Source organism: Clostridia bacterium (assembly GCA_012840125.1).
Classification (GTDB): Bacteria; Bacillota; DULZ01; order DULZ01; family DULZ01; genus DULZ01.
In genome coordinates this window covers 1-57,671 of sequence record DULZ01000101.1, presented here as the reverse complement: position 1 = coordinate 57,671, position 57,671 = coordinate 1, and the positions used below count along the sequence as shown (strand labels likewise).

59 protein-coding genes and 1 tRNA gene (1 of these 60 running past the window's edge) are annotated in these 57,671 nt (G+C 55.2%); 21 read left to right on the top strand and 39 right to left on the bottom strand.

Annotation, left to right across the window (positions count from 1 at the left end; translation table 11 throughout):
• The 4 genes from GXX34_12085 to GXX34_12070 all read right to left on the bottom strand — a co-directional run.
• On the bottom strand, positions 1–410 hold part of the coding region annotated (locus GXX34_12085) for a 4Fe-4S cluster-binding domain-containing protein (GenBank protein ID HHW08246.1) (this coding region is incomplete at its 3' end). 177 nt of the annotated region lie to the left of the window's left edge; 410 of 587 annotated nt are visible.
• 58 nt (positions 411–468) lie between these two features.
• The gene (gene scfA, locus GXX34_12080) at positions 469–609 is read right to left on the bottom strand and encodes a six-cysteine peptide SCIFF (GenBank protein HHW08245.1); all 141 of its coding nucleotides are present in this window, start codon (positions 607–609) and stop codon (positions 469–471) included.
• A gap of 135 nt (positions 610–744) precedes the next feature.
• Positions 745–1,326: a dimethylsulfoxide reductase subunit B gene (dmsB, locus tag GXX34_12075; protein HHW08244.1), complete on the bottom strand. Its 582-nt coding sequence runs from the start codon at positions 1,324–1,326 to the stop codon at positions 745–747.
• A gap of 4 nt (positions 1,327–1,330) precedes the next feature.
• A complete protein-coding gene (locus tag GXX34_12070) occupies positions 1,331–3,607 on the bottom strand; it encodes a molybdopterin-dependent oxidoreductase (GenBank protein ID HHW08243.1) in 2,277 nt (758 codons plus the stop codon).
• A gap of 410 nt (positions 3,608–4,017) precedes the next feature.
• Here GXX34_12070 and GXX34_12065 point away from each other — a divergent pair, with 410 nt between their 5' ends.
• The 3 genes from GXX34_12065 to GXX34_12055 all read left to right on the top strand — a co-directional run bounded on the left by GXX34_12065 (position 4,018) and on the right by GXX34_12055 (position 7,252).
• Positions 4,018–5,454, top strand: a complete 1,437-nt coding sequence (locus GXX34_12065) for an FAD-binding protein (GenBank protein HHW08242.1) — start codon at positions 4,018–4,020, stop codon at positions 5,452–5,454.
• On the top strand, positions 5,444–6,709 hold the full coding sequence (locus GXX34_12060; GenBank protein ID HHW08241.1) for a (Fe-S)-binding protein: 1,266 nt from the start codon (positions 5,444–5,446) through the stop codon (positions 6,707–6,709). Before GXX34_12065 ends, GXX34_12060 begins: the two co-directional genes overlap by 11 nt.
• Positions 6,710–6,772: 63 nt before the next feature.
• Entirely contained in the window at positions 6,773–7,252 is a 480-nt protein-coding gene (locus tag GXX34_12055; GenBank protein HHW08240.1) for a hypothetical protein, read from the top strand.
• 125 nt (positions 7,253–7,377) lie between these two features.
• Here GXX34_12055 and GXX34_12050 read toward each other — a convergent pair whose 3' ends face one another.
• Both GXX34_12050 and GXX34_12045 read right to left on the bottom strand, forming a co-directional pair.
• Positions 7,378–7,929 (bottom strand): DUF3794 domain-containing protein, encoded by a 552-nt coding sequence (locus GXX34_12050; GenBank protein ID HHW08239.1) that lies wholly within the window; start codon positions 7,927–7,929, stop codon positions 7,378–7,380.
• A 125-nt stretch (positions 7,930–8,054) separates the two neighbouring features.
• Complete coding sequence (locus GXX34_12045) at positions 8,055–8,459, bottom strand: hypothetical protein (GenBank protein HHW08238.1); 405 nt, start codon at positions 8,457–8,459, stop codon at positions 8,055–8,057.
• Between the two features lie 156 nt (positions 8,460–8,615).
• Between GXX34_12045 and GXX34_12040 the strand changes: the two genes are divergently transcribed.
• Complete coding sequence (locus GXX34_12040) at positions 8,616–8,780, top strand: hypothetical protein (protein HHW08237.1); 165 nt, start codon at positions 8,616–8,618, stop codon at positions 8,778–8,780.
• Between the two features lie 42 nt (positions 8,781–8,822).
• On the opposite strand, the gene GXX34_12035 is transcribed toward GXX34_12040, so the two are convergent.
• From GXX34_12035 to thpR, 15 genes are all read right to left on the bottom strand, one after another.
• On the bottom strand, positions 8,823–9,974 hold the full coding sequence (locus GXX34_12035; protein HHW08236.1) for a 2-hydroxyacyl-CoA dehydratase: 1,152 nt from the start codon (positions 9,972–9,974) through the stop codon (positions 8,823–8,825).
• 32 nt (positions 9,975–10,006) lie between these two features.
• A complete protein-coding gene (locus GXX34_12030) occupies positions 10,007–10,729 on the bottom strand; it encodes a 2-hydroxyglutaryl-CoA dehydratase (GenBank protein ID HHW08235.1) in 723 nt (240 codons plus the stop codon).
• A 179-nt stretch (positions 10,730–10,908) separates the two neighbouring features.
• On the bottom strand, positions 10,909–11,112 hold the full coding sequence (locus GXX34_12025; GenBank protein HHW08234.1) for a DUF3006 domain-containing protein: 204 nt from the start codon (positions 11,110–11,112) through the stop codon (positions 10,909–10,911).
• Positions 11,113–11,147: 35 nt separating this feature from the next.
• A complete protein-coding gene (locus GXX34_12020) occupies positions 11,148–12,188 on the bottom strand; it encodes an MBL fold metallo-hydrolase (GenBank protein ID HHW08233.1) in 1,041 nt (346 codons plus the stop codon).
• A gap of 76 nt (positions 12,189–12,264) precedes the next feature.
• The gene (locus tag GXX34_12015) at positions 12,265–13,107 is read right to left on the bottom strand and encodes a DUF3825 domain-containing protein (GenBank protein ID HHW08232.1); all 843 of its coding nucleotides are present in this window, start codon (positions 13,105–13,107) and stop codon (positions 12,265–12,267) included.
• A gap of 151 nt (positions 13,108–13,258) precedes the next feature.
• Positions 13,259–13,504, bottom strand: a complete 246-nt coding sequence (locus GXX34_12010) for a hypothetical protein (protein ID HHW08231.1) — start codon at positions 13,502–13,504, stop codon at positions 13,259–13,261.
• Positions 13,505–13,782: 278 nt separating this feature from the next.
• Positions 13,783–14,145 carry a hypothetical protein gene (locus GXX34_12005; protein HHW08230.1) on the bottom strand — a complete coding sequence of 121 codons (363 nt, stop codon included), beginning with the start codon at positions 14,143–14,145 and terminating at the stop codon, positions 13,783–13,785.
• Entirely contained in the window at positions 14,145–14,591 is a 447-nt protein-coding gene (locus GXX34_12000; GenBank protein HHW08229.1) for a hypothetical protein, read from the bottom strand. Before GXX34_12000 ends, GXX34_12005 begins: the two co-directional genes overlap by 1 nt.
• A gap of 92 nt (positions 14,592–14,683) precedes the next feature.
• The gene (locus tag GXX34_11995) at positions 14,684–15,322 is read right to left on the bottom strand and encodes a hypothetical protein (GenBank protein HHW08228.1); all 639 of its coding nucleotides are present in this window, start codon (positions 15,320–15,322) and stop codon (positions 14,684–14,686) included.
• Positions 15,323–15,415: 93 nt separating this feature from the next.
• The gene (locus GXX34_11990; protein HHW08227.1) at positions 15,416–15,628 is read right to left on the bottom strand and encodes a hypothetical protein; all 213 of its coding nucleotides are present in this window, start codon (positions 15,626–15,628) and stop codon (positions 15,416–15,418) included.
• A 3-nt stretch (positions 15,629–15,631) separates the two neighbouring features.
• A tRNA-Gly gene (locus GXX34_11985) sits at positions 15,632–15,706 on the bottom strand.
• A 76-nt stretch (positions 15,707–15,782) separates the two neighbouring features.
• A complete protein-coding gene (locus GXX34_11980; protein HHW08226.1) occupies positions 15,783–16,442 on the bottom strand; it encodes a flavin reductase in 660 nt (219 codons plus the stop codon).
• A 31-nt stretch (positions 16,443–16,473) separates the two neighbouring features.
• A complete protein-coding gene (locus GXX34_11975) occupies positions 16,474–16,809 on the bottom strand; it encodes a rubredoxin (GenBank protein ID HHW08225.1) in 336 nt (111 codons plus the stop codon).
• Between the two features lie 91 nt (positions 16,810–16,900).
• Positions 16,901–17,443, bottom strand: a complete 543-nt coding sequence (locus tag GXX34_11970) for a biotin transporter BioY (protein HHW08224.1) — start codon at positions 17,441–17,443, stop codon at positions 16,901–16,903.
• A gap of 141 nt (positions 17,444–17,584) precedes the next feature.
• Positions 17,585–18,127 carry an RNA 2',3'-cyclic phosphodiesterase gene (gene thpR / locus GXX34_11965; GenBank protein ID HHW08223.1) on the bottom strand — a complete coding sequence of 181 codons (543 nt, stop codon included), beginning with the start codon at positions 18,125–18,127 and terminating at the stop codon, positions 17,585–17,587.
• Between the two features lie 128 nt (positions 18,128–18,255).
• On the opposite strand from thpR, the gene GXX34_11960 reads away from it, so the two are divergent.
• From GXX34_11960 to GXX34_11950, 3 genes are all read left to right on the top strand, one after another.
• The gene (locus tag GXX34_11960) at positions 18,256–19,275 is read left to right on the top strand and encodes an ABC transporter substrate-binding protein (protein ID HHW08222.1); all 1,020 of its coding nucleotides are present in this window, start codon (positions 18,256–18,258) and stop codon (positions 19,273–19,275) included.
• 97 nt (positions 19,276–19,372) lie between these two features.
• Positions 19,373–20,149 (top strand): ABC transporter ATP-binding protein, encoded by a 777-nt coding sequence (locus GXX34_11955; GenBank protein HHW08221.1) that lies wholly within the window; start codon positions 19,373–19,375, stop codon positions 20,147–20,149.
• A complete protein-coding gene (locus GXX34_11950; GenBank protein ID HHW08220.1) occupies positions 20,139–20,963 on the top strand; it encodes an ABC transporter permease in 825 nt (274 codons plus the stop codon). Before GXX34_11955 ends, GXX34_11950 begins: the two co-directional genes overlap by 11 nt.
• A gap of 120 nt (positions 20,964–21,083) precedes the next feature.
• On the opposite strand, the gene GXX34_11945 is transcribed toward GXX34_11950, so the two are convergent.
• The 3 genes from GXX34_11945 to larA all read right to left on the bottom strand — a co-directional run bounded on the left by GXX34_11945 (position 21,084) and on the right by larA (position 24,650).
• Positions 21,084–22,511 (bottom strand): amidase, encoded by a 1,428-nt coding sequence (locus GXX34_11945; protein HHW08219.1) that lies wholly within the window; start codon positions 22,509–22,511, stop codon positions 21,084–21,086.
• 216 nt (positions 22,512–22,727) lie between these two features.
• Positions 22,728–23,246: a tryptophan transporter gene (locus GXX34_11940; GenBank protein HHW08218.1), complete on the bottom strand. Its 519-nt coding sequence runs from the start codon at positions 23,244–23,246 to the stop codon at positions 22,728–22,730.
• A 138-nt stretch (positions 23,247–23,384) separates the two neighbouring features.
• Positions 23,385–24,650 (bottom strand): nickel-dependent lactate racemase, encoded by a 1,266-nt coding sequence (gene larA, locus GXX34_11935; GenBank protein HHW08217.1) that lies wholly within the window; start codon positions 24,648–24,650, stop codon positions 23,385–23,387.
• A gap of 284 nt (positions 24,651–24,934) precedes the next feature.
• Between larA and GXX34_11930 the strand changes: the two genes are divergently transcribed.
• Positions 24,935–25,657 carry an NAD-dependent deacylase gene (locus GXX34_11930; GenBank protein HHW08216.1) on the top strand — a complete coding sequence of 241 codons (723 nt, stop codon included), beginning with the start codon at positions 24,935–24,937 and terminating at the stop codon, positions 25,655–25,657.
• Here the strand turns inward: GXX34_11930 and GXX34_11925 are convergent.
• From GXX34_11925 to GXX34_11905, 5 genes are all read right to left on the bottom strand, one after another.
• Positions 25,646–25,867, bottom strand: a complete 222-nt coding sequence (locus tag GXX34_11925; GenBank protein ID HHW08215.1) for a hypothetical protein — start codon at positions 25,865–25,867, stop codon at positions 25,646–25,648. The genes GXX34_11930 and GXX34_11925 overlap by 12 nt on opposite strands.
• A 332-nt stretch (positions 25,868–26,199) precedes the next feature.
• The gene (locus GXX34_11920; protein ID HHW08214.1) at positions 26,200–30,627 is read right to left on the bottom strand and encodes a hypothetical protein; all 4,428 of its coding nucleotides are present in this window, start codon (positions 30,625–30,627) and stop codon (positions 26,200–26,202) included.
• Positions 30,596–31,321 carry a hypothetical protein gene (locus GXX34_11915; protein HHW08213.1) on the bottom strand — a complete coding sequence of 242 codons (726 nt, stop codon included), beginning with the start codon at positions 31,319–31,321 and terminating at the stop codon, positions 30,596–30,598. Before GXX34_11915 ends, GXX34_11920 begins: the two co-directional genes overlap by 32 nt.
• On the bottom strand, positions 31,318–32,925 hold the full coding sequence (locus tag GXX34_11910) for a hypothetical protein (protein HHW08212.1): 1,608 nt from the start codon (positions 32,923–32,925) through the stop codon (positions 31,318–31,320). The genes GXX34_11915 and GXX34_11910 overlap by 4 nt, the downstream gene beginning before the upstream one ends.
• Positions 32,926–32,947: 22 nt before the next feature.
• Entirely contained in the window at positions 32,948–33,985 is a 1,038-nt protein-coding gene (locus tag GXX34_11905; GenBank protein HHW08211.1) for a hypothetical protein, read from the bottom strand.
• Between the two features lie 273 nt (positions 33,986–34,258).
• Here GXX34_11905 and GXX34_11900 point away from each other — a divergent pair, with 273 nt between their 5' ends.
• Together GXX34_11900 and GXX34_11895 are read left to right on the top strand one after the other, a co-directional pair.
• Positions 34,259–34,705, top strand: a complete 447-nt coding sequence (locus GXX34_11900; protein HHW08210.1) for a MarR family transcriptional regulator — start codon at positions 34,259–34,261, stop codon at positions 34,703–34,705.
• A gap of 14 nt (positions 34,706–34,719) precedes the next feature.
• Positions 34,720–36,138 carry an MATE family efflux transporter gene (locus GXX34_11895; GenBank protein ID HHW08209.1) on the top strand — a complete coding sequence of 473 codons (1,419 nt, stop codon included), beginning with the start codon at positions 34,720–34,722 and terminating at the stop codon, positions 36,136–36,138.
• Between the two features lie 29 nt (positions 36,139–36,167).
• Here the strand turns inward: GXX34_11895 and GXX34_11890 are convergent, their stop codons facing one another.
• From GXX34_11890 to GXX34_11875, 4 genes are read right to left on the bottom strand one after another with little or no spacing between them, the layout of a single operon-like run.
• Positions 36,168–37,145: a P1 family peptidase gene (locus GXX34_11890; GenBank protein ID HHW08208.1), complete on the bottom strand. Its 978-nt coding sequence runs from the start codon at positions 37,143–37,145 to the stop codon at positions 36,168–36,170.
• A gap of 17 nt (positions 37,146–37,162) precedes the next feature.
• Positions 37,163–37,873 carry a hypothetical protein gene (locus tag GXX34_11885; GenBank protein HHW08207.1) on the bottom strand — a complete coding sequence of 237 codons (711 nt, stop codon included), beginning with the start codon at positions 37,871–37,873 and terminating at the stop codon, positions 37,163–37,165.
• A complete protein-coding gene (locus GXX34_11880) occupies positions 37,866–38,750 on the bottom strand; it encodes an ABC transporter ATP-binding protein (GenBank protein HHW08206.1) in 885 nt (294 codons plus the stop codon). Before GXX34_11880 ends, GXX34_11885 begins: the two co-directional genes overlap by 8 nt.
• A complete protein-coding gene (locus tag GXX34_11875) occupies positions 38,750–39,124 on the bottom strand; it encodes a GntR family transcriptional regulator (GenBank protein HHW08205.1) in 375 nt (124 codons plus the stop codon). Before GXX34_11875 ends, GXX34_11880 begins: the two co-directional genes overlap by 1 nt.
• Positions 39,125–39,343: 219 nt before the next feature.
• On the opposite strand from GXX34_11875, the gene GXX34_11870 reads away from it, so the two are divergent.
• The gene (locus tag GXX34_11870; GenBank protein HHW08204.1) at positions 39,344–40,474 is read left to right on the top strand and encodes a radical SAM protein; all 1,131 of its coding nucleotides are present in this window, start codon (positions 39,344–39,346) and stop codon (positions 40,472–40,474) included.
• A gap of 102 nt (positions 40,475–40,576) precedes the next feature.
• Here the strand turns inward: GXX34_11870 and GXX34_11865 are convergent, their stop codons facing one another.
• The 3 genes from GXX34_11865 to GXX34_11855 all read right to left on the bottom strand — a co-directional run bounded on the left by GXX34_11865 (position 40,577) and on the right by GXX34_11855 (position 43,209).
• On the bottom strand, positions 40,577–41,761 hold the full coding sequence (locus GXX34_11865; protein ID HHW08203.1) for an MFS transporter: 1,185 nt from the start codon (positions 41,759–41,761) through the stop codon (positions 40,577–40,579).
• Positions 41,762–41,790: 29 nt separating this feature from the next.
• On the bottom strand, positions 41,791–42,261 hold the full coding sequence (locus GXX34_11860; protein HHW08202.1) for an HAD family hydrolase: 471 nt from the start codon (positions 42,259–42,261) through the stop codon (positions 41,791–41,793).
• A gap of 63 nt (positions 42,262–42,324) precedes the next feature.
• Positions 42,325–43,209 carry a LysR family transcriptional regulator gene (locus GXX34_11855; protein ID HHW08201.1) on the bottom strand — a complete coding sequence of 295 codons (885 nt, stop codon included), beginning with the start codon at positions 43,207–43,209 and terminating at the stop codon, positions 42,325–42,327.
• Between the two features lie 122 nt (positions 43,210–43,331).
• Here GXX34_11855 and GXX34_11850 point away from each other — a divergent pair, with 122 nt between their 5' ends.
• The 8 genes from GXX34_11850 to purD all read left to right on the top strand — a co-directional run bounded on the left by GXX34_11850 (position 43,332) and on the right by purD (position 54,163).
• A complete protein-coding gene (locus tag GXX34_11850; GenBank protein HHW08200.1) occupies positions 43,332–47,105 on the top strand; it encodes a phosphoribosylformylglycinamidine synthase in 3,774 nt (1,257 codons plus the stop codon).
• A 110-nt stretch (positions 47,106–47,215) separates the two neighbouring features.
• Complete coding sequence (purE, locus tag GXX34_11845) at positions 47,216–47,710, top strand: 5-(carboxyamino)imidazole ribonucleotide mutase (GenBank protein HHW08199.1); 495 nt, start codon at positions 47,216–47,218, stop codon at positions 47,708–47,710.
• Positions 47,711–47,731: 21 nt separating this feature from the next.
• Entirely contained in the window at positions 47,732–49,027 is a 1,296-nt protein-coding gene (locus GXX34_11840) for an adenylosuccinate lyase (GenBank protein ID HHW08198.1), read from the top strand.
• Between the two features lie 22 nt (positions 49,028–49,049).
• Positions 49,050–49,763 carry a phosphoribosylaminoimidazolesuccinocarboxamide synthase gene (locus tag GXX34_11835; protein ID HHW08197.1) on the top strand — a complete coding sequence of 238 codons (714 nt, stop codon included), beginning with the start codon at positions 49,050–49,052 and terminating at the stop codon, positions 49,761–49,763.
• Positions 49,764–51,143, top strand: a complete 1,380-nt coding sequence (locus GXX34_11830; GenBank protein HHW08196.1) for an amidophosphoribosyltransferase — start codon at positions 49,764–49,766, stop codon at positions 51,141–51,143.
• Between the two features lie 22 nt (positions 51,144–51,165).
• A complete protein-coding gene (locus GXX34_11825; GenBank protein HHW08195.1) occupies positions 51,166–52,215 on the top strand; it encodes a phosphoribosylformylglycinamidine cyclo-ligase in 1,050 nt (349 codons plus the stop codon).
• A 62-nt stretch (positions 52,216–52,277) separates the two neighbouring features.
• Entirely contained in the window at positions 52,278–52,904 is a 627-nt protein-coding gene (locus GXX34_11820; protein HHW08194.1) for a phosphoribosylglycinamide formyltransferase, read from the top strand.
• Entirely contained in the window at positions 52,901–54,163 is a 1,263-nt protein-coding gene (purD, locus tag GXX34_11815; GenBank protein ID HHW08193.1) for a phosphoribosylamine--glycine ligase, read from the top strand. The genes GXX34_11820 and purD overlap by 4 nt, the downstream gene beginning before the upstream one ends.
• A 140-nt stretch (positions 54,164–54,303) precedes the next feature.
• On the opposite strand, the gene GXX34_11810 is transcribed toward purD, so the two are convergent.
• Both GXX34_11810 and menA read right to left on the bottom strand, forming a co-directional pair.
• On the bottom strand, positions 54,304–54,930 hold the full coding sequence (locus GXX34_11810) for a CPBP family intramembrane metalloprotease (protein ID HHW08192.1): 627 nt from the start codon (positions 54,928–54,930) through the stop codon (positions 54,304–54,306).
• A 10-nt stretch (positions 54,931–54,940) separates the two neighbouring features.
• Positions 54,941–55,828 (bottom strand): 1,4-dihydroxy-2-naphthoate octaprenyltransferase, encoded by an 888-nt coding sequence (gene menA / locus GXX34_11805; protein ID HHW08191.1) that lies wholly within the window; start codon positions 55,826–55,828, stop codon positions 54,941–54,943.
• A 149-nt stretch (positions 55,829–55,977) separates the two neighbouring features.
• Here menA and splB point away from each other — a divergent pair, with 149 nt between their 5' ends.
• Both splB and GXX34_11795 read left to right on the top strand, forming a co-directional pair.
• On the top strand, positions 55,978–56,997 hold the full coding sequence (gene splB / locus GXX34_11800) for a spore photoproduct lyase (protein HHW08190.1): 1,020 nt from the start codon (positions 55,978–55,980) through the stop codon (positions 56,995–56,997).
• Between the two features lie 187 nt (positions 56,998–57,184).
• Entirely contained in the window at positions 57,185–57,415 is a 231-nt protein-coding gene (locus GXX34_11795; GenBank protein ID HHW08189.1) for a hypothetical protein, read from the top strand.
• A 45-nt stretch (positions 57,416–57,460) separates the two neighbouring features.
• On the opposite strand, the gene GXX34_11790 is transcribed toward GXX34_11795, so the two are convergent.
• Positions 57,461–57,622: a hypothetical protein gene (locus GXX34_11790; protein HHW08188.1), complete on the bottom strand. Its 162-nt coding sequence runs from the start codon at positions 57,620–57,622 to the stop codon at positions 57,461–57,463.
• Positions 57,623–57,671: the final 49 nt, after the last annotated feature.

Here is a 57,671-nt window from a genome sequence, read left to right as displayed (position 1 = left end):
AGGGGCATGAGCCCCCGGGGACCGCTGTACTCCCCGGTGCCGGCAAAACAGTAACGGCAGCGCAAATTGCAGTCGTGGGCCACATGCAGGCAGAGGGATTTGATTATTTTCTCATGGGCCGTCCAGGGCACCGTGGGAGAATCTTCGGTAAATAAAAGCCCATCTCGTGCCAGCCCCTGCAACTCATGCAGGATCTCCTCCATCTCCCCGGCAGGATAACGGTCCCGGCCAGCCTCCAGCACCCGCTCCCCGTCACCCCGGAATTCTTTTAAGAGTTCCAGCACTGCTTTCGTCAGGTCATCAATGACATGCACGGCACCGCTGTTAACGTCCAGCAGGATATTCAGGTCTTTATAGGTAAACAGGTGCAGATCCTTATCCCAATTCTTGGTGTTAAACCGGTACTCCATCATGGTTCCTCCTCAAACAAGCATAAAGAAAGGCCCGACGAGCCGGGGCCTTTTTCCTTTATCTGGCACATACCTGGTTGCCTACGGTGCAGGAAGTTTTGCAAGCTGATTGACAGGAGACTTTGCACCGCCCGCATCCTCCGGTCTTAGCCGTTTCCTGCAGCTTCGGCGCAGCCACAGTCACAATATGTTTTTTCACACTTTCTCCTCCTCATTCCAAAAAGATGCCTGCATTATTATACCACAAAGAAGCACCTCAACACCAGCCTATAAAATGATCTTCCGGCCGGTGGGCCCTAGGGCTCCCGGCCCGCCGCCTGCCGGCGGCCGCCCTTTAGAGGGCGGCATCCCGGTGGGGTTTAAGCAGCAGGGACGGTAAAGTAACGGCGGGGTCCGGCATCCCTTTGATCCCGTTAACACCCCCGTATTGTGCTGCCAGTTCCTCCACCGGGCCCCAATCCAAAGCCCCGTTAGGGCACGCTGCCACGCAGGCAGGCGGTTTTCCCCGGGCCAGCAAATCCCGGCAGAAATCACACTTGCCGGTCTTGCCCTCACCCGGGTCATACACCGGGGCACCGTAGGGACAGCCGGCAGCACAACGGCGGCAGCCAATACACCGGTCCCGGTCTACGAAGACAATGCCGTCTGCTTCCCTTTTTTGCATGGCGCCGGCGGGGCAGTGATCGACACACAGAGGCGCCCGGCAATGGTTGCAGCTCAAGGAGACCCAGTAAGCATAAACCCCGGCCTTCACCGTCTCACCCTTTGCTCGAAAGCTCCCGCCGACTGTTTCCCAAACACGGCGGAAAAACTGTCCCGGCGGCAAATCATGCTTATCCTTGCATGCCACCTGGCAGGTGGCGCACCCGGTACAGTGCTGCTGGTCCAGGTAAAAACCAAGCTGCCTTTTGCCCATTCCTTCACCTCCCTGCCTCTTGGCCCCCGGCCTTTGCCACCTCTACCAAATTGGTATGCTGGGGGTTGCCCCGGGCCAAAGGCGTAGGACGGTATTTAGTCAGCACATTAATACAACCTCCCCGGTCTACCCCATGAGCATCGGGGGTCCACCAGGCGCCTTGGGGCATGCTCACCACTTGCGGCATGATCCGGGGGGTCACCTTCACCGGCAAGATCACTTCCCCCCGGTCATTAAAGACCCGCACCAGGTCTCCATCCCGGATACCCCTTTTAGCTGCATCCGCCGGGTTCATCCACAGCTCCTGCCGGGCCGTCTCTTGCAGCCAGGGCACCTGGTCAAAAGTGGAATGGACCTGCCGCTTATCATGGTGCCCGATCAGCTGCAGGGAATATTTCCCTCGCAAGGAGTCCTCCGGCCCTTCCCAGGCAGGAATGTATTTGGGAATAGCCGGGATTTCCCGCGGGTTGTTCATGGCCCACAAGCGGGGGGAGAAAATCTCGATTTTGCCGGAGGGTGTAGGAAAAGGATGGCGCTCCGGGTCTCTAACCTGCGCTGCAAAGGCAATGCGTGGCTTTTCCGGCACGAGCCGGTAAATCCCCTGCCGCCGGAACTCTTCAAAGGTGGGGAAATCAGGGTGGGTCCGTCTCGCCACGGCCACACATTCCCGCAGCCAATCCTGCTCCGTCTTGCCTTCCGTATACTGCCGGCCGAAACCCAGGCGTTCCGCCAAAGCACTGCACACCTGGTAGACGCTGCGGCACTCGTACAGGGGCTCGATAGCCTTCTGGTGATAGATGGCGTAAGCGGTCCCGCCGGAGAAAGTGACAATATCCTCCCTTTCAAAATGAGTCACATCCGGCAGCAGGATATCGGCAAAACGGGCGCTGGGGGTGAGAAAAACATCGTGCACCAGGATGAATTCACATTTGCTGTCATCGGCCAGGATCGCCGCCGTCCCGTTGATATCCGCATGCTGGTTGATTAACGTATTGCTCCCGTAGTTCCAAATCATTTTGATATTGGTGGATAGTTTGGCCACACCTCTGACGCCGTCCGCCGCCGTCATTTCCTGTCCCCTTAGGATGGCATCAGGCCACATGAAACAGGGAATGGCCGCTTTTACCGGGTTTTCCCCCGCCGGCATCCATCCCATGGTCACCGTATGGCCCCCGGTCCTTAATCCCGGTCCCCCGCCGGGAATACCGATGTTGCCGGTCATGGCGGCCAGTACCGGCAAGGCCCTGGCAGGCTGCTCCCCATAAGCGTGGCGCTGCCAGCCCAGTCCTTGCAGCAAGCAGCAGGGTTTCATGGTGCCGATTTGCCGCGCCAGGCGCGTAATGGTCTCCACCGGCACCCCGGTAATCCGGGCAGCCCACTCCGGGGTTTTGGGGGTTTGATCCTCACCCAGACCTAAAATGTAGCTCTGATAGGAATTCCCCGGCGGGACACCCGGCGGCATGTGCTCCTCGTCAAAACCGAGGCAGTACTTGTCCAAAAACTCCCGGTCATGGAGCCCTTCCTGCAGGATCACATAAGCCAAAGCATCCAGCAAAGCATTGTCGGTGGTGGGCCGGATGGGAATCCACTCGTCAGCCACGGCGGCCGCCGTGTCGCTGTACCTGGGATCCACCACAATGATCCTGGCCCCGGCTTCCCTGGCCTTCCTCAGGTAATAATACCTGTTGGCGCCGCCCATGGCGGTTTCGGCCGGGTTATCCGCAAAGAGGACAATAAGCCTGGCGTTGACCAGGTCATCGGGGCTGTTCCCGGCTGTCTCCCCAAAGGTATAATAGGCGGCCGTGGTGTAGCAGGCGGAACTGTAAGTATTGTAATAACTCAGGAAGCCGCCGAACATATTCAGGAAACGAGGCAAGGCGCCGCCAAACTCAGGCGTGAGCCAGGCCTGGCTGATCTGGCCGTAAACACCGGTACCGTACATGACATAGATGGATTCATTGCCGTAGTGCTCTTTGATGCGCTGCAGTTCAGCCGCAATAATGTCCAACGCTTTATCCCAGGATATCCTGGCGAATTTCCCTTCCCCCCGCTTGCCCACCCGCTGCATGGGATACTTGAGCCGGTCGGGATGATAAACCCTGTTTCGCTGGGCCCGTCCTTTGAGACAGGCCTTAAGCGGCGGCACCGCCGGGTCCCGTGCCGCCCTTTCATCGGAAGTAATGCGGGTTATCACCCCGTCCTCCACATGAGCGTATAGGAGACACAGGCCCCCGCAGTTATGCACACAAGTAGTTGGCACAATCCGCACCGGATCTTTCATGCTACCTCCCCCCGCCAAGCCCGCCCGGCGGCTTCAAAACCCGCCGCGGCCCTTGCCTCAAACAGGTTTCCCCGGAAAGCGGCCAAGGCCCAAGCCGGTAGGCCGGCCGCCGTCCATCTTCCTTTTTATAATCCTATGAATTTCTTTCCCTGGCAAGCATCAAAAACTAACAACCGGGCACCTGAATCGCCGGTTAAGGGGAAAGATACACCAGGGCCTCTTCCCTTGGTTGACAGACTGTCCCCTGGCGTTTGGTGTTAATCGCCGGCCGCCAGGAACCCCTTGTTGATGTATGCAGTATACAATACGCCGTTGCCTGTCCCTGGCGCTCTTAAATTAGGTATAATAAAAAAAGTTATTATCCTGCATAACTATGAAACGGGTTTACCCAGGCCGAATAAAAAGGGGGTATGCTTGTGGACCGTAAGCGATTAGGACAAGACATGATGAACATGTTGGGACCGGAAAAAGTATTAACTGAAGATTTGGATCTTTTGTACTATTCTTACGACAGCTCCTTTCACGCCCGCAATCACCGGTTTATGCCGGACGTGGTAGTAACCCCTCGCTCCACGGAAGAGGTATCCCGGGTCATGGCTTACGCCTACACCCACGGAATACCGGTTACCCCGCGGGGAGCCGGTACCGGCGAAACCTGCGGCGCGGTACCGGTCCAAGGCGGGATCGTCATGGACCTATCCACTTGGAAAACCATCGAGGAAGTCGATACGGCTAACATGCAGGTCATCGTACGCCCGGGGGTAGTGCATAGCGAATTGAACAAGGAATTGGGAAAGCACGGCCTCTTCTTCCCGCCGGATCCCGGCAGTACCAGGATGTGCACCATCGGCGGCATGATTGCCAACAACTCCAGCGGCTTAAGGGCCGTCAAATACGGCACTACGGAGCAATATGTTTTAGGACTGGAAGTGGTGCTCCCCGACGGGCGGATCATTACCACCGGGGGATTGAAGTCCCGGGCGGTGAAAAATGTGTCCGGCCTCAATCTCACCAAGCTGTTCGTCGGCTCGGAAGGTACTCTGGGTGTCATCACCAAGGCCAGGTTGAGAGTCTGGCCCAAGCCGAAAGCCAGGGGCATTCTCATGGCCGTTTTCCCCAAGCTGGAGGATGCACCGGCGGCAGTGTTGGAAGTATACCAGGACGGCATCCTTCCTTCCGGCATTGAAATTCTTGATGAATCCGCCATCCGGGCGGTCAACATGTACAAACCGGAAATCAACCTGCCCAACGCCCAGGCCATCTTGCTGTTTGAAGTGGACGGCAACCCGGCCAGCGTGGAATACGAAGGGAACCGCATCGCCGAAATCGTGAAATCCCGGGCCTCCCAAGTTGAGTGGTCCACGGAACCGAAAAGAATGGCGGAGCTCTGGGAAGGCCGGGGCGTGGTGGCTACCGCCGCCGCCCGGGTCAGGCCCGACGGCAGCCGGGTCTTCGCCGGGGAAGACATCAGTGTTCCCTTGAACAAGGTTGCGGAAACCCTGAGAGCCATCCGCTCTCTAGGGGATCAATATGGGGTGCAGGTAGTCAACTACGGGCATATCGGAGACGGCAACGTGCATACCGCACCGGTCATCGACCCGGAAAACCCGGCGGAGGTGGAGAAAGCCAACCGGTTGGCGGACGCCATTCACCGCCTGGCTATTGAACTGGGCGGCACCACCACCGGGGAACACGGTGTCGGGCATGTGCGGGCTCAATATGCGCCCCTGGAACACGGGGAAGCGGTCCAGGTGATGGCCCGGATTAAACAGGCTTTAGACCCGAAAGGCATCATGAACCCGCAAAAAGTGTTCCTCATGCAGGGGGGTCTGGACAGTGTTTCATGAGCTTCCCCCCATCAAGGATCAATTAAAAAAATGCGTACGCTGCGGCCAATGCCGTTCCGTGTGCCCGGTGTTCCGGGAAATAGGCACGGAGAACGCCGCCCCGCGGGGCCATGTCTTCATGGCAGGCATGCTGCGGGACGGGGAGCTGGCGCCATCCGCCGCCATCCTGGCGAAATTCAATCAATGCCTGCTCTGCGAAGCCTGTACCCGCGACTGCCCGTCGGGCATTGCGGTCCATGAAATCGTAGCCGCCTGCCGGGCCTATTTAGGCCGGTACCAGCCGTCCATCAAGACCTGGCTGTTCAAGCGCCTCTGGACAGGGCCCTCTAACCTGAACAAAATCCACAAAGGGGCTCGCTTCTTCCAGCAGTCGGGCTTAAGAAGCCTCGCTCGCATTACCGGTTTGGCCCGGGCCGTGGCCGGGGAGCTGGCTCACGGGGATACCGTCCTGGGTGATATTCCCAGCCGGACAGCGCTAGACTCCCTGCCCCGGCAGGAGATCGCCGAACCCCGTACCTACCGGGTAGGTTATTTCCTGGGCTGCGCCACCAACCTCTTCGGTGCCGCTACTGCCAAGGCTTTAATCAAAGTATTGAATTACCACGGCTGTGAAGTTGTTGTTCCCAAGGGACTGCATTGCTGCGGCTTGCCCCAGTACGCCAACAGCCTGCCGGAGCAAGCCAAGGCCATGGCTAGAGCCAACTTGCGGGTATTTGCCGGCCTGCCGGTGGATTATATCGTCACCGACTGTGCCTCCTGCAGCTCCACCTTGAAGAGCGGCCTCTACCGGGAGTGGGATGACCCGGACTTGGAGAAAACGGCGCGGTACTGGCAAAGCAGGATCTATGACATCAATGCTTTCTTAGTGCAAAAGCTGGAACTGCTGCCTCCCAAAATTGAAGGGGCACCCCTTAAGGTTACCTATCATGATCCCTGTCACCTGGCACGGGCCCAGAAAATCAAGCAGGAACCCCGCCGGGTTTTGCAGTCCATTCCCGGCCTCCAACTGGTGGAAATGGAGGTGCAGGACCAGTGCTGCGGCGGCGCCGGCACTTTCAGCGTTTTTCAGCATGAGTTATCCATGAAAATACTGGATCGGAAAATGGATTTAATCAAACAGACTAAAGCTGACATCTGTGCCACCTCCTGCCCCGCCTGCGCCATGCAATTAAGGCACGGTCTGGCCCGGGCCGGCCTGCCCGGCAAAGTAGTCCACCCGGTGGAGCTGTTAAGCCAGGCTTACGGGCCGGCCTGAAAAACACTTCCCCTCCCTGCCACATAGAATAAGATAGTAACATGTGGGGAGGTGGAAAATCCCATGGAATTCTCGGCCCTGTCCCGCAAGCAGCGGCACCTCAATCGCCAGGAACGGCATTTAAGGTTCCTGGAAAGAGAACATATTAAAAACATCAGGGACATCAAAGGCACCTTGGAAGCAGCCAAGAAGCGGCTGGAAAAACGCCGGGATTGGCTGCAGGAGTTGCAAGCGGCTTTACAGGAAGAAGAAGCTTCTTTAAAGGAACTCCAAGCGGAATTCATGCACCTCTTGGATGAAGCAGTCTACGAAACGGTGAAAGCCAGAACCTACTTGGAAGGGCAAATACAAGCCACCCGTTTTGAACTTGAACAAGTGGCAGAGCATACTGACCTGCTGGAGGAAGAGGAACCCCCGCCGGCGGAAGAGCCGGCCCAGGCCAAGGTCTTAGTGCAGCCGCTGGCCGATGAAGAAGCGGCGGCGCCACCGGAAGACGCCCGGGCCCTGGTCCAGTGGTACCACCCAAAGCAAAACGGGTTCTAGCCACAGAAAAATCCCCAAAACAGTTGCGAGAAAAACTGTTTTGGGGATTCGTTATATTGCCGCCGGCAATCTTAAAGCTCCTCTACGGGCAAGGAGCTTTAAGAATTTTAGCTGATTTTTAATTATTAGGGCCACTCCGGTCGCACCGGGATTTGTTTTTGCCTTGCTACTTTTGCCTGTACCAGGATGACCGTTTTTTCCAGCAGGGCGCCGAAGGCACCATCGCTCGCCACTTGCAGTTCCTCTTCCTTGGAACCTTCCACCTTGGCCTTCTCGATAATGCACATGTCCCCTTCCTGAGAGCCCGGCACTTCGATGAACATGGCAAAAGGTGCAGTCACGCAGGCGGCCTTGACATCGCAGGTGTTGACGTGGCAATGACCCCCGGCATGGCCCGAGCCCACGGCATTACCGGGCGGTCTGCCGGAGCCTCCACCGGAACCGGAGCCTCCCGTTAAGTACAGAATGGTTTTGCGCAGTTCCCCGTTGATGATCACTTTGTTCTTAACCGCCTTGCAGTTGGTTACTTCTACCTCCCGGAAAATCTCCAGAATTCTTCTTGCGGAAGGCCTTAAGGGGATCTCGGTCACGACTAGGACTTGCGACTCGCCGATGCCTACTTCGACCGGGCTGACAATAGTGACAGGCCTTTTGGATTCATGCATTAATTCCGTCACGACATTGACACTCCTTTCTTTATGTTCCCAAAAATCACTACCTGATGGTGTGTACTTATTGCTAGTTTATAATATGTGGAGGGCAGCCTTTTTGCTATCAACCGGCACCTTAATTCCACTGCCGGCTAGCCCCTCCAGATGGTACCGTTGGGCCAGTAGTACCAGGCCACTGCCACATCTTGTTCCTCTTCCGCCGCTTGGCCCAGTAATTCCGCCTCCGCCGGCCCTTCCTCCAGCACCTCCGGTCCGGCCGGTGCAACCTCGCCTTCCCCGGCCTCGTCCAGCACGTCCGGCAGGGACTCGGGTTCGCCCCCATCCACTTCCGGCGACAAAGGGCCGGTCTGATAAGCCTCTCCTTGGGGCTCCACAAACTCCTCCGGTTCCTTCACTTCACTTATCATCTCTGCCTCCCCTTCTTTCTCCAGTGCCTCTGAGGGTAGGTTCAAAAGGTCCAGTAAACTGTCCAGTTCGCCGTCTTTCACCAGGTATCTTTTCCCATTGACCCATTCCTGCTGCAGCACGAAATGCATCCTACCTCACCCCAGTTCTTCAACCAGACTTAATCCATCATATGAAACCGGCGGTCGAAGAGCTACAAGATTAAATTTTTCCATAATTTATTTATATTTTCTGTTCATAATTGGCACACTATTATTAACATCACCAGAACAGATGGAGGGAAAAGGATGGAGTGCAGGATTTGCAGCAGGCCCATTATGGAGACGGGCATGGGTTCACCCCTGTACTGCGCTGAATGCAATGCCCAAATCGCCTTGGCGGCGGAACGGTTAACGAAAAAGTATTCTCGCAGGCGGGGCATGACCGCCATGTCCAATCGCGTAGAATTCTAGACCTTTAAAAGCAAAAATCCCCGGCGAACGGGGATTTCTGTCTTACTGGAGCATTTCCAGGAAGGCGTTGATCCGCACCCGGAGGGTTTCCACGTCGGACTGGGAATAATCGGTTTCCAGGTGGAGATAGGGTTTGCCCAGTTTTTCTTTCACCAGTTGCTCCACGGTATGGGCCTCAATGTTGTAGGTGTGGCAAGCTTGCCAGGTCAGATCGATAACGCCGTCCACTTGGAATTCCTGAATCATTTCTTCCAAGAGGGCTATCCGGCCGTGATTGGGCGTCATCACGGAGCACGGGATCTTCAGGTACCGCTCGGCTAAGAGCAGCAGTTTATCCCGGTCATCACTTTCATCGATATTGTAGCTCAAGGTCTTGTAGCCGGTGCAGTTTTCGATGGACACTACCAGGCCGCCGCATTCTTCCACAATCCGGATCACTTTTTCACTGCCCAACCCGGTGGGGGTACCGGTTAAAAGAATCCGCGGGGTTTTTTCATCGCCCACATGATACCCCTGGGCGGCTTTGGCCTTGAGGTCATCAATTAACCGGCGGATTAAGGTAGTCCTCTCCTTCCGGTTGGCATGGAAGCCGATCTGCCAGCTGACTTTCAAAAGGTCCAGCCCGGTAATCACCGCCGGCTTGGCTTTGTTCAGGTCAAAAAACTCTTTTAAAGTCCGCCGTTCCTCGTTGAGCATTTTGATGGCCTCGCCCAGGGCTTCGTCGGTAATGGTGACCCCCAGGTGTTCTTCCATGACCTGCTTGACTCTCTTCATTTCTTCATACATCAAGTTTAGTGCGGCTTCCCCTTCTTGAGTTTGGGGCAGCTGCATTACGTGCACGGGCTTGATCTTGGCCATCAGTTCGAACATCTTTTTCTTGCCGTCACAGGTGGTCTCCCCGATGACCAGGTCCGAGAAATGGAAAAAGGGACAGGTGCCGGAAACGGCAAACCCATAAGAAGATTTAATTAACGGGCACAAGTTACGCGGCAGTTCCTTCTCCGCCGCCGGGATCGGGTCTTCCTTGGTGCCGCAGAGACCGACGCAGATGGCGCCTGCGGCGACGGCCAGCTCTTGCGGTCCGTAGGTACAATAAAAACCTACAACCTTGGTGCCGGCTTCTTTGGCTTCCTTCAAGGTGATCATGTTTTGCTCTCTGATGCTGTCAAATTGCTCCAGGATATTTTGTCCCATGTTGTTCTCCTCTCCCCCGTATATCTTGTAATTTAGAGCATCTCCCGGGCCAGCAAAGCAGCCCCAATGGCACCGGCCTCTTGGCTGTGCCGGTGCACAATCACCGGTACGCCTAAGACCTCAGCGATACTCGCTTGTACCCCCGAATTGAGCGCCACACCCCCCGTAAAAACCGTTTTTCGCTCCGGCCCGCCCAACCGGCTCACCATGGCGCCAATGCGCTTGGCAATGGACTGGTGCAGGCCAGCCACAATGGCACCTTTGTCCACTCCCTGGGCCAACAGCCCAATGACCTCCGTTTCGGCAAAAACGGTACACATGTTGCTGATGCTCACCGGCTCCTTATCCTTCGCCAGGTCCGCCAGTTCGCTCACTTCCACCCCCAGGGCTAATGCCATCACCTGCAGGAAACGGCCGGTCCCGGCGGCACACTTGTCATTCATCAGGAAATCCAAGACCCTACCTTCCGGACTGATTTTCAGGGCCTTGCTGTCCTGACCCCCGATATCTATGACAATATCTGCCTCCGGCACCAGGAAGGACGCACCTCGCCCGTGGCAGGTGATCTCCGTAATGGCTTTGTCGGCAAAATTCAAAGCGATCCGGCCGTAGCCGGTTGCTACTGTTTTCTTGACCTGGCTTTCGGCATACCCGGTTTGTTCCAGGAGAGCCCGCATTCCCTCCCTGGCGGCTTCCCTGGGACTCCAGCCGGTGGGACGGACATGGCAAAAAAGCTCCCCCTGCTCGTTGAGCATGGCTATTTTTGTCGCCGTGGACCCTACATCAATTCCCACTGCCAAAGCCACCTGTCTCACCCTCTTTCTAAGACTCTATGACCACTGTAACACATCTTTCTTTATGGCTCCAATAAAATTATTTTATCTAGCTTCCCCTCCCGATAAAAAACACAAAAAAAGAGCGGCCGTTCCGCTCTTTAGTCTTCGAACAATTCATCCATCAATTGAGTGATTCTAGCTCGCCGCCGCCGGGTCTCTTCCTCATCCAGCCTGGCTTCCAAGACAATCACATCTCCCTCCCGGGCGCCTCCCGGCAAAAGGTTTCTGGGGAGATGGTATATTTTTCCTTCATATTCCAATATTGCTAACGGTCCTTCAAACCGGTCAATAATCATTCTCATTGTCATTCACTCCCCGTTTACGGCCGAGGCCGGCGTCACTCATGGGACGCATCCGTATTTGGTTCCCCGCCCGCCGTGGCAACGGTGATGGTCCCGTCATGCTCCACGGTAATCACAATATCACCCAATAAATCAGTCCTGAGAATTTCCACTCCAAGAGAAGTCAAACGTTCCACCACTTCCCGGTGCGGGTGGCCGTAAGAATTGTTCTTGCCGGCGGAAATCACCGCCACTTCCGGTTGAACGGCCTCCAGGAACGCCGGAGAACTGGAAGTGCTGCTGCCGTGATGCCCTGCCTTCAGGATTTGGGCCGCCAGATTCGCACCGCTTTGGAGCATATCCTGTTCTGCCTCAAGTTCCGCATCGCCGGTAAACAAGAACGACACCGGCCCGTAAGTAAGCTTCAGTACGGCACTGTGGTCGTTAAGCTCCTTGTAATCATCCCGGCAAGGGGCCAGGAACACCGCCTCCACACCTTCTCCCGTTTCCATGGTAACGCCTGCCCTGGCCGCGGTGATTCGCAAGCCTTTTCTCTTAATGGCTTCCAGAAATTCCTCATAGGTCTTCGTATTATGTGCCACCCGGGGCATGTAAATTTTACCGATCTCAAACTGTTCCACCACCCCGATCAGACCGCCGATATGGTCCTCATGGGGATGGGTAGCGATTAGATGGTCAATCCTCTCTACCCCTTGTTCTCTCAGGTACGCCTGCAGCCGCTCCGCCGCGGCCCTGCCTCCCCCATCGATTAGAAGGGTCTCCCCGCCGGGAAGCTCCACTAAACAGGCATCTCCCTGTCCCACGTCGATGAAGTGAGCCGTAACCAACCCGGGCTCCGCCCCCGTCACTGCATCAGCGACGGCGCTGCCCGTTCCTTCCGCGCCGGTTTCAGGAACAGCCTGGCCGGCGGCGCTGCCGCTGTCTGCCACGGAGCCGCCGTCTCCACCGGACTGAGGAGGAGTTTCCGCCGGTTCACTCGCCGGGGCTTGTCCGCCGGGAAGTGCCGGTCCTAGGACAGGACCGGTATCGCTGCAGCCTCCGGCCAACAATAACAGGGATAAGAGAATTATGAACAATAACGAATTAAACTGTCTTTTCCTGAACCTCACATTGAGCACCTCATTTGCACCATGTTACTGCTGCATTGATTACTTAGATCCTCAACCAGTAAACATCAGGTTTGGCAATGAGCCTGGCGTTATTATAGGCCATGTCCAAAGTCAGGCAGGTGGTGCCTATATAATAGCCATCCTGTTTCGCCACGGCCAGGGCCAGGTCCACTTCATCGGGATGCCTGAGGCTCAGCGGCAGTAAAAACTGGATTTTGTCCTGGTAATATTGGGGCACGGCCGCCTTGAAGTTGGCCCTCACCTTCTTGATGGCAAACTGGACCGCCCCTTCAAACAGGATGGGCAAATAGGGCAAATCCCTTAGTTCCTCCGGGATCCGTCCCCGGTTGAGGGCATCGTTTAGAATATAAGCGGTGTTCACCCGCAGCTCTAGAGAAGTATCATAAACCAAATCGCTGATATCCTTAAAATACACGGCTCGCAAGGGCAAGGGATGAAACTCCGCCAGGTAAGGAGAGCTGTCATCCCAAAAACCTTTAAAAATCCAAGGCTGCCGCCCGGGAGTGGGATTGGTTTCGAAATAAGCGTAGATGTCTTTATGATTCCGCGTCACTAGCCCTGTATTAAAGCAGCATTTATTGCCGTTAATAAAGATGTTCTTATTCCTGGTAGCCCCATCCGGTGCTTCATTGAACTCCTTTGCCAGGCGCCCGAAAGTATGGAGGATATAGTTTTCCAAGATGGGATTGCGCTGGTTCTTCCGTTCCGGCGACGGCGTGCGAAAATTCCAGTTTTCCGGCATGGCCATTTCTTCAAGATAATTCAGCATGCCAAACCAATCGGCAAAAAAGGCAAACTCAAAAATACTGCTCGGTATCTGGTTCGAGCACTTGTCATCTCCCATAGGCATCTGTTTGGCCAGCACCCAGTTCACCTCCTTTCAAGGGGTTCCTGCCTGGTGCCCCTTTTCCTGGTTATTTTATCCACTAAACTGCCGCCCTAAACAAAAAACGCCGCGGCACCTTCACCGGAAAGGCACCCCTATAAATTCTAAGAGGCAGAGCTGTTTTCCTGCTCTACTCAACCGCCGTCTTGGACCTGGAATCCGTTTCTTTTTTAGTTTTCTCCGCAATCCACTTAGCCAGCTGCGAAGCGGCGTCGATGGCCCCTTCAATGGCCACCCAGCCCATCAGGCAGCCCACAATGGTCCAAATAGCCTCCACCGGAATATCGGGATAATATACTTTCAAACCGGCAATAAGGGCCGCCACAATGGCGGTGATGAATTTCCTGGACTGCAGCCGCTCCTTTAACGGCCTCATGGAGCTTACCTCATTGTCCCGCCGCATCAGACCACCGCTCCTCTCCAGTGTTATCCTTGCCCCGGACTTCTTCCGCCGATCATCAAAATTTATTCCCCAGCGGCGGGAAATATGCCTGGGTGGGTTTCGCACCAAAAAAAAACTTGGCGTAAACCAAGGCTCATAAAATTCTTTGAACTAAAGAATTATAAAATTATTTTGACAATTGTATGCCTGACGTTTTAGCTGCAATGTGGAAAACCACATCACGTGCGAATAGCCTAGTGAACATGGACATATTAAGAGGCTTTAAGCAGTTCTTTTTCAATATGATCAAATAAGGCCCGGTACTGCTCTACTTTGTCGCGATTAAATGGACAGCAGCCATATCTCGCTTTTCTGCTTTCCCGGTAGAGGACATCATACGCACTTCTGATGCTCTTGAAACGAGAAACTGTAGCGACTGCATTGTTCCTCTTTACATGGTCCTCAGAGTGCACATTGTTTTTCGCCAATTTCATCTCTACAAGATGCAATGCGGCATAAAACAGTATAGTTATAACCCAATCTAAATACTTAGTGTCATCTAAACTGAAAATTTTCTCCGAGACCAGCTCCTTATTCTTCATATACTGGTAATAATGCTCTTTATAACCCGGCATTATCGGTACTCCCTTCCCCTTTTATAGACAATTTTTATATCTTTAGGAGCAGGGAAATTATTGAACTCATCTCTGGTAAACACCATAAAATCACAAACAAACTCGGGAAACTCGTCTACCACCGAGAAAAATATATCCGAGTATTTAAGCTGCAGCTCGACATCCAGCTCACCTTCCGTTACAACCCAAACCCCATAATGGTCTCCCGAGCGAAACACAATGATACTTGACGTCTCCTCAATTATTAACCTTTCGCAAAGCTCTTTAACTGCCGGTTCCTGGAGGGTAGGCACAAGATTAACCTCCCTGGGTACACGAAAAAGATCAGGGTAAACTGCTTGAAGAAACGGTCTCAGGCCGGAAATACTTCGCTCCAATTCAATAACATTAACTATGTCCATCTGGTATGTTCTCATGTTGGCTGCGGTTCCCGTGGCTCCATCCATATCGACAGGAACGTGCTTTCATGACCTTGTTGCGAACCCAATGTGGAACAAGTACTCTTTTCCTTTCAAATCATCATATGTACATGAATAACTCATTGCTCACTAGCTCCTTTATATTTTTCCAGTAATTCTTTGATTAGCCCTTTCGTGCTGCGCATTTCGTCCCCAAGCTGCTCCACGTTCGGAATTGCGGGCCTGTTTTTATGGAAATTGAAATGAAAGCCAAAACCAGAGGGATTGTTGTCATGAGGCTCTAACGAAACATTAATATCGTAAGCACTGCCTCTTAAGCCAAATCTCGGCGCCACAGAAAAAATAGAACCAAAAGCGCTTTCTAATTCAGCCTGTTCTCTAAAGAATTTATTCTTGAAATAGCTTCCTACATCCTGTATACCTTCCAATTGCCCAGCACCATGAAAATTGAATCCATAAGCCACCAAATTGCTCCCTTTTACTGAATTCAGTACACCAATAGCAATACTGGCCAGCATATCAACGTCATAACTTACCTCTGGCCTAACCGCGAGATTTACCATTACTCTTCGCCCTTCGAAAATTGCCTGAATTTCTTGCTGCGGATAGATCACTACGAGCACATCCGGCAAATCCGTAATGATGGGTTTGTCGTCTACAATACCCCTAATATGATCCCTAGATATGTAATCGCGGTTAAGATCCTGAAAAACAAATGTTACGTTGATGACATTGAGTTCACAATTTTTCAACCTCACCCATTCACACCTCCCAAATTAAGAATGGGGTAGAATGAAATCTATTATTTGGCAACATATTGCAGAGGTACCAGGTATATTCTATCAATCCTCTCATTTTCCTGCACCGCTGTTGCCCAGAGCGCGCTTCACCATTAAGACAATCAAAGCACCAACAGAAATCAATAGTCCCCGATCCTTGGTATGGATCACCGAAAGAGCTTTCCACCAGTCGTACCTTGCCCTCACCTGATGCCGGAAGCCTGTCAAACTCACCGCAACTAACAAAAAGAAAAAGCCTTGGGTATCAAGGCTCTTTGAAATCATCCATGGAGCGGCTGACGGGACTCGAACCCGCAGCTTTCAGCTTGGGAAGCTGACACTCTACCATTGAGTTACAGCCGCATTTTGTTTTCGTAATTGTAATTATACAATTTCCCGGCCCTCCTGTCAAGGGCCGGGAAAAACCCCTTGCCGCCCGCTAGCGCCGGTTGGCGCGATAATAACTATAAGTTATGGGATCGCCGCCTTTAATGAGGCCGCCGTCCACCACATCCCCGATGAACAGGGTGTGGGTGCCGACATCCATCACCAGGGCGGGATCAATCTTCAAATCCAAGTAGGCCACGGCATTCAACAGCACCGGCAACCCATTGGTGGCACTAACGCCGTAGGTAAACCCTTCAAACTTGTCCACCTTATGGCCGGTCTGGTAACCGAAGCGCTTAATATCAGGGAAATTATCCTTCCCTAACACGCTGATGGTAACAAGACCGCTGGCTTTCACAAACTCATTGGTCAGGTTGTTTTTGTTCAATGCCACCGCCACCCGCTGGGGTTCGCTGGTGATTTGAAAAACCGTATTGCAAACCTGCCCGTTAAAGCGGCCGTCTTTCCGGGAAGTCGCCACAAACAGCCCGTATTCGATTTTAAAGATGGCGTCCCTCTGATTGCCCCCGGGCACAGGACCGACATTTCCTGTTGCTCCCGCGGGAGCGGACGGTACGGCAGTCTGGGCTGCTTTGGGCTCCTCCACCACTTCTTCAAAATCCTCAGGCCCTACCCCGCAAATGGGGCAGGTATCCGGTGGTGTCGGGCCTTCATGGATGTAACCACAAACGGTGCAACGCCATTTCTTCATATTTTTCTGCTTCCCCCTCCGGGCTGGTCTATTATCCCCACTTACCCTTGGAAATGTGGGTTTGGATTTCCGCTTTCGCCATTTGCCGCAGCTCTACGGCCGCTTTCTTGGCATACTTGTACAGGGCTAAACAGCCCGGATCCAGGTTGTCCTCAATTCCTTCGTCCGCCAACGCTTCCAGTTCATCACCAATGCCCATAAGAGCAGCCAGCAATTGGTTGCTGAAGCGGGACCGTTCTACCAGGTTAGCAGCTTCTTCGGATAAGGCTTCAAACTTCTCCTGCGGGGCACCGCACTTAGGACACTTTTCCGGAGCACTCTCCCCGTCGTGAATATACCCGCAAACGCCGCATTTCCACATAATCATACCTCCTCCATCTCCCGCGAGGGGAAATTATAACCAATTATTGATTTCGCCTTATTATTATAATACCCTGCCGGGGCCAAAACTTTTTATCCTAAGGCAATAAACCTGCCTGCGCCAGGGCTCTTCGCACCGGGCGGATAATAAGAGCCGCCGCGAATACCTTCAAAAGATCCGGCAGCACAAAAGGTGCCACCCCCATGGCAAGGGCCTGGGGCCATTGCAGCCCCAGCAACCATTTGAGCTGGCACACCCCCGCCAGGTAGATGACCGCCAACCCGGCAGTAAAGGTTAACGCCAGCTTGAGGAAGTTTTCCGCCAGATCCGGCCGGCGGGAAAAAGCGAGACCGATGAGATAAGTGGCAATCACATAACCCCACAAAAACCCGCCGGTGGGCCCGGCCAGCACGGGCAAGCCTCCCCGGCCGCCGGAAAAGACAGGTGCCCCAAAGGCGCCCAGAAACAGGTAAGCCAGCATGGCGATGACGCCTAACCGGTGACCCAGCAGCCCGCCGGTGAAATAAACGCCGAGGATGGAGAGGGTAAAAGGCACAGGCCCCAGGGGCAGGGCCAGTTGGGCCAGCACTCCCAGCACCGCCACCATCAAAGCACAGAAGAGCACGTCTTTAATGCGCAAGCTTCTTCCTCCTTATCAAAGTTATCCTTGCTGTACAGGATAACGGATATCCCCGGTACTGTCAACCTAATTTTTGTATTAGGTTAACAGTCCCCATGGTTTCACCGGCCCTGGTCGCCGGTTTTACCGGTAATGACTATTTCAGAACTTCTTTTCATAAAGGGGTATATAGGTCAGGACCCCGCTAACGCGGGTGCTTTCCATCAAAGTAATGCTCGTCACCGGGATCACTTTGGGCTCCACCGCCAAAACCGGGGCCACCTTTTCCCAGTCCTCTTTCAACACCGCTTCCCTGGCCATGGTGATGTGGGCGGTGAGCTTCCGGTTTTCCCGGGGAAAGCCCAGGGGCGCCAACTGCTCTTCCACCCGGTGAAAGAGCCCGGTAAAAGCGGGGACGTTCCCCTTCACCCCAATCCAAAGGAGTTTGCGGCTGCCGCGGTGGAAACAGCCCCAATGGCTGAGGACCAGCTCAAAAGGTTTCATGCCCATCACGGCCCGGTCCATGGCATTAGTCACGGCGGGCAGACTGTCTACCCCCACCTCTCCCAGGAACTTCACGGTCAAGTGAAAATTGTCCCGCCGGGTGAAATTGTACCGGTGGCAAAACTTCCTCAAGACCGCTTCTTGCCGGGCCAGGTAATCTTTTACCCCTGCCGGGAAGTCTACGGCAATAAACAAGCGCATGGTATTTCTCCCTTTCTCAGTTAATGTTGTTCTTATTATACCATGGCAGCTATTACCATACCCCGGGGCACACCATCAATTCCGGCGGCGCATAGGATGGTAAAAAATCCACAGGAGGGAAAGTATTGATGCGCTGGTGGAAAATACTGCTGGTAAGTATACTCGTCGTTGCCGTCCTAGGGCTGGCAGCCTGCTCTCCCAAAACCGCTCCGGAAACTGAGACCGTACCCATTATCCGGCTCTCCGAAGTAACCCGCTCCATTTTCTATGCTCCCTTATATGTGGCCCTGGCCAACGGCTATTTTGCCGAGGAAGGAATTAACATAGAATTATCCACCGCCTTCGGCGGTGACAAGGTGATGACCTATCTTCTCACCGATGAGGCCGACGTGGGCTTTGTGGGGGCGGAGACTTCCATCTACGTATACCAGCAAGGCAGCAGCGACGTCATCCTGAACTTCTTCCAGCTGACCCAAAGAGACGGCCAGTTTCTGGTAGCCCGGGAACCCATCGAAAACTTCTCCTGGGAAATGATCCGGGGCAAAACCATGCTGGGCCAGCGGAAAGGTGGCATGCCGGAAATGGTGGCCGAATACGTGGAGGCCAAGAACGGGATTATCCCCCATGTGGATGTGGAGATCATCCAAAACGTGGATTTTGCTAACTTAGGCAGCGCCTTTGCATCCGGCGTCGGTGATTTTGCCCACCTGTTTGAACCGGTGGCGGCCCTTTTAGAAAGGGAAGGAAAAGCATACGTGGTGGCTTCCCTGGGAGTGGAAAGCGGTATCTTGCCTTACACCTGCTTCATGGCGAAGACCAGCTATTTAGAAAAGAACGGAGAAGCCATCCAGAAATTTGCCAACGCCCTGCAAAGGGGATTGAACTACGTCCACCGTCATACTCCGGAGGAGATCGCCCACGTCATCGCCCCGTACTTTGAAGATACGGATATGGACATCCTCATCACGGTGGTCAGGCGCTACAAAGATCAGGATACCTGGCCGGCCAGCGGCGTGATCATCCCGGAAGGCCTGGAGAACCTGCAAAACATCATGGCCAACGCCGGTGAGCTGAAAGAAAGAGTCCCCTATGACGCCATTGTCACCACCGAGTTCGCGGAAAAGGCATACGAGCTGTACGGCTATTAAACTGTCGTTACACCCGGCTCCGGCCGGGTTTTTAATTTTGTGACGGGTGTCGGCACCTTCCTCCCCGGCATAGAATAGGCAAGAAGGAGGGACCGCTATGACCACTGCTACTGCCATTGAGCTCAAGGACGTGTCCAAGCGATACATCACCAAGACCGGCGTCAACTACGCCGTGGCGGAGGTGAGCCTCACCGTCCTGGCCGGGGAATTTGTCACCCTGGTAGGGCCCAGCGGCTGCGGCAAAACCACTTTGCTTTCTCTCATGGCCGGGCTCTTTCCGCCCTCGGCGGGGGAAATCCGCATTTTCGGGCAAAAAGTAGAAGGACCCACCCCCAAGGTAGGCTACATGCTCCAGCAAGATTACCTCTTCCCCTGGCGGACCATCGAGCAAAACATCCTGCTGGGGCTGGAGATTACGCGCAGGCTTAACAAAGAAACAAAGGAACACGCCCTGCACCTTTTAGAGGAAATGGGACTTATCGACTACCGCCGTCATTACCCCCACCAGCTCTCCGGGGGCATGCGGCAAAGGGTGGCTTTAGTACGAACCCTGGCCCTGGAACCGGAGATCCTGCTTTTGGATGAACCCTTTTCCGCTCTGGATTACCAGACCAAACTCAGGCTGGAGGATCTGGTCCATGATACTTTAAAGAAACACGCCAAAACCGCCGTGCTGGTCACTCATGATCTCTCGGAAGCGGTGGCCATGTCGGACCGGATCTATGTCTTAAGCCGTAATCCGGGCCGCATTCAAGCCGTCATCGAGATCCCGCCGGCCATCAGCGGCAAAACGCCGCTGGCCTGCCGGAACGTGCCGGAATTCCAAACATATTTCCAAAAGCTCTGGGAGGAGATGGATGCCTATGAGGATTAATGACTGGCTGGTGAAAGGAGCACAAAACGAAGAACACGGGCAGTACTTAAAAGCACTGCGGTTAGAGCAGCTGAAGGTGCTGGCGACCCAGATCTCCCTCCTCATCCTGCTGCTGGTTTTTTGGGAAGTAGGCGCCAACCGCGGTATGATCGATACCTTTATTTTCAGCCAGCCCAGCCGCATCTGGGAGCTCATCCTGGAAAAGGCTGCTGACGGTTCTTTATACCGCCATACCTGGGTCACCGTCCTGGAAACGGTGGTAGGCTTTTGCCTCGGCACCCTGCTGGGCACTTTGCTGGCCATCGTCATTTGGGCCTCTCCTTTCCTGGCCCGGGTGCTGGACCCTTACCTGGTGGTCTTAAACAGCATGCCCAAAGTGGCCCTGGGCCCCTTTTTCATCGTCACCCTGGGCACCGGCTTTCTCCCCATCGTGGCCATCGCCGTGGCCATTTCCGGCATCATCACCACCATCGTGGTCTACAGCAGCTTCCAGGAAGTGGATGCCAATTACCTCAAGCTCACCCAAACCCTGGGGGCCACCCGCTGGCAGAGTTTTTACAAAGTAGTCCTGCCCGCTTCCATCCCCAGCATCATTTCCACCCTGAAAGTGAATGTGGGGCTGTCCTGGGTGGGGGTCATCGTGGGAGAATTCCTGGTGGCGAAAGCCGGGCTGGGCTACCTGATCATTTACGGCTTCCAGGTGTTCAACCTGACTCTGGTGATGACCAGCCTCCTCATCATCTCCCTGCTGGCCACCTTCATGTACCAGGCGGTGGCTTTCCTGGAGAAAAAACTGCTGCAGGGCCGGCATTGATAAAACAGGAAACCCACCCGCCGCCCGGCGGTGCTTCCTTAAGGGTAGAAACGGTAAAGGAGCGGATCTCGTTCCTACCCTGAAAGAGCGCTTCTCGCGGCAGCGACGGTGGGTTGTTCCTCAGCTGTCGTACTTGGTGCAGCGCACGTAACCCCGGAATTCCCGTTCCAGCAGTCTCCCAAAATGGAACAGGGCTTTTTCGTTGCCCACGGCGCTGATGAGCTGGACCCCGATGGGCAGTCCCTGCCCGTCGGTTCCTACCGGCACCGTCAACGCCGGCAGCCCCAGCACGTTGGCCAGGGCAATAAAAGGCATATACTTGAGGAAGGTGCGCTTGATGGAAAAGATCTCCCGGAACAGCCCCCCGTGGGGCGGCGCCGTCCGGTGGTACACCGGCAGTACCAGAACCCTTTGGGCAAAGTATTCCCGGGCCGCTTCGTCGGCTTTGGCCAGGTCCAATCTCAGCTTGGCCATCTGCCTGAGCCGCGGCCGGAACAAAGCCGCGCCGATGAGGGCCCAGGTTAGATAGCGGTGATAAGGAGAAGTACCGGTCACCACTTCCCGCAGGTACTCCCACACCGGGTGAAAAGGCCGGTCACCAAAAGAAGCTTTGACAAACTCCCCGTTTTCATCGTAAGACATGATCAGCTGCCACATCAGGCTCACCTGGTGCAGGAAAGGCGGCGGGGTATGGTCCACCGGGTAATCTTGCTTGAAGTAACCGGTGATCTGCTGCAAACATGCCGCCGTTTCTTCTCCCAGGGGAATCCTGGGGTCCCCGGCATAGACGGTGACGGTAAAGCCGTCCAGGTCCAAATCCGGCGGGGGCCGGTCGGCCACGATTTCGTTAATCAGTTCCGCATCGTCCACGGACTTGGCGATAGCCCCCAAACCCAGCATCCGTACCTGTAGGGGCTGTGTAATGGGCGGGAAATGGCCCTCTCCCGGCACCTGCCCGTTACCGGACTTAAAGCCCACGACCCCGTTGCAATGGGACGGGAAGCGAATGGATCCGCCGATATCCCCCCCGAATCCCACCGCCGCCCCTCCCACGGCCATGAGAGCCCCTTCCCCGCCGGAGGAGCCGCCGCAGGTCCGGCTCACGTCCCAGGGATTATTGGTCCGGCCGTAGAGCTTGTTTACCGTCTCCTGGCAGAAGCACAAGGCAGGGGTGTTGGTTTTCCCCAGGATGATGGCCCCTTCCCTCTTGAGCCGCGCCACGGCCACCGCATCCTCCGTGGCCACGAAGTTTTTCCGGTGCGTGAGCCCGCCGGTGGTATGCATGCCGGCCACGTCAAAGCATTCCTTCATGCTGATGGGTACACCGAAGAGCCTTCCCTGAGCCCTGCCTTCCTTCAGCAGGTCATCACATTGTTTCGCCTCCGCCAGGGCCTCGGCAAAACGGTTTTCCACCAGCACATTGAGCCGGGGATTCACGGTCTTGAGCTGCCGGATGTAGGTTTCCGTCGCCTCGGTAACGCTCACTTCCCCGTTCCGGATCTTCTCCGCCAGGGTGGTGGCATCCCAGTCCAAAATGGCTTTGCGCAAAAAACATACCCCCTCGCCGGGTTATATTTAAATGACAATTCTGATAATTCCCCGCCTGTCCTCCTTACCTTACTGTATAGTTAGCCATGGCTAAAAAAAATCCTGCCAAGCAGACCCTCCCGGCCGCCGTCCCTCCGGATCAGCCGAAAACACAAAAGCCATGAAGCCTTCTCCTGTCAGGGGAAGAACTCCATGACTTGCTGTTCCGCTAAATCTTTATGCTCGCTGGGTGCTTTCCACCACGTTCTTGCTGAACTTGATTACCGGGTACAGCACCAGCACGGAGATGGTGTTCATCACCGCCGCCGGCAGCACCACGGTGGTAAAGAGAACATGGAAGGCCGCCGGAAGCCCTACTAACACCAACGCCGTCAGCATGAATACCGTACCGCTGAAAATAGTGGCAATCACGCCCAACAACGTGGCAATCCCCACATCGGGAATGCGGCCCTTGAGTAAAGTCACAATACCAAGGGCAAACATGGCGGTCAAGGGCTTATCAATAATGTTCGGGATCTGGCCCCCCGGGAAACTGGTGGTCAAAGCCGCCAGTAAACCGGCAATGATACCGGCCACCAGCACCGTTCTAAACTGCGGTTTCATGACAATGATGATGAACAACATAGCCAAAGCCACATCGGGCTTCATCCCGGCCCCATAGCCGGGCATAATAATCCGCAATACCGTACCAACCGCCAGCAACAAAGCAATTTGGGTCGTGTCTCTTAAACTCATCTCAGCTCACCTCATCCATAATTTTCTAGCAAGTTTTCATCCCCTCAGCTCATCTCGGCTCCTCGATAGAGACCCCCCTTTACGGCTTATTAATTAATATATTACAATCACCCGTTCCCCTTGTAAAGAGAAAATTTCTTATACCACGGCAATACCCGCCGCCTGGGGCATGAACCAGCAATGCCGGAAGGCAACCGGGTCCATCCCGGTCAGGGCTTCTGCCAAGCTGCGGCAGGGTTCCATACCCATGGCCCGCACCTGATCTGCCGGCAGGGCGGACACCAGCCTAATGGTAGCTTGGCGGGCCCAGCGGCTGTTCAAATAGCCGATATACCGGGCGATACTGAATTCCCGCCGCAGGATCTCCTCTTTCTCTTCCCGGGACCGGTCCATCTTGGCCAGGGCGAAATATTCATCCGAGCCGATGCCCTCCCGGCACTCGGCTACAAAGACCACCGTGCCCCCTTCTTCCACCGCCGCCATGGCGTTCAAAAGTCCTTTAGCCGCCTGGTAAAGGTTGATGTCTTTAGGAAATCCACCGGCTCCGGCAATCACCAGGGGACGCTTTTCGGGCAGGGTCACGCCGAAACAACGGTGAGCAAAGGCACAACCCGCCCGGTGGGCTTGGATCCAGTGGCCGGCAAAAACCCCGGCGGGCTCGCCCCGGTGGTTTAAAACCACATTCAACAGGAAGCTGGGGTTCAGCATCGCCGTCGCTTCTTCCATATCTTCCGCCAGGGGATTACCCTCCACCAGGCCCTGCCCCACCTGCTCCCCCGCGTCTAGGACCAGACTGTGATTGGCCTGGATCGTCTCCTGGGCGGCAATACCCGGCACGATGCTCTTGCGACCGCCGCTGTAACCGGCCAAGAAATGAAAGCTTATGCCGCCGGTCAGAATAACCCGGTCCGCTTCCACCGCCAACCGGTTAATTTTCACCGGCGTACCCCGGGCAGAGGTACCCAGGTACACAAAATCCCCGGGGGCTGCGGCCCGGTTGCTGGTCACGGGAATCCGGCGCGCCAGGTCCGGCCCCAGCAGTCTTAGTATATCTTCCTCGGTAGCTTCCCGGTGGGTGCCGGTAGCCACCAGGATGTGCATGTCCTCATCCCTGATGCCCGCCTCATTCAGGTACTCCACCAGCACCGGCATGAATTCCTCGCTCTTCACCGGTCGAGTGATGTCGCTGGTAATGATCAGGATTTTTTCTCCCGGCTGTACTAAATCTTTTAAGGGCAGGGAACCGATAGGATGGTCCAGGGCCTGCCGCACTTGGGCGGGGAAATCCGCCAGGGACGGTACCGCCTTGGCTTGGATCAACCCGGACAAAACCGCCTCATCCACCGTGACCTGAAAACCATCCTTTTGTTCACCGTAGGCAAAACTAATGCTGCATTGGCTCATCTCATCTCAACTCTCCTTCACAAGCCCCTTGGGCATTTTCTAAACACTTAGCCACCGGGGACCGGATTCCTGCCGCCGCCACAAAAAACCACTCCGGCCTACCGGCCAATCGTTAGGGTACACTGGTATAAAACCCAGAACGGGCTACGGGAGGCCCCGGCCCGGTTCCATTCCCGTAAATAAATGCCGCGCCGCCCGCCGCAAAATGGATTATAATTAAGATAAGACTTTTTGCCATGAAACCGTTCCAAGAACACCCACCGAATCCAAAGGAGTGAACTCCCATGGAGCACTTGGTACGCGAGCTGAGTGAGCTGGTCACCGCTTCCCGGCATACGGTGGTGCTGACCGGTGCCGGCATGGATACGGAGAGCAGCATTCCCGATTTTCGCGGCAAGAACGGCCTGTGGCGCAACCAGGACCCAAGGGTCTTAGCCAGCATTGATACCTTCGACACGAACTATCCCCTCTTCCAGGCATTCTATGCCCACCGGTACAAACTGCTGGAAACATGCCAACCCCACCGGGGCCATTATATCCTGGCGGAAATGGAAGCCAAAGGACTGGTCAAGGCCGTTGCCACCCAAAACGTGTCCAGGCTGCACCTGGTAGCCGGCAGCCAAAGGGTATTTGAATTGCACGGCAACATCCGGACTTTCCGCTGCCATTACTGTAACCGGCCGGCCGGCGCGGAAGATTTCCTGGCCAAAAAGCCCTGCCGCCACTGCGGTAAGCAGGGGCTGCGGCCCAACGTGGTCCTCTTTGGGGAAAGCCTGCCCATGGATGCCTGGGAGCAGGCGGTAGCGGAAATAAGGCAGTCGGACCTGCTGCTGGTTATCGGCACCAGCCTGGCGGTGGCCCCGGTGAACCAGCTGCCCAGGTTGGCCCGGGGCAAAACTGTTTACTTGAACGACGACATAACGGTCCAGGGATACGATTTTGACTTGACGATCGAGGGCAAAGCCGGGGAAGTGCTGGAAACACTGTGGGGCAGTTTACACGGGTAAACCGGTGCCGGCAGTCGTTTTTTCATCAATAACCTTCGCTTCCTTAAGAATGTCATCCTTGTACTTTGAATATTGGAGAGAATTGTAGGTGATGAGGTCTACTTTACGCTTCAGTTTGTGTTCTAACCGGCGTTTAAGTTCTACGAAAACAAGGCCGCTTTCCGGCTGACTAAACTCCAAGAGAAAATCTATATCACTATCGGCCCTCACTTCTCCGCGAGCACAAGAGCCAAAACTGCCACACGAGATAAAGGATACTCAGCAAAAATCGCTGCCGTAACGTCCTTAGTACGGTCTAATGACAAACTCTGTTCTTCCGTCATCAGACCTCCTCCAACTGGCAAAGAAAGTATCAAGCAGCCGGTGTTTTCTGCCTGTTAACTCTTAGTATATCAGCCGCACCATGAGGCTTTAATTGGCTTTCCCAATATTTTCCTGTCATTCCCCACTGGCTGCCATACCGTTAAAGGACTAAACCCCTAATTGTACTCCAGGCACCAAGAAGCCCAAAGAAAATGCCGCCATCTGCCGGCGGCATTTTTTCACTCGTCACCATCAAACATGCTAACCTGCATCACCTCAGAAGCCTTGAACACTGCTTTTTCCAGCTGTTCATCGCCGGAGACCGGGCCCTGATCTCTGGTATAGATTGCTTCTTTCACCAGGTACTCTTTCTCACCCGTGATGCCGGTCCGCACTTTCAGCATGAAAATGAGGTCAAAACAATTCATAATTGAACTTTGTTTCAAGTCGGACAGGCAGATGAGCTGGATGTTGTGTTTTTCCGCAATATCGAACAGGGGACGCAGCAAATGCTCGGACGAAATAGGCCCGAAAGGATTGTCCATTATTAACACCCTGGCTATATGCTCACCATCCAGTCCCATCGCACCCATGGTACTGCTCCGCGTGTACGCCATGAGAGCGGCTAATACAGAGAAGAAAACCACGAACTTCTCCCCGCCGGAATTCTCTTTGATGGCTTCATCCCAGACTTTATGCCGGCTGAGCTGCATATTCAGTTCAATCTTATAGACCAGAACCGGAATCCGGGAGGTGCCTAAGAGCTGGTTGAGCAGTTCCCGGCTGGACATGAGCCGGGCAATGGTTTTCTGGACTTCCTCTTCCCTTTTGCCCTGGCGCAAATCTTCCCTGACAATACGGATGCATTCCTCCACGTACTCTTTGACCCTCTGCCGGGCGTCTTCTTTCGCTCCTTCTTCCAACTGAGTATTGATTCTCAGCATGTCTACCGGCCTGGCGCGACCTTGGAGCCTCACCCGGGAGCACTCGGAGATCTTCTGGAGCTCTTCGTAAATCTGCAGCCCGTGAAAATAGCTTTGCTGCACCATGTCTTGCTTGCTGCGCTCTAAATTGGCCATGCGGTTTTCATAGAACCTGAGCAAGTTGCGGAGCATTTCCAACTGCTGCTGGACTCTCTCATACAGGTAGTAGTAAGTCGCAAATTCCGTGCCTGCTTGCTCCCACAGGGGATCCAACCCGGCGAAAATATCGGTGAAGTATTGCTTCTTATCCATGTACCGGGAACGCAGCTGGAAATATTCATGTTGGCTCCGGTGCAGCTTGGCTCTGTTATCCTGTTCTTTCCGCCGGTAGTTCTCAAACAACCCTGAAAACTGCCGCTCCGGATCATCCTCCAGCGATAGATCCGGGTACGGCTCTACTCCGGTTAAACCGGGTACCACTAAGACCCGGTCTGCCAGTCCGGCGTGTTTCCCGATGAGCTGCATGAGGCGCTGCCTGTCTTGTTCCAGCTGTTCCAGTTCCCGGTTAAGCTGCCGCCTCCGGCTTTGGAAATCCCCTTTGATCTCACTTGGTGCAAGAGGCTCCGGCACATTGAGCTTTCTAACTTCCTCCAAGGCATGTTTTACGGAGCTTTCTTGGGCCGCTGCTCTCGCACGCGCCTTAGACTCTTCTTCTCCCAGGTTCCTTAACAGTTCCTCCAGCCGGGGAATCTCTTTTTCCAGCCAATCCACTCTTTCTTCCCGGTAGGTGACCCCCTCATACTCTTCCCCGGGAAGGCCCAGCCGCTTAAGCTCTTTTTCTTTTTGGGCCAATTCCGCGGCGGCCTTTTTTCTATTGTCTTCCAAAATGCCCAGGGTATCCCGGTGCTGTGCTTTTAAAGCCTCCAGCTTGGCTTCCAGTTCTTTCACCGTGCCCTCTTCCAACGGAGCCTCGGGAGCATTCTGCACCAGGCTATGCTTCCAGGTGTAAGCTTCCTTTTTCTCTTTTTGGGCAGCAATGTTCCATTCCAGCCCTTTCAGTTCGCCCTGAAGCTTAGCCATTTCTTTTTCCAACCCGGCTTTTGCGGCTTCTACCTCCCGTTTTTCGGCCCGGATTTGTTCCAATTGCTGCCGGGCGGTTTCATAGCGTTCATTCTTGGCAAGGAATTCCGTATAGAGAGCCAGGGCCTCTTTAGCCTCTCGCTGCTCTTGTTGATTACCGTTCAGGGTCTGCTCCAATTCCTGCAAAGCGGTCACCAGGTCCTCCCGTTCCAATGCCAGTTCTTGCTCCGCCCCGGTTAGATCGTCTAAATGCTGCCGTAAAGTTTCCAGTTCCTGTTCTAAACGGGAACAATAATCGCCGGAATAGGTGAACCGGGACACAAAAGCTTGATCCTTGCGCAACACGGCCAATGCTTCTTCCAGGTGGTGATAATTGTCTTCATACTGCCTGCGTTCCTGCTCCAATTGGGAGATAAAGCTTTCCAGTTGGGCAGCATCAAAGATACGCCCTTCATACCAGCACATCAAGGTTAACGCATCCGCCGGTTGAGCCCACTTATCCCCACGGGAGAAGGTTGCTCGTAAGTTGTCATAAGTAAGGACCGGAATTGCCTGACGCAGGGTGAAATCCCGGTTGAGAGCCATTAGTTTGTCCAAGTTTTCCCGGGTCATGAGCAGGGCATAAGGCAGCAAGGGGTTTTCCGCCAAAAGCTTACTTCTAATCTCATCGGGTTGGGCCGTTAAATACTCTTCGCCGGTGATAAACTCGATATCCGCCTCTGCCAGGTACGCGAGCAAACTGGCTGGAATATGCAGCCTGCCTTTCCGGAGGGCCTTGATGATTTCCTCCACCCGGTCCCTTTCCCCGGCGGCGCTGTACTTGCGCTTTTCCGCCGCTGCCACCTGCTGCTGCAAAGCCCTTTCCAAAACTCCCCTTTCAAACCGCCGGGCAAAGTCCAGCCCGTGGCGGCGGCAGATTTGGGCCAATTCCGCTTCCAGTTCCAGGTACTCATGGAGCTCCTGCTGTCGTTGTTGCCGTCGATTGGTGGTTTCTGCCTTTGCCACCTGCAAGTCAACCTGCTCCCGGTAGATCTCCTCCATCCGGGTTTTAACCTCTTCCCGGTGCCGCAGGAGTCTTTCTGCCTCCACCACCAGGTCCCGGTGCCGACTTGCCAGTCGTTCTTTGATCTTCAGGGCATCCTGCTCCTGAAAACGGCCGAATAAATCCCTCTTGATACTAAATCCCAGTTTCTCCTCCACTTCTTTTTGATAATCCTCGAAAGCGCGGATCCGCTCTTCCAGCTTTCCTTCCTCGGTGCTTAACTGCACCCGGCGGCGGTCCAAAGATTGTAATCGCTCTGCTATCTCTTGCTGCCTGGCCTTCGCAGTCCTCTCCGCCGCTAAGAGACTGGTCAACTCCTTTTCTATCCCGGCCAAAAGGGCCTCATACCCTAGTTTTAAGGAATACTCCAAGCTTTTGATCCGCCCGTCGGTGTCAAACTCCTGCCTGAGCAGGGATATTCTTTCCTCCAAAGCCGCCAGGACAGCGGACAATTCCCGCTTCTCCTCCGCCAGGCGCGCCGCCTCCAACCGCTTTCTCTCCCTCTTGGCGGCTTCCAGCTCTTGGGCTGTTTCATTTTGCCGCCCGGCCGCAGCCTGCCACTCCTCGTACAGTCTCTCGTACTCCTCCAGGAACTGGTAATAAACGTAGGACTTTTCCTCCACCTGGAGCCGGTGCAAGGCCGTTTTTGCCCCTTCTAAAGCCTCTTCCTTACCGGTTTTCTCCTCCTCCAGCCTTTTGATAGTTTCCAGCACCAGGTGGTAAAAGGCCGCTAATTTACTTTTGCAGGCTTGCTCCTCATCCAGGCCGTTGACCAGGTCCGCCAGGGACGCGCCCCATCTTTCGAAGGCGTTAATAAACTCCACCAGCATCTCTTTTTCTATGATGTACTGCTCATTGTCCACCATCTCTTGGACTAGACGGGCCAGCATTTCTTCCAAGCGGCGTACTTCTTCCCGGTCCCGGTACAAGACTTTCTCCACGGTTTTTATCAACCAGGTATTCAGGAGCTGGTCGGAAGTACGGCACTGCTCAAAAACCTCTTTCAGACCGCTTTCGCTGTCGTTAATCCGGGCGATGATATTGCGCCATTCTTCCTGGGAAATACCGAAAGAGCCCAGGTGGGAGGCATACTGCTGCTGGTCATCTTGGGTGAAGTAAGCAAAATACACCGGGTCTTTTTTGGCTTTATCCGCCAGCATTTGAGCCGCCTCGCGAAAGGGCTTCACCGTCAACAGACCGCCCTGTCTAGTAACCAGCTCAATATGAGCAATGTCAAAAGCATTCGCCTGGACGTACTGGACGGTAAAAGTAAAATACCTCAAGCGGCTCCTGTCATTCTCATCCGCTCCTTTGACTTCCTGGGAAGCCAGGCCAACGCCCGTCAAGAGATATCCCCCGCCGCCGTCGAGCTTCCACTCCACCAGGACATAGGAAGGCTGTTTTCTCCTTTTAAAGAAACTGATCACCGGACGTCCTTGCAGTCTTGCTCCGGGCACCACCGGCTGCAAGAAAAGCTGCACCAATACACTCTTTCCCCCGCCGTTGGCCAGGCTCAAGAGGGCATTTTCCCCGCCGTAAAAATTAAAAGTCTCATCCAGAATATGGCGGCGGTCGTGATTGTAAGCGAAATTAATTATCCGGATGCGGTTGATCTTGGGCACCCGTATCACCTCCCTGAGCAAAGAAGCGGCGGATCTCATCTACCCTGCTCTCCTGCAAATAGTAATGCAGCATTAAATCATCCAGTTTCTTGGTGGTACGAATTTCCTTGTCGTCCACCAGGTAAATCAACTTTTCCCTCTCCAGCAGGCGGCAGGCATTGAGCACGGTGGAGATTTTATGCTTGCGGCTGCCCTCCTCGAAACTCTTCTTACTGTCCCACAGTTCCGCGATCTTGACAAAATTGATACCGTATTGTTCATCCAGTAATTCCGCCTCAGCCCGGTCATGCAACGCTAAACCGAAGCGGTTATCCAGTTCTTCTATCAGGGTAGAGACCCGCAGGAAATCTCGCTGTTTCGGATTGATATTCTTGCCCCCGTAAAAGAGATAGAGCATGAACATGATAATGTAGCAAAGGAGGAAAGCATCGGCCAACCGGGCCCCTTTAGCCACCCATTCCCGCAGATCCTTAGTCACAAAACCCAGCAGGTCGTTGTCAGCGTTCGGCACCAGGTACAGGGTGCCGGGGGTTTCCACAATAGTAAATTCCAGTTCCTCCTCCAAGTCCGCCAGAATCCCCCGCACCTGCGGTTGCCGGAAATCCAAAAACAAATCGCTGTCCGTACTCCGGTCCAGCTGTCCTTGGGCCAGCAAGATCTTAAATATTTTAAAAGCCGTGGCGGTAGCGCTCATCGTCGTTTCACCTCAATTAGCAAATCGGTAAAGGTCACCTGCTGCCGGTACCATTGCTGCTGCCTTTGATAGCGAATTTCCTTGAAGACCGGGCTGTCGCCGGCTTTGGTGAATTTCAATTCTGCCACCCCGTACAGGGATGGTTCTTCGAAAAACAGCCGGTGCAGGCAGTAGTCCACATCCAACTCCCCGGTGGCATTCATGATCGCCTCATCGGGAGCATCCAGCCAAGCCGCTACGTCAATCGCACCTATTTCATAAAGCTTCAGCATATCAGTAAACAATAGGTTTTCCGTCATGAGTTCCCCCAGCAGTTGGGGCCTTGCCTCCAGCTGGTCCACCAGTTCACTTAGATAAAAGGCATCTGTTTCACCGGCGTCAAATTGAAACAAAAGCTTCATCAAAGTCACGTGAGCCTCATTTAACCTTTGGATTCTCTCTAACTCCAGGTCTTCCTCAAGGCTCTCCACCAAAATCCCCTCTGCTTCCTGGTCGACTTCCCGGAGGGGCACCTGTCTCTGGTAAATGGACATCAAACCCAAAATCTTATTGGGGTTAGGCAAAAACAACGGATTCAGCAGCTGCCATAATTGGGGAATAAGGCCCGGGGAACATTCCTCCAAAGGAAGAAGAATCTCTTTCTCCAAATCAAACCGTTTGGTTAATCCCTGGGCGAAAGTGTCCTGAAGGGTTTCTAAGTAAATCTTGGAAAGGCTAAATCTTTCCACCACCATGTCTCTCTGTTCCTTCAGTGCCGTATTAATATTGTGCCGGATGGCCAAGATTTCCCGTTTGGCTTTTTGCATCTCTTCGTCAAGGACCAAGCGGCGCCCTTCTTCTTCCAAGAGGCGCTGTTCCGACAAGGCCACCATTTCTTTAATCTGGGCTAACAAGTTGTACTCTTCTTCTAACAGTTCATAGGTGCTGTTCAACAAGCGTTCCAGGTCAGCTATATCTACGGCATAGATATTTTCCCGCACTTTATACATGAACTGCTCCATTTCTCGCTTTTTCTGGCGGATCATTTGCACCAGGCTGGCGCTTTGCTGCTGGGCTTTCCGGTAGTTTTTCCTCCTGATCAATTCCCGCAGTTTTAGCTCTTCAATGGTAAAGCTGATCTCCTGTTCCACTTCTTTGGTACGGAAAAGAAAATCATATCCTTGATCCGTCAACAGGTATTGCACTTCGTAACCATACTCCGTTTCTTTCAGCCGGTCATCAATGAGTTTGACCCGGAATTCCGTCATGCCTTGGCCGTACTTCATCACAGGAAAGTAGCGGGCCTCCCCTCCATGCTGCAACACGTCTTTCACAATGTAGTCAGCCAGCTGCCGCACTGTTTCATACGGCAGGTCAACACCGTATGCCGGCAGGATGTCCCGCAAAAATCCAATGATACTCTCAATGGTACATGCTTCGTCCTCCGCCAAGGTTTTTTCCATAATGAATACCAGGACGGAGAAAATCAAGTTTTCCATGTGGCCCGGCGCAAACAGGGATTCTAACTCCATATTTTTCCGGCGGCGATGCAGCACTGCATCTACCACGGCCACCAACTGCATCCTTTTTTCAAAGCCTTCAAGAAACTCTTTACCAGCCAACATCCTTCATCCACTCTCTCCTAGGTCAAGACAAGAGGCTTGCCAAAACCGGATAATTAATGACTTCTTGGGGAATGTACCGGCCGCTGTTTATAATTTCCTGCATCCGTTGTTGTTCCGCTAACGGAAAAGAAGGCAGGAATTCCTCCCAGGGCACCGGGATATCCCGCCTGTCATGGGATAAGGGCAATTCCCGATCGGATGCCAGTTTCATCATTAAGGAGTAAAAAGGAACAAACAGGTGTAAATCTATACCGGGATTCGCTTTCCTGGTTCGGGCATAAAGGCGGATTCCCTCCTTGTCCAGGTCGCCGAAATACAGAAATCTTACTGCCGCCTCTTGTTGTCCCAGCATCTCCCGGGCGTATTCCCTTAAAGCATCTGGCTTCGTGATTTTATTTCCTTCCCCATAAATCAGGACATGCACCGGCTCGCCAAAAAAGATATTCTTCCCAGTTTCTCTCATCAGCTTGCGAAAAGTGAACCATGTGTCTTTGTTCTCAATAATACAGACCTTCGTGCTTCCCGCCGCGGCAAAAACATACTCGAAAAAGGGTTCCGGGGTATCGTATGTATGCAAGAACCCGGGGGCCAGCCCGTTAAACTCCAGCACTTCTTTCACCAAGGCCCTGTTTTGTTCCAGGAATTTTTCCTTGCCCCAAATGGAAAAGGATCGTTCCTTGCAGGACATGGGCTTTGCTAACAACTCAGGGTGATGCCACAGGTAGCGGCTTAATCCCAGGATTACCTCCCGGTGTTTGCGGTAAACCTGAGGCCGGGCTAAATATCCTTCAATATTTAAGCCGGGATTTAACAGGCGTATCTCTGCAACAAAAGCAGCCGGATCATTTTGCTCCCTGACAATGCGATACCGGTTATACAAGGGAGGCATCCGACCGTTGAGGCGAGAAGCTTTAATGGGTTCAAGTTTGCCTTCTTCTACCAGGTTGGACACTATGAGATAAAATGCCCCATATTCGGCAACTCCGAAAATCTCTTGCAGTTCATCCGTACTGATCCTCACTTTTTCATAGCGGCTGAGCTTGTCTACGAATGCGTTCATCCTAAACCCTCTTTCCCTTTGCAAGCCAGTGCCTCCCGTCTCCATCGCCGGTTCCTGTCATGGCATGTATTTCCTGTTTTTAGTATACACGGGCAGACAAGCACTTTCAAATAATACAGTAACTTGTTCGCAACAAAGCCCCCTGCTGCCGGTTGTCATACCGTCGGGGGACATTTCCCGGGAAAGATCGGGCCAGGATCTGCTTGCTTTTCACCGGCAGTTGTGCTACAGTGATTATTGTACGAATTCAAACTAATCGTGAGGGGTTTCGCCATGCACCAGGAGCAAGCCAAGGAGTTGCACTTGCTCTTCTTTAGTTTCATGTGGCTTTTTCACCAGAAATTCTGGCGCAAGCTGCGCCAGGATGATGAGTTTACCTGTAAAATAACGAAAAACCAGGCCAAAGTCATTCATACTTTGTATCAATTGGACAGCTTGACTTTTACCGAATTGAGTCGGCTGTTGGATATTGAAAAAGCGGGCCTCACCACCATTATCAGCCAATTGGAAGACCTGGGCCTGGTGGAGCGCTGTGTGGATCCCGAAGACCGGAGAAAGTACCGCCTGTCCCTGAGTAACCAAGCCAAAAAGGACATGGATCAAGTTGTCGCCCGGTCCACGCAAACACTCCTGGAACTGTTCGAAGACGTGGAGGACGCGGAATTGGAGGAATTCCGCCGCCACCTCCGTCAAGTAGTAGAATTCATGAAAAAGCTGTAGAAAAGGTGGTATCCATGGACCGTTCACTGGAATTGAAAGATAAGAACATAGGGAGTCTCTTGCTCAGTTTTTCTATACCGGCCATCGTAGGCATGCTCGTTAACTCCCTGTACAATATTGTAGACCGGATCTTTTTGGGTCAAGGCGTCGGCTCCATTGCCATTGCCGCCACCACGGTGGCTTTTCCCATCATGATCATTTTAATGGCTGTGTCCGTCCTCGTCGGCATCGGCGCCACCGCCTTAATCTCCATCCGTTTGGGCGAGCAACGCATAGAGGAGGCAGAAAAAATCGCAGGTAATGCCGCGGCCATGTTCATCATCCTCCCTGCCACCTGTGCCGTCATCTTCGAATTGTATCCGGAGCCCATTTTAAAGGCTTTCGGCGCCAGCCCCACTGTCCTCCCTTACGCCAAGGAATTCCTGCGGATCATTATGCTGGGTTCCGTGTTTGGGGCCATTAGCATGGGGATGAACAACTTCATCCGGGCGGAAGGTAACCCGAACCGGGCCATGTCCACCCAAATCCTTGGCGCATTCATCAATATCATCTTGAATTATCTCTTCGTCATGCGGCTGGGTTTCGGCATTAAAGGTTCCGCCATGGCCACCGTCATTGCTCAATTCATCTCGGCCATGTGGGTTTTGAGCTATTTCTTTGGCGGCAAGAGCCTGGTGAAAATCCGTTTCAAAAACCTGATACCTGACTTCCGGGTATTGATGAGTATCATGGCCATTGGCTTTGCTCCTTTCGGGATGCAGATCGCCAACAGTATTCAAAACGTCATTTTGAATAAAACCCTGCAGTACTACGGCGGCGATCAAGCCCTGGCCGCTGTGGGTATCGTTATGGCTATCGGTACCATTATGATCATGCCTTTGATCGGCTTAAACCAGGGGGCCCAACCCATTATCGGCTTCAACTACGGGGCCAGGCAGTACGGCCGGGTCAAAGAAACCCTCCGCATTGCCGTTTGGGCCGCTACCGTTTTCTGTATTGCCGGTTTCTTTGCCATCCAGCTGGGGGCCACGGCCATTGTCCGGATGTTCACCGGTGACGATGTGGAGCTAACCGTTTTGGCAGTCCATGCTTTGAAAACCTTTTTCTTAATGCTGCCCATCGTCGGTTTCCAAATAGTCTGCGCCGGCTATTTCCAAGCCGTGGGCAAAGCCTTGCAATCCACCATCCTCAGCTTGTCCAGGCAGGTACTGTTCTTGATTCCCCTGCTGCTTACCTTGCCTAGATTCTGGGGCATTGAGGGCGTATGGCGCACACCCCCCATCGCCGACGTGTTATCGGTCGCCTTGACCGGTACCTTAATCATGCTGGAAATGAAAAAAATGAATAAGCTGCAGGCAGTTATGCCCCAGGGCAAAACCGGACAGGAAGCGGAACAAAACCTGGAATTCTCCACTTCCTGCCCGCGGCCGTAAAAAAATCCCCCTACGCAGGGGGTATTTTGTTACTTCCGGAGATCAGCCGCCGCCGGGTAGCCGTACATGCCGGTGGCCTTGGTCACGCCCCGCAGCACCGACTGTTCCACGGCCTTGGCGGCGAGATGCCCCAGGGCATTTAAGTCCGCTTCCACTTCCCCGGTGCTCATGACGAAAATGGTATCGCCATCCACCAGGGTATGGGAAGGAATAATAGTCCTGGCAAAGCCGTCATGGGCCATGGAGGCAATTTTCTTGGCTTGCGCTTTCGTTAAGAGGGCATTGGTGACCACGATCCCGATGGTGGTATTGCCGCTGAATAGATTTGTTTTACTCGCCTGTTCCGCCGCGGCCAGCATGACCTCCTCCGTGCTCATAATTCCCTTCCGGTCCGGGGTCAAAAGCCCAGCCAGCAATCGGCCCGTGGCCGGATCGCGCACATCGCCCAGGCAGTTCACTGCCGTTACGGCACCCACCACCAGGCCCCCCACTTGATAGGCCGCCGCACCCAAACCGCCCTTCATGGCCCGCTGGGGGCCCAGGTATTTCCCGACGGTGGCTCCGGTGCCGGCCCCGACACAGCCTTCCTCCAGCTCTTCCCCATAGCACCTGGCATTGACACAGGCAGCATAGCCCATCTCCTCCCCGGGACGCACCCTAGGACTGCCGGCCGTCAAGTCAAACAAGACAGCCCCGGTCACAATGGGCACCCTGGCCACCGCCACATCAAACCCTGCACCCTTTTCCTCGAGATACTTCACAATCCCGGCGGCGGCATTCAAGCCGAAGGCGCTGCCCCCGGACAGGAACACCCCGTGCACCCGGTCCACCAGGTTGCAAGGATCCAGCAAATCCGTTTCCCTGGTGCCGGGGGCACCGCCCCGGACGTCCACCCCGGCCACCGCTCCCTCCTCACACAGCACCACCGTAATCCCGGTACCATGCTCCAAGTCCTGGGCGTGACCGCATTTGATGCCTTTGATTGATAATAACGGCACTGCTCGCATGATGACACCCCTTTTCTCTAACTTTTCACCTGGCTGCCCCGGACCAGGGGGTATGCCAGTAAATAACAAATGGCGGTAAGAACACACATCCAACCGATGAAGGGCCAGGGCGTTCCTCTGCCAAAGGTCACCAGGATAGAGTATCCAATCAACTTGCCTAAGGCCTGACCCCAGGCCGGAAACAGCTTGAAGCTGCTGATGATGCCTGCCGCCATAATCAGGAAAGGCTTCCAGCCGAAACGATAGCCAAGCATCACCGCGAGGAATACACCCGCCACGACGGCGGCGATAACGGCAAAGTCCACCATGAGGTGTGTGAAAACCTGCCGGGCACCGGCCTCACCCATCCACTGGTGCTCTAGTCCTAGTGCGGCATAAGCCGCCAATTCCAGGAGCGAAAGTCCCACCAGGATGGCAGCCATGACCAGGGCATACAAGCAGTTAAACACGGCACACCCCAGCCAAAACTCTCGCCGGGTATTCCCCAAGTTGAGGGCGTAGGGCAGCGTTTCCCAGCACTGCATGCCGGTGGCAATACCCATGTAGATGATGACCGCCACGATATGCCCCCCGGCGACGGATTTGACCTCTACATTCCCCATAGGAAAGAAATAAAAGAAGCCCAGGTACTGCACCACCATGATGCCCAGGATGATGCCCCAAAAAACCGTAAAACCCGGTTTGGCATAGAGATACTGTATCTTTACCCCTTGCCACAGTCTAGACATCCCCGTCACCTCTTTCCTCCGTGAGATAAATGAACAGCTTCTGCAGCGGCATGGCATCAACTTCCAAACCGGCGGCCTTTAGATCCTGGATTTCCCCCGGGCTTAACCGGTCATAGATACCTACCACCAGGGTTTTGCCCAGAGTATGGCGATAAATAACCTTTTTGCCCGCCACCCGTCTTTCCACTTCTGGCGCCGGGCCGCTGATGAAAAAAGACTGCTCCTTAATCCGGTCCGTCTCATCCTGTAGTCTTACCGAGCCCCCCGCCAGGATGATAACTTCTTCAAACAGGTTGGCTACCTCGTCAATCAGGTGGGTAGCGAGGATAAAAGTCCGGGGATAAGCCATGTACTCTTCCAACAACAAATCATAAAAGAGCTGCCTACCCGGGGCGTCCAACCCGATATAGGGCTCATCAAAAATGGTCAAGGGCGCCCGGCTGGCCAAACCCACAATTATCCCCAGTTGGGATTTCATACCTAAGGACAGTGACTTGTAGCACTTTCTTAAATCCAGCTTGAAATGCTTCACCATCCGGTCCGCCAGGGATTGATCCCAGTTGGGATAATAAGCCGCGGCAATGCTTAAGGCGTCCTTGGCTTTCATGTCTTTCAGAAAGGTGCCGTTTTCCCTGATCACGCAGATTTGGCTGAGCACCTTGGCATTTTCATAAGGTGCCTCGCCGAATACTTTGATCTCTCCCCCGGTGGGAAACAGCTGGCCGGTGATGAGTTTTATCAAGGTGCTCTTCCCGGCTCCGTTGCGGCCCAGCAAGCCGAAGATTTTATTGCTCTCTAAAGCCATGTTTACATCCTGCAGGGCCCGCGTTCTGCCGAATGTTTTGCTCAGCCCCCGGATCTCCACCGCCTGGGTCATCAATTCCGCCCCCCTTCATAGCCCCTGATGAGCTGCAACAGTTCTTCTTTGGAAATGCCCAGTTTCGCCGCTTCCTGAAATAAGGCGGTGATGGTTTCCCGCACAAATCGCTCCTTACGCTGTGCCAGGATTATTTCCCTGGCCCCCTTTGCTACAAACATGCCGATTCCCCTTTTCTTAAACAGTTTCCCTTCCTCCACCAGCAAGTTGATTCCTTTAGCGGCCGTAGCCGGATTGATCTGGAGCATCCTGGCAAACTCATTGGTGGAATAGACCTGCTCCCCTTCCGCCAAAGTGCCGTTTAAGATCTCATCCTCAATTCTTTCGGCTATCTGCAGGTAAATAGGCTTTGATTCATCCAGCAATGGTTTCACCCGGGCACCTCCTTGGTTCATTACTTGTGTAATTAACTATAATACCAATTATGTTTTTTGTCAATGGGAGTCCCCAAGCAAGGATTTGGAAACCATTTTACTAAGTTGGGCAGGAAAGCCGGCAAGGATTATGAAATTTTTCACGAACCTTGAAGGAAAAAAGAAGGGCCGGGTTGAAATTAACTTTACATTATTACAATACAATGGTAGGTGAACCCGGTGAGTTTTTTGAGCAGGTTATTCCGCAAAAAGAAAGAGCCCGTTCGCTTCCTGCAGGCGATACAAGTGGAAGTCAGTTCCGCTTGTAATGCCGGCTGCACGTTCTGCCCCACCACCCAGCAAAAAGATCCCGAAGCACCGTCATTCATGCCCATGGATCTTTTTCAAAAGCTTGTGCCTTACTTCACTTGGCCCCGGTGGGTTTATCTCCAGGGCTGGGGAGAACCCTTCCTGCACCCCCATCTCTGGCAGATGATAGAGTTGGCCAAACAACAGGGGGCCAGTGTGGGATTGACCACTAACGGCACTCTCCTAAACCCGGAGAATGTCCACGCCCTGTTCCAACACGGGGTGAATCTAGTTTCCATTTCCCTGGCCGGTGCCACCCCGGCTACTCACAACAAAGTCAGAGCGGGCACTGATTTAGAGCAAATCTGGTCCGGTATTGAACAAATAGCCAAAGAAAAGAAAAATCGCAAGAGCAAGGAACCGGCCATCAAAATCTCTTATATGCTGACCAAAGATACGGTCGCCGAACTGCCCCAAGCGGTGCAAAGGGCCCATGCCTTAGGTGTCAACGAATTCTACTGCACCAATCTTGATTATGTATTTGATGAACAGGCGGACCGAAGCAAATTGTTCGTTTACGAGGGAGAACCCGATCCGGCCTACGAAGAATACCTGGGCGCAGCCCGCCGGTGGGCCCACGAAAAAAACTTCATTTTCGACCATTATCCCCTGAAAACCAAGGAGCAGCTGGCCTTTTGCGAACAAAACCCGGTCCAGTACATCTATGTTACCTCCGGTGGCGAAGTCACCTGCTGCCCGTACCTGGCGCGAAAACACAACCCCCGTTACCATAACGGCAGTTTGACGGAAATCCCGCGCAAATCCTTTGGCAATATCCAGCAGCAAACCCTGGAAGAAATCTGGCTCAGTGAAGCCTATAGCAATTTCCGCAGCATTTTTGCCACCCGCACGGCTGCTTACCAGGAGCTGATGGAGGTGTGGGGAGACTCCGAGCCCAGCTTGATCGTGTTCCAAGATGCGGAGGAAAAATACCTATCCACCTTGAAGGCTACGCCGCTGCCGCCGGAGTGCGATACCTGCCACAAAATCTACGGTTTCTAACAAAAAAGGGGACATTCCTCGGGTATCTCCCATCTCCTCTAGAATATAAAACCAAGGAATGTCCCCTTACCTGTTCTCTTGTCACTTGGGAAAACACGCTGCTCAAGATACTAAAGGTTCCTCCCCCTGCAAGGGCGCGGCGGGCACCTTTCTAACCACCAGCACGCCGGCGGCGGCCACGGCGGCCACCAACAGGATGGCATAAGCCGGGTGGACACCCCACAGGATTCCCGTCAAAGATCCCCCCACGAAAGAACCGATAAACTGCCAGGTATTGAAGACCCCGGTTACCTTACCCCTGTACCCGGCGCCGCTGAGTTTGGTAACCGCGGTGGGGAGCAGGGTGGTTAAACACATGTAACCGGCCATGAACAAGTGCAAGCCCAGGCCCACCCAGAAGGTTCCGGGAATGTAATAAGCCAAAGTACCTAAAGCAACGGCACCAAATGACAAAGCCGTCGTCTCCACAAACCGGCCGGCATCGGCATGTTTAGCCGCCACCCGCATGGCCAGGATGGCCACCAGGGTGGACGGCACAAAGACCTGCCACATGCCTTCCGAACCCAGGCTGTGTTCCAAAAGCAAGGGCACGATGTAAAACTGGCTGACCAGTAAGTAATTGTTGAAGAAACCAGCCGCAAACAGTTTCACCAGGTTGGCATCTTTCATGAGACCGGCGAAACTGAATTCTTCCTGCCCAGCTTGCCCGGCAGGCTTGCCGTCATCTGCCAAGAACAGCCAGATGTACAGGAAAGCCATGACAGCCAGCACAGCGCACAGGAGGAACATCCGGGGTACCTCCAGCCACCGGTGGATGACGGGCCCGCCTACAAAGGCCAAAGTGGCGGATAATCCCACCAGGATCCCGATAATGCTCATGCCCTTGTTCCGCCGGCTGCTTTCGATTCTGTCCCCTACCCAGGCATAAGCCACGGACATGATGGCGCCGCTGCCCTGCAGCAAACGGGCCAGGATGAACAGGTAAATATTGCGCGCCAAGAAGGCCAGCAGTAAACCGAGGGTAAAAATAAAGAGCCCGGCCAGGATTACCTTTTTCCGCCCCCAGCGGTCGCTCCAATGCCCGAAGGGAACCTGCAGCACCGCCTGGGACAGGCCGTAAATGCCCAGGGATAAGCCGATCAAACCCGGGGTGCTGTAGGCTAATTCTTTGCCGTAAAGAGCCAAAAAAGGCATGACCATCAGCAAGCCCAGCTGCCGCAGCCCCATCGCCGCCCCGATACCCAGCAAGAATCTCATTTCTTTTTTGGAAAACCCACCATTACTCATGGCTTGTCATTCCCCCCGCCTGCCGGGCCCTAATTTCGCAAAGTAGCTTTGACCCTATTGGGCTTTAAAATAATCGCCAGGGCATCCACCATGGATGGGGCCACAATGTCCACTTGAGAGAGAAGCCGGCCGCAGCAGCCTTCCTTTTCCACCACCGCGATGGAAAGGGCGGCTATCCGGCACATCTCGATATCGTTAAAACCGTTCCCCACGCAGAGGGTCTGCCCGGCTCCCAGTCTTTCCACGATTTCTTTTTTGGCCTCGCCGGCCTTTTCCCTGGGAAAGGTCAGGACTTCCACACCGAGGGAGGCGCATTCCCGGGTTACCGTACCGTAGGTATCCGCCGTCAAGATGTAAACATCCACCAGTTTTCGCAATTCCGCCAGGAGTTCCCCGGCGCCGTCAATGAGTTTACCGTCCACCGCCAGGGTGCCGTTATAATCAAAGACCACCTGCTTGATTTCAATGATCCCTCTACCAGGTATGTCGTAAATTAGCACCAGCAAATTCCTCCCATCAGGCAAATTACCTGTATCCTTTATAACATTTTTTGCTAATCCTGTCTACAACATGAGTTCCACAAACATCTTGGCCGCCGGCGATAGAGGGGTGCGGGCGGAGATCACCACTCCCAAGTGCCTTTTCGGGATCTTTTCCTTGGTCTTGATGATAAACAGCTCCTCCCCCCTTGCCTCCTCCGGCAGGAATTCCCTGGTTACCAGGGCAATACCCAGGTCAATTTTCGCCAGGGCCACCAGCAGGTCCAGATTAGAGGACTCTATCTCCGGCCGGAGGTGAACCCCCAGATTGTCCAGGAAAGCGTCAAAGAACTGGCGGGTGATGGAGTCCTTTTCCAGCATGAGCACCGGGTACCCCGCCAGTTCCGCCAGGGATACTTCCCGGTCTTTAAGCTGGGCAAACCCTGCCCCGGCCACAAAAACATCTTGGATAGGACGGGTTTTGACTACCTTGAAATCCTTGGGGGAAAGCCTTTGGGGCAGGTTAACAATACTTAGGTCCACTAACCCTTGCTGCAGCAAATCCAGGCAGACCGGGGAAGGGCGGTTGTGGAGCTTTAAACGGACCTGGGGATACAAGGCGTGGAATTCCTTGAAATAAGGCAGCAGGTAATGCTTGCAAATGGTGTCGCTGGCGCCGATCCGGATCTCCCCCCGCTCCAGGGAATGAAGCTCCGTGATGGCCTTTTCCCCCGCCAGGAAAGCCGCAAATCCCTGCTGCACGTGCTGGAAAAGGAGCTCCCCTTCCGGGGTGAGCCGCACCTGCTTGCTGCTCCGGATAAACAAGGTGGTACCCAGCTGTTCTTCCAGCTGCTTAACGGCCTGGCTCACCGCCGACTGGGAAATGAATAAACGCTTCCCGGCTTCGGAAAAACTTCTACAAAAAGCGACATAATAAAACACTTTGTAGAGTTCAAAATTCACGGCCATGAATTATTTCCCCTAATATTAAATATTAGAATTATTAATTTTGCTAATAGATTCTAGCATGTTAAGATAGACTTGTAAATAAGAAATGCTCACTCGCCCATCCCTCACAAAGGAGGCTCCCTATGAGTCAGGTTGTCAGGATCTTTGCGGAAAAAAAACCGGGCTTTGATGCCCCGGCCCAACTCTTGCAGCAAGAATTGCAAGAATACTTAGGCATTAAAGGTCTCAAAGGGGTGCGGCTCATTCACCGCTACGATATGATTCTGCCGGAGGAACACCGGGATCAGGTGCTGGCCGCCTTGTTCCCTGAGACCATGGCCGATAAGATTTATGTCGAAACCCTGCCCCTAGAGCCAACTGATCACATCCTCATCAAAGAACCGCTCTTGGGCCAATTCCATCCCAAAGAAGCAGCCGCCGCGCAAGCCATCATGCTTTTGACGGGGCAACCGGACTCCGTGGCCCGTACCGGGGAAATACTGGTCCTCTCCGGCGAGCTGTCCCCGGCCGAACTGGACCGCATCAAATCCTACTGGCTTAATCCCCTGGCTGCCCGGGAGGGACACTGGGAAAAACCGGCCTCCCTGCAGGCAGCACCGGCAGCCCCGCCCAAAATCGCCGTTTTGGAAGGTTTCACCCGGAAAAGGGAAGATGAACTGGCCTCCCTGGGCCGGGAACTGGGACTGGCCATGAGCTTGGCTGACCTGCAGTTTTGCCAGGCTTACTTCCGGGACCAGGAACAAAGGGACCCCACGGTCACGGAAATCCGGATTTTAGATACATACTGGTCAGACCACTGCCGGCATAAAACTTTCAACACGCCCATTGCCGCCGTGGAAATTGCAGGAGGACCCCTGGCGGAGCCCATCAAAGCCGCTCATGAAGCTTATTTGGCAGCCAGGGAATCCCTGGGTTTGGCAGGACAGAAAGCCCCCTGCCTCATGGACCTGGCCACCATCAGCATGAAGGAACTGCGCAGACTTGGGGCTCTCCCGGACCTGGAGGAATCCGAGGAGACCAATGCGGCCAGCATCAAAATTGCCGTGGAGCACAAGGGCAAACGGGAAGACTGGCTGCTGATGTTTAAGAACGAAACCCACAACCACCCGACGGAAATCGAACCTTTTGCCGGGGCCGCCACCTGCCTGGGCGGGGCCATCCGGGATCCCATGTCCGGGCGCTCCTATGTTTATCAAGCCATGCGGGTTACCGGCAGCGGCGATCCCCGTACCCCCATCGAAGAGACGCTGCCGGGTAAACTGCCCCAGCGATACCTCACGAAAACCGCCGCCCTGGGCTACAGCAGCTACGGCAATCAAGTAGGCGTACCCGCCGGTCAAGTGGTGGAAATCTATCATGAAGGATACCGCGCCAAAAGGATGGAACTGGGCGCCCTGATCGCGGCGGCCCCGGCCCACTGGGTCCACAGGGAAAAGCCGCAGCCCGGGGACGTGATCCTGCTGGTCGGCAACAAGACGGGACGGGACGGCTGCGGCGGCGCCACCGGCTCTTCCAAGGAGCTGGGGCATTCCCCGCAGCAACCGGGGGCAGCAGAAGTGCCGGCGGGGAACCCGCTGGAAGAACGGAAGCTCATCCGCTTGTTCAGGAACCCGGCAGCCACCAGTCTCATCAAGAAATGCAACGACTTCGGCGCCGGCGGTATCTCCGTCGCCATCGGCGAACTGGCAGATGGGCTGGTCATAGACCTGGACCAGGTTCCCCTCGCCTACGGCGGGTTGGACGGCACCGAAATCGCCACGGCTGAAACCCAGGAAAGAATGGCGGTGGTCATTGCCCCGGAAAACGTGCCCGCCTTTCTCCAACTGGCGGAAGGGGAAGGGCTGGCCGCCACCCCCATTGCCGGGGTGACGCCGGACCGCCGCCTGAAAATCTACTGGCAGGGAGACCTCATTGTCGATTTAGACCGGGACTTCCTGAATTCCGGCGGCATCAAAGAAGAAGTCCAAGTCAGGATTACCGCCCCTGCCGGGGAAAACAACTACTTCTCCCCTCCCGGGCCGCCTGTGCAAGGTGACGATCTGAAAAAGGCCTGGCTGGCCCACCTGCAGCAATTAAATAACGCCGGCCAGCGGAGCCTGGCCCAGCTGTTCGATGCCACGGCAGGGGGTCACGCGGTCCTGGCTCCCTACGGCGGGAAGTATCAAAGCACGCCGCAGGAAGGGATGGTCAGCCAGGTCCCGGTACCGGACGGTGAAACCACCACCGGGACCATTATGACTTTCGGATTTAACCCGGAGCTCACCCAGTGGTCTCCTTTCCACGGCGGGCTCTACGCCGTGGTGGAAGCCGTGGCCAAAAACGTGGCCCTGGGCGGCGATTACACCACCATCAGGCTCAGCCTTCAGGAGTATTTTGAGAAACTAGGCCGGCAGCCGGAAAAATGGGGCAAACCTTTTGCCGCCCTGCTGGGCGCTTACTGGGCCCAAAAGCAACTGCTGCTCCCCTCCATCGGTGGGAAAGACAGCATGTCCGGCACCTGGCATGACCTGGATGTGCCCCCGACCCTGGTAGCTTTCGCGGTCAACACCGTCAACGTCACCCGGGCGGTGTCAGCGGAATTCAAAAAGCCCAACAGCCTGATTGTCCTGATCCCTGCTCCCAAGGATGAAAACGGGATCCCTGACTTTGAGCAGCTGAAAGCTAATTTCCGGCAGATCCACGCCCTCATCCAAGCCGGTTATGTTCTGGCCGCCGGTACCGTCAAAACCGGGGGGCTGGCAGTCGCCTTAAGCAAAATGGCTTTCGGCAACCGCCTTGGATTTGTGCTGGAGGAACCCTTGAGCCCGGAGGAATTGTTCGCCCCGGATTATGGAACCATCGTCTTGGAAATGCCCGGGGACCTGGCCCCGGAGGAAATACTGGCCGGGGTGCCTTTCCGCCGCCTGGGGCGTACCCAGGCGGAAGAAACCATCGTGGTCAACGGCGTGGCTATCACCTTGCAGGAAGCCTATACCGCCTGGCACAGGCCTTTAGCAGGCATTTTTGGCGGCGTCCTGCAGCAAAATGAACCGCTGCCTCCGCCGGGGGACCAAGGGGGGGCCACTCACCGGAAGACGCGCAAGGCATCCATTCCTTTAGCCCGGCCCAGGGTGCTAATCGCCGTTTTTCCCGGCACCAACGGGGAATACGAAACCGGGCGAGCTTTTACCCGGGCCGGCGGCGCCGTGGAAACCCTGGTCCTGACCAACCGGACCCTAGACGGCCTGGCGGCATCCCTAAACCGGTTCTCAGAAGCCTTATCCGCCGCTCAAATCCTGGTGCTGCCCGGCGGGGCTGCCAACTGGGACGAACCGGAAGGGTCCGGGAAATACATCGAGCTCATCCTAAGACATCCCCGGGTGCAGGAAAGCATCCTGGCGTTTTTGGACAGGGACGGCTTAATACTGGGCCTCGGCAACGGGTTCCAGGCTCTACTGCGCACCGGGCTTTTGCCTTACGGACGGTTCCGTCCCCTGCACCCACGGGCACCTTTGCTGGCCGTTAACCGGACCGGGCAGCATGAGGCCCAGTACGTGAAGACGAAAGTGGTCTCCACCCTGTCTCCCTGGCTGGCCTTGACGGAAGTGGGCGAAGCATATGTGGTTCCCGTGTCATGCCGGGAGGGACGCTTCATCGCCCCACCGGAAGAAGCCGCCGCACTGTTCCGGCAGGGACAAGTAGCCACCCAGTACGTGGATGAGCAAGGGCAGCCGGCCCTGGATTACGAAGACAACCCCACCGGCGCCTGGTACGCCGTCGAAGGTATCACCAGCCCCGACGGGAGAATCCTCGGAAAGATGTCCCATCCGGAACGCTGGGGGCCGTATACCGCCATCAATATCCCGGGCACCAGGGAAATGCCCTTGTTTAAGGCCGGCATTGCCTATTTCCGGTAAACCGGGAACAGCACCCGGCCCAACTACCGGCCTCGCCACGGCTGGATACAGGGCCGAGAACAAGCATCAGAGGAGTGGTTCCTGTGAATGAGATCAAGGTTGGCATCGTCATGGGCAGTGACTCCGACCTGCCCATCATGAAACAAGCCGCCGACCTGCTGGAGGAATTGCAAATCGGTTATGAAGTGGTCATCGCTTCCGCCCACCGCACCCCGGAACAGGCCTTTGATTACGCGAAAACCGCTGCGGACCGGGGCTTGCAAGTGATCATCGCCGGGGCCGGGGGCGCCGCCCACTTGCCCGGAGTCTTAGCCGCCCTCACCGTGCTGCCGGTGATCGGGGTGCCCATGGCCACGAAAACCCTGGGCGGGGTGGATTCCTTGTACAGTATCGTGCAAATGCCGGCAGGCATTCCCGTAGCCACCATGGCCATCAACGGGGCCAAGAATGCGGCTCTTTTTGCCGCCCAGATCTTAGCCCTGCAGGATGCGGCCGTCCGGGAGCGCCTGGGGCAATACCGGGCTAACCTGGCCGGGGAAGTGCAAGAGAAAAACCGCCGCCTGCAGTCCTTGGGGGCGGAAGCTTACCTTAAGCAGCGGTCTTAAACCATATGCGAGGTGTTACCCATGATTGAACGTTACACACTGCCGGAAATGGGGGCCATTTGGACGGAAGAAAACAAGCTGAAAAAATGGCTCTTGATTGAAGTCCTGGCTTGCGAAGCCCAGGCCCGGTTGGGCCACATCCCGGCCGAAGCCTGGCGCCGGATTCAAGCAAACGCCGGTTTTGATTTAAAGCGGGTCCAGGAGATAGAGCAGGTCACCCATCACGATGTCATTGCTTTTCTTACGGCGGTGGCGGAAAAAGTGGGCGAAGCATCCCGGTACATCCACCTGGGGATGACTTCTTCCGATGTCCTGGACACCGCCCTGGCCCTCCAGATGCGGGACGCCGCCGACCTGCTGCTGAAGAGACTGCATACCCTACAGCAAGCCCTGGCGGAAAAGGCCCGGCAGTATAAATACACCCTGATGATGGGCCGGACCCACGGTATCCATGCTGAACCCACCACTTTCGGCCTCAAAATGGCCCTCTGGTACCAGGAAACGGGGCGGAACATCGCCCGCTTGGAAAAAGCCAGGGAAAACATCAGCGTGGGCATGATCTCCGGCGCCGTGGGCACCTACGCTAACATCGATCCCCGGGTGGAAGAATATGTCTGCCGGAAACTGGATCTGAAACCGGCACCGGTGTCCACCCAGATCATCCAGCGGGACCGGCATGCGGAATACGTATGCACCCTGGCCCTCATCGGCTCTTCCTTAGATAAATTTGCTACTGAACTAAGGCACCTGCAGCGCACGGAAGTGCTGGAAGCAGAGGAACCCTTTGCCCGGGGCCAGAAAGGCTCCTCCGCCATGCCCCATAAGAAGAATCCCATTCTTAATGAACGGATTTCCGGGCTGGCCCGGATCCTGAGAGGCCATGCCCTCACCGCTTTGGAAAACGTGGCCCTCTGGCATGAGCGGGATATTTCCCATTCCTCCGCCGAACGGGTCATTATCCCGGACAGCACCATTTTGCTGGATTACATGCTGGCCAAATTCACCCATATCATTGAGAACCTGGTGGTCCATGAAAAAAACATGAGGCAGAACTTGGACCACACCCACGGGCTGGTCTTTTCCCAGCGGGTGCTGCTGGCACTGGTAGACAAAGGAGTGCTCCGGGAAGAAGCCTACGCCTGGGTCCAGCGTAACGCTCTTAAGGCTTGGGAAGAAAACACGCCCTTCCAAGCGTTGATCCTGAACGATCCTGACATTACCAGGTACTTGAGCAGCGAGGAGATTTCCCGGTTATTCGATTACGGCTATCATCTCAAGCAAGTGGACTATATTTTCCGGAAAGCCGGTCTCGAATGATGGATACAAGGGGGAGGTACCATTGGTCACGAAACTAGATCAGCTCTATGAAGGCAAGGCGAAAAAGATTTATCAAACGGACGATCCGGCGGTTTACTGGGTGGAATATAAAGACGACGCCACCGCTTTTAATAATTTGAAAAAAGGTACCATTCAAGACAAGGGCTATTACAACAACCAGATTTCCGCCCTGCTTTTCAGCTACTTGAAAGACAACGGAATTGACAACCATTTCCTGCAGCTGGCGGGGGAACGGGAGATGCTGGTCCACCGGCTGGAGATCATCCCCATTGAAGTGATCGTCCGCAATATTGCCGCCGGCAGCTTGTCCAAGCGGCTGGGCATCCCGGAAGGAACACCTTTGAAACACCCTGTGTTGGAATTCTGCTATAAATCCGATGCTTTAGGAGATCCCATGATCAATGAAGACCACATCGCCGTGCTGGAACTGGCCGCACCGGAAGAAGTGGCTCTTATCAAAGCCCAGTCCTACCGGATCAACGAGCTGCTGCAGCAGCGGTTCCTGGCCGCCAATCTTATCCTGGTGGATTTTAAACTGGAATTCGGCCGCCACGGGGACCGGGTGATACTGGGGGATGAGATCTCCCCGGATACTTGCCGGCTTTGGGACAAAGACACCATGGAAAAACTGGACAAAGACCGCTTCCGCCACGACCTGGGACAGGTAGAAGACGCCTATGTGCAAGTGTTCCACCGGTTAAAAGGAGGCGCCTAAATGACCGGCCAATTCCGTGAAGCGTGCGGCGTTTTCGGCATTTTTGCCCCGGGCCTGGACGCAGCCATGCTAACCTATTACGGCCTCTACGCCTTGCAGCACCGGGGCCAGGAATGTGCCGGCATCGCCGTGTCCGACGGGACAGGAATTCAGGTGTACAAAAACAAGGGATTGGTAGCGGAAGTATTCCCGGAAGAAACCTTGCAGAAGCTCAAGGGACATATCGCCGTCGGGCATGTCCTCTACGGCACCGGGGCCACTTCCCTATCCGGTGCCCAGCCCCTGTCTTTCAATTACTTGCGGGGCTCAGTGGCCCTGGCCTTAAACGGCAAGCTGGTCAACGGGGCCGAACTCCATCACCGTTTAGCCTTTAACGGATCCGTTTTCCAGTCTAATGCGGAAGCGGAGCTGTTCGTCAATCTCATTGCCCGTTACGGGCAGAATCCCCTGCCGGAAGCCTTGATGAAGTGCATGATCGACGTCAAAGGGGCTTATGCCTTAGTGGTGATGAACGAAAAACAGCTCATCGGCGTCCGGGACCCCAACGGCATCCGGCCTTTGTGCCTGGGGAAACTGGAGAACGGTTATGTGCTGGCCTCGGAATCCTGTGCGTTGGATATTGTAGGAGCTACCTTTATCCGGGACCTGGAACCAGGGGAAATCCTGGTCATTGATGAAAACGGGCTCACTTCCTACCAGACGATGGTACCGGTGCGCCGCGCCGTTTGCATCTTTGAATACATCTACTTCGCCAGGCCGGACAGCATCATTGACGGGGAAACCGTCAATATCGTGCGCCGGGAAATGGGCCGGCAGCTGGCTAAAGAGGTTCGTCCGGACGCGGACCTGGTGATCCCTATCCCCGATTCCGGCACGGCCGCGGCCGCCGGCTACAGCGAAGCCACCGGGCTCCCCTTCTGCGAGGGGCTCATGAAGAACCGGTACATCGGCCGCACCTTTATCCGGCCCTCCCAGAAGATGAGGGACGTGGCCGTCCGCTTGAAACTCAATCCCATCCGGGAAATCGTGCAAGGCCGGAAAATCATCCTGGTGGACGATTCCCTGGTGCGGGGCACCACCAGCAAGAAAATCATTGAACTGCTGCGCCGGGTAGAGGTGGGCGAAGTCCACCTGCTCATTACCTCCCCACCGGTCCTGTATCCTTGTTACTACGGCGTCGACACTTCCCAGCGGGAAGAATTAATCGCCGCAAAGGGCGACCTTGAAGGCACGCGCCGGTATATCGGAGCCGACGGTCTCCATTACCTCAGCCTGGCCGGGCTGCTCAACTCTTTCCAAGGCCCCAAGGACCGGTTCTGTACCGCTTGTTTCGACGCCAATTACATAGCGGGCAAGCCCGGCGGCCAGGAAAGCTACTAAGTCTTAGGAAGGAGGAATTCCCTTGTCTGAACGGACCAAGGCGATCAGCTACCGGGAGGCCGGGGTGGATATCGACGCGGGAAATAGGACGGTGGAATTGATCAAGGAACATGCCCGTACCGCCACCCGGCCGGAAGTATTGTCCGGCATCGGCGGTTTCGGCGGGTTGTTCGCTTTAGACCCCAGCCGCTACCGGGAACCGGTGCTGGTAGCCTCCACCGACGGGGTAGGCACCAAACTGCAGCTGGCCTTTGACCTGGATGAACATCACACCGTCGGCATTGACCTGGTGGCAATGTGTGTTAATGACATTTTAGTACAAGGAGCCGAGCCTTTATTCTTCCTGGATTACCTGGCCACCGGCCGTCTAGTGCCGGAACAAGCGGCAGCCGTGGTGAAGGGCATAGCGGAAGGATGCCGGCAAGCAGGCTGTGCCTTAATTGGGGGTGAAACGGCGGAAATGCCCGGTTTCTACCCACCGGACCACTATGACCTGGCCGGCTTTGCCGTGGGTGTGGTGGAGCGGGAGAAGATCATTGACGGCTCCCGGGTCACCGCCGGTGACAAACTCATCGGCCTGGCGTCCAGCGGGCTCCACTCCAACGGCTTTTCCCTGGCCAGGAAAGTGCTTTTTGACCGGGAACGAGCACGGCCCGGTGCCGCCGGGGACCCGGCGGCGCTGAAAAAGGAACTGCTCACCCCCACCAGGATCTACGTGCCATACGTACTGCCTTTACTGGAGAAATACCAAGTCAAGGGAATGGCCCATATCACGGGAGGCGGCTTGGTGGAAAACTTGCCCAGGGCATTTCCCGTCCAATTCGATGCCCTGGTGCAGGTAGGCAGCTGGCCGGTGCCGCCGGTTTTCGAGTTAATCGCCCGGCAGGGCCCGGTAGCGCCTTCGGAAATGTACCGTACCTTCAATATGGGCATCGGTTTTGTATTGATCGTGGATCCCCGGGAAGAAACAGCGGTCAAGGAAGAATTGGCGAGCCAAGGTCTTCCCGCTTATACCATCGGTTCCATCATCCCCGGCAGCGGGGTAACCAGATTTGACCCCCCTTTAGCTTGAAACAGGCAGGCAAGATCCGGTAACACGGTACTTCTAACCGGCGGAAACAAAGGAGGAATACCATGCGCCCCCTGTTGAGAATTGCGGTTCTGGCTTCCGGGCGAGGGACCAATTTGCAGGCTCTGATTGAAGCGCAAAACGCCGACCGGTTGGGCGGGGAAATTGTACTAGTCGTTTCCGACAATCCCCAGGCTAAAGCATTAGAACGAGCCTCGCGCCACGGCATCCCCACGCGGGTCATTGAACCCGCCGGTTATGCCACCAGGGAGGGTTTCGACCGGGCCCTGGTGGAGACACTGCAGGCCCACCGGGTGGAGCTGGTGGTGCTGGCCGGGTACATGCGCCTCCTGTCTCCCGTGGTGCTGCAAGCTTACCCCCAGCGGGTGATCAATATCCACCCTTCCCTGCTCCCCAGCTTTCCCGGCCTCAATGCCCAGGAGCAGGCGTGGAAATACGGGGTGAAATACACCGGCTGTACCGTGCACTTCGTCGATGAAGGCATGGACACGGGCCCCATCATCGCCCAGCGGGTGGTGGCCGTGAACCCGGAAGATACCGCCGACGACTTGGCGGCCAAGATCCTGCAGGAAGAACACCGGCTTTATCCCCAGGTGGTGCGGTGGCTGGCGGAAGGCCGGGTGGTGCTGCAGGGACGCAGAGTGTTGATTAAGGAGAGTGATGGGTGTTGAAAGTACTGGTGGTAGGCTCCGGTGGGCGGGAGCACGCCCTGGCGTGGAAACTGTCCCAAAGTCCCCGGGTGACCAAAATCTACTGCGCTCCTGGCAATGCCGGCATGAGCTCCCAGGCGGAGTGCGTCCCCATCCCGGCGACGGACTTGACGGCCTTGCGGGATTTTGCCCTTGCCCAAAAGATCGACTTAACGGTGGTGGGACCGGAGGCTCCCCTGGCCGCCGGCATCGTAGATGTTTTCCAAGCAGCCGGCTTGCGTATTTTCGGGCCTAACCAAGCCGCCGCCCGGCTGGAAAGCAGCAAAGCCTTCGCCAAGGAGCTCATGGCTAAGTACGGCATCCCCACGGGCCGTTTTCAGACTTTTCACAACCCCCAAGACGCCAAAGCTTACATTGAGCAGTTGGACAGCCCCTGCGCCGTCAAAGCCGACGGCTTGGCCGCAGGCAAAGGCGTCATCGTGGCCGCCGGTCCCCGTGAAGCCCTCCTGGCGGTGGACACGTTGACGGCGGAGCACCGGGAAGCCTCCTCCGTCCTGGTGGTGGAAGAATTCCTACAGGGCGAGGAAATCACCGTCATGGCCTTTACCGACGGGAAAACGGTGAAACCCATGGTCTGGGCCCAGGACCATAAACGGGTCTACGAGGGAGATCGGGGACCGAACACCGGCGGCATGGGGGCCTACAGCCCCACCGGATTGGAAACCCCGGAGCTGCAGCAAGAAATTTATGAAAAAATCCTGGCGCCCACGGTGACGGCCCTGGCCCGGGAAGGAATTCCCTACCGGGGAGTCCTCTACGCCGGTTTGATTTTGACGGCGGAGGGGCCGAAGGTGTTGGAATTCAACGCCCGCTTCGGCGACCCGGAATGCCAGGTGGTGTTGCCTCGCTTGAGGACGGACCTGGTGGAAGTCATGGAAGCGGTCATAGACGGCACCTTATCTGACCTGGATGTCACCTGGGCGGAAGAAGCCGCCGCCTGTGTGGTGCTGGCCTCCGGCGGCTATCCGGGCCCCTACGAAACCGGCTATGCCATTTCCGGCCTGGCGGATCTGCCGGAGGGAGTCCTGGCTTTTCACGCCGGCACCGCCTTCCGGGAAAACCGGATTGTCACCGCCGGGGGGCGGGTTTTAGGCGTCACCGCCCTGGGGCCCACCCTGCGGGAAGCGGTGGCCCAAGCCTATGCCGGTGCGGCATCCATCCGGTTTGCCCATTGCCACTACCGGCGGGACATCGCCTGGCGGGCCTTCGCCCGGCAGTAGGTCACAGGAACCGTGCTTCATCCTATACTTCATTACCAAAAAAGGGCACCGGCCCATTGGTGCCCGCAGCTTGCTGAGAAATTGTTCCTTTGGCCTACAGTCTGAAGGCACCAGCATAGTGGTGCCCTTTTTCATTCCTTTTACATTACCGGGAATAAGAGAAAGATGCCCACCGTCCACAGGCAGTGGGAAATGATGCAGGGAGCCAAATTCCGCTCCCGCCGGTATAACCAGCCCCAGAAAAGGCCGGCCACCAGGGCCGCCATGACCAGCATGAAATTGCCGGAGGAAAGATGGACCCCGGCATAGACCAGGGAACCCACCAGCCAGCCCGGCAAGTCACCGAACCTGTCCATGGCCCATTTCTGGATGAACCCGCGCCAGAAGATTTCCTCCGCCGGGCTGGTGATGAACAGCAAGATCAAAGCCATCACCAGCATTTCACCCTGGGTGCGGATCTGGTAAATGGCATGGACCTGGCCTTGAGCAAAGGAAAACAGCCACTGGGAGATGGTGTAACCTAACCAGAAAAGCAGGTAGAGAAGGACCGCGGCCGCCGCTCCCGTCAACAGGGACTGCCGGTGAAAATCCCGGCGGTTCACCGGCAGTCCCTGAAAGAACACGGACAAACCGGCCAGGACCGGGGCGGCCACGGCCATGGATAACCAGAAATTAAAAAGCTGGACGCTGAAAATCAAATACCAGAAAACAGCCGCCAGGACCAGGGCCGACAGCACCTGGGCCGTGGAAACTTGACGGGATACCATGGCATACCTCCTACAATACGATGTCGATCAGCAGCCCGCTCACTAGGAGCAGCCCGAATTGAAAATGCAGCTGGGCATGATTCTTTTCCAACCAGGCCAATTTTTCCCCATCCCCGGCCCATCCTTCCCGGGCATCCCGCAGCTGCTGCCACACCCTGGGCAGGGCCAGCAGGGGCAGCAAAGCGACGACGGGCAGCACCCCGGTGACCACCAGCGCCACCAGGCAAGCGTAAGCGGCAATCACCAGGAAATAATAAAAGGACAGGCTCCGGTCATGGCCGAGGATGGTCCCAAGGGTCACGATTCCCGCGGCGGCATCATGCCGGATGTCGCGGAAGTCGTTGGCATGCAGCAAACCCGAAATCAAAAAACCCACGGGCAGGGAAGCCCATACCGGCAGCCAGTCATTGGTCCCGGTTTGCACGTAATACCCACCCCAGGCCATCATGGGGCCCATTAAGAAGAACACCAGGACGGTCCCCAAGCCCCTGTACTTGTAAGCAATGCCCAGGGTGTAGAAATACCCGCCTAAAATGCCCAGCACACCCACCAGCAGCAGGGGCCAGCTGCGTAAGGCCACCAGGTACACGCCGATCAAGGCGGCCGCCGCAAAACAACCTATCCCCACCCACAGCATGTGGGACGGTTTGAGCATGCCCAGCACCAATTGGGGAGAGGTGCGGTTGGACTCCAGGGTATCCACGCCGGACATGTAATCCCCGTAGGTATTGGTGTAATTGGTCCCTAACTGGATGGCCGCTCCCCCCAGCAGGGACAAGAGGAAGAGAAAAGGATGAAAATAGCCTTGGTCCCAGGCCAAGATGGCTCCCAGGGTTACCGGGACAAAAGTAGCCGTCAAAGACCAGGGACGTCCTGCCAGAAACCAGGTCTTCACCATGGGCAACCCTCCTCACTAAGAAATGAATCATGTTTCATAATATGGTCAATTCGGCTCCTGCAAAAAGATTCCTGCCGCCCCGGCAAAATATTTTGCCGGCTCAAGAGGGACATACTAGCATTACAGGTTAACATCAAGGAGGGTAGCCCTTGTTTCAACCCAAGAGAGTCTATTTCGAACCGGAAGCCCTGGAGTATCCTTTAGGCCGGCAGCTCTACGAGCGGTTTAAAGACCAAAGCACTCCTATTTTCATGATCAAGAGCCACAACCGGGTCACCGGCATCCCCGGCAAGGCACCCCGGGAAGCCTACCTGGCAGCGAAAAGCACCCTGGTGGTGGGGGTGCGGCGGACCCTGGACTTCGCCACTTGTAAACCTTCCGCCCACTACCAGCTGCCCCTCAGCACCAGCTGCACCGGCCGGTGCCAGTACTGCTATCTAAACACCACTCTCGGCAAGAAACCTTATGTCCGGGTTTATGTCAACCTGGATGAAATCCTGGCCCGGGCCAAGGAATATATCCGGCAGAGAACCCCGGACATCACCGTGTTTGAGGGATCCGCCACTTCCGATCCGGTGCCCGTGGAACCCTACACCGGCTCCCTGGCCAAAACCATCCTGTTTTTCAGCCGCGAGCCTTTGGGACGGTTTCGCTTCGTTACCAAGTTTACGGATTTGGATACCCTGCTGGACCTGGATCACCGGGGGCATACGGAAATCCGTTTCAGCATCAACACGGATTATATCATCAAATCCTACGAACAAGGCACGCCCAACCTCCCGGCCCGGATCCGGGCCGCCGGGCAGGTGGCCCGGGCAGGCTACCCTTTGGGCTTCCTGATTGCACCCATTTTTCATTACCACCGCTGGCAAGAAGACTACGCCCACCTGCTCCGGGTGTTAAAAGAAGAGCTGGGGCCGGCAGCGCCAGGGGCACTGACCTTCGAACTCATCTCCCACCGCTTCACGGCAGCGGCCAAGAAACGGATTTTGGAAGTGTTCCCGGATACCACCTTACCCCTGGAGGAGGAGAACCGGAAATTCAAGTTCGGCCAGTTCGGTTACGGCAAGTATGTCTACCCGCCGGCAGTCATGGAGGAAATCAAGTCCTTTTTCCACCGGGAAATAGAGCACCATTTCCCCCGGGCGAAAATTGCCTACTTGGTATAACCACATCCGCCTGTAGAAAGCAGCCCCCGGCTGCCCGGCTTGTTAACCCAGTGCTCCTTTGCTATAGGGGGAGAAACTCCCCGGTTGCCCTTACAACGGTCCCCTGGTATACTGAAAAAAATACCGTAACTGGTATCTCATCCCAATACCTTTTGACGGAGGGGAGCTTATGGTGTATGTTCATTCCATGTCCATCATGCCTCTACTCTTCTGGCTGCGGTTCGCCTGGCTGCTGTTATTGGTGGCCACCCACATTTCCTTGACCATCATCGTCTACCGGGATGCCAAGTCATTGTCCCGCCCCGCCTTGGGCATATCGCCGTTTTTGTGGCTGGGTATCACCTTTTCTTTGCCCATTTTAGGCATGTTTATTTACTGGATGATGAATTACTCCTCCCTGACCAGGCAATCAATCTAAAGTCTTCCAAAGCCTTTTTCCCGGCAGTAGGCGGGCGGTTTTCGTCTATTCCTCCGGCTGCGGAAACACCGCTGCCCTGGGCCTGGCCCGGTGGTGGCATACCGACAGCCGCTTCTTTTCCCCCGCATCAATCGAGTAGGAGGGGGCGATTAACCCCCGTCCTCTCACACCACCGTACGTACCGTTCGGTATACGGCGGTTCACCAAGCTTGACGAATTTGATGATAATGTGCAGTTAAACTTCTGAGGCCCTGGC

Coding starts and splice junctions, on each gene's coding strand:
- dmsB (HHW08244.1), bottom strand. CDS start 1,326: ATGGGCAAAAGGCAGCTTGGTTTTTACCTGGACCAGCAGCACTGTACC.
- GXX34_12070 (HHW08243.1), bottom strand. CDS start 3,607: ATGAAAGATCCGGTGCGGATTGTGCCAACTACTTGTGTGCATAACTGC.
- GXX34_12065 (HHW08242.1), top strand. CDS start 4,018: ATGCTTGTGGACCGTAAGCGATTAGGACAAGACATGATGAACATGTTG.
- GXX34_12055 (HHW08240.1), top strand. CDS start 6,773: ATGGAATTCTCGGCCCTGTCCCGCAAGCAGCGGCACCTCAATCGCCAG.
- GXX34_12045 (HHW08238.1), bottom strand. CDS start 8,459: ATGCATTTCGTGCTGCAGCAGGAATGGGTCAATGGGAAAAGATACCTG.
- GXX34_12040 (HHW08237.1), top strand. CDS start 8,616: ATGGAGTGCAGGATTTGCAGCAGGCCCATTATGGAGACGGGCATGGGT.
- GXX34_12035 (HHW08236.1), bottom strand. CDS start 9,974: ATGGGACAAAATATCCTGGAGCAATTTGACAGCATCAGAGAGCAAAAC.
- GXX34_12030 (HHW08235.1), bottom strand. CDS start 10,729: ATGCTCAACGAGCAGGGGGAGCTTTTTTGCCATGTCCGTCCCACCGGC.
- GXX34_12025 (HHW08234.1), bottom strand. CDS start 11,112: ATGAGAATGATTATTGACCGGTTTGAAGGACCGTTAGCAATATTGGAA.
- GXX34_12010 (HHW08231.1), bottom strand. CDS start 13,504: ATGAGGCCGTTAAAGGAGCGGCTGCAGTCCAGGAAATTCATCACCGCC.
- GXX34_12005 (HHW08230.1), bottom strand. CDS start 14,145: ATGCCGGGTTATAAAGAGCATTATTACCAGTATATGAAGAATAAGGAG.
- GXX34_12000 (HHW08229.1), bottom strand. CDS start 14,591: ATGGATGGAGCCACGGGAACCGCAGCCAACATGAGAACATACCAGATG.
- GXX34_11990 (HHW08227.1), bottom strand. CDS start 15,628: ATGATTTCAAAGAGCCTTGATACCCAAGGCTTTTTCTTTTTGTTAGTT.
- GXX34_11980 (HHW08226.1), bottom strand. CDS start 16,442: ATGAAGAAATGGCGTTGCACCGTTTGTGGTTACATCCATGAAGGCCCG.
- GXX34_11975 (HHW08225.1), bottom strand. CDS start 16,809: ATGATTATGTGGAAATGCGGCGTTTGCGGGTATATTCACGACGGGGAG.
- thpR (HHW08223.1), bottom strand. CDS start 18,127: ATGCGCTTGTTTATTGCCGTAGACTTCCCGGCAGGGGTAAAAGATTAC.
- GXX34_11960 (HHW08222.1), top strand. CDS start 18,256: ATGCGCTGGTGGAAAATACTGCTGGTAAGTATACTCGTCGTTGCCGTC.
- GXX34_11955 (HHW08221.1), top strand. CDS start 19,373: ATGACCACTGCTACTGCCATTGAGCTCAAGGACGTGTCCAAGCGATAC.
- GXX34_11950 (HHW08220.1), top strand. CDS start 20,139: ATGAGGATTAATGACTGGCTGGTGAAAGGAGCACAAAACGAAGAACAC.
- GXX34_11940 (HHW08218.1), bottom strand. CDS start 23,246: ATGAGTTTAAGAGACACGACCCAAATTGCTTTGTTGCTGGCGGTTGGT.
- larA (HHW08217.1), bottom strand. CDS start 24,650: ATGAGCCAATGCAGCATTAGTTTTGCCTACGGTGAACAAAAGGATGGT.
- GXX34_11930 (HHW08216.1), top strand. CDS start 24,935: ATGGAGCACTTGGTACGCGAGCTGAGTGAGCTGGTCACCGCTTCCCGG.
- GXX34_11915 (HHW08213.1), bottom strand. CDS start 31,321: ATGAGCGCTACCGCCACGGCTTTTAAAATATTTAAGATCTTGCTGGCC.
- GXX34_11910 (HHW08212.1), bottom strand. CDS start 32,925: ATGTTGGCTGGTAAAGAGTTTCTTGAAGGCTTTGAAAAAAGGATGCAG.
- GXX34_11905 (HHW08211.1), bottom strand. CDS start 33,985: ATGAACGCATTCGTAGACAAGCTCAGCCGCTATGAAAAAGTGAGGATC.
- GXX34_11900 (HHW08210.1), top strand. CDS start 34,259: ATGCACCAGGAGCAAGCCAAGGAGTTGCACTTGCTCTTCTTTAGTTTC.
- GXX34_11895 (HHW08209.1), top strand. CDS start 34,720: ATGGACCGTTCACTGGAATTGAAAGATAAGAACATAGGGAGTCTCTTG.
- GXX34_11890 (HHW08208.1), bottom strand. CDS start 37,145: ATGCGAGCAGTGCCGTTATTATCAATCAAAGGCATCAAATGCGGTCAC.
- GXX34_11885 (HHW08207.1), bottom strand. CDS start 37,873: ATGTCTAGACTGTGGCAAGGGGTAAAGATACAGTATCTCTATGCCAAA.
- GXX34_11880 (HHW08206.1), bottom strand. CDS start 38,750: ATGACCCAGGCGGTGGAGATCCGGGGGCTGAGCAAAACATTCGGCAGA.
- GXX34_11865 (HHW08203.1), bottom strand. CDS start 41,761: ATGAGTAATGGTGGGTTTTCCAAAAAAGAAATGAGATTCTTGCTGGGT.
- GXX34_11855 (HHW08201.1), bottom strand. CDS start 43,209: ATGGCCGTGAATTTTGAACTCTACAAAGTGTTTTATTATGTCGCTTTT.
- GXX34_11850 (HHW08200.1), top strand. CDS start 43,332: ATGAGTCAGGTTGTCAGGATCTTTGCGGAAAAAAAACCGGGCTTTGAT.
- purE (HHW08199.1), top strand. CDS start 47,216: ATGGGCAGTGACTCCGACCTGCCCATCATGAAACAAGCCGCCGACCTG.
- GXX34_11840 (HHW08198.1), top strand. CDS start 47,732: ATGATTGAACGTTACACACTGCCGGAAATGGGGGCCATTTGGACGGAA.
- GXX34_11830 (HHW08196.1), top strand. CDS start 49,764: ATGACCGGCCAATTCCGTGAAGCGTGCGGCGTTTTCGGCATTTTTGCC.
- GXX34_11820 (HHW08194.1), top strand. CDS start 52,278: ATGCGCCCCCTGTTGAGAATTGCGGTTCTGGCTTCCGGGCGAGGGACC.
- GXX34_11810 (HHW08192.1), bottom strand. CDS start 54,930: ATGGTATCCCGTCAAGTTTCCACGGCCCAGGTGCTGTCGGCCCTGGTC.
- menA (HHW08191.1), bottom strand. CDS start 55,828: ATGGTGAAGACCTGGTTTCTGGCAGGACGTCCCTGGTCTTTGACGGCT.
- GXX34_11795 (HHW08189.1), top strand. CDS start 57,185: ATGTCCATCATGCCTCTACTCTTCTGGCTGCGGTTCGCCTGGCTGCTG.